The organism is Gilliamella sp. W8145 (assembly GCF_016101145.1).
Taxonomy (GTDB): domain Bacteria; phylum Pseudomonadota; class Gammaproteobacteria; order Enterobacterales; family Orbaceae; genus Gilliamella; species Gilliamella apis_A.
On the sequence record NZ_JACFRC010000002.1, the window covers coordinates 230686 to 288356 of the forward strand.

At 35.4% G+C, this 57671-nt stretch carries 48 protein-coding genes and 5 tRNA genes (1 of these 53 running past the window's edge); 23 read left to right on the forward strand and 30 right to left on the reverse strand.

Annotation, left to right across the window (positions count from 1 at the left end; all coding sequences use genetic code 11):
• Positions 1–26: 26 nt before the first annotated feature.
• From nusG to H3T80_RS08600, 11 genes are all read right to left on the reverse strand, one after another.
• Positions 27–572, reverse strand: a complete 546-nt coding sequence (gene nusG, locus H3T80_RS08550; RefSeq protein WP_110448530.1) for a transcription termination/antitermination protein NusG — start codon at positions 570–572, stop codon at positions 27–29.
• A gap of 1 nt (position 573) precedes the next feature.
• On the reverse strand, positions 574–975 hold the full coding sequence (secE, locus tag H3T80_RS08555) for a preprotein translocase subunit SecE (RefSeq protein ID WP_110448531.1): 402 nt from the start codon (positions 973–975) through the stop codon (positions 574–576).
• A 134-nt stretch (positions 976–1109) separates the two neighbouring features.
• Positions 1110–2294 (reverse strand): elongation factor Tu, encoded by a 1185-nt coding sequence (tuf, locus tag H3T80_RS08560; protein ID WP_034900851.1) that lies wholly within the window; start codon positions 2292–2294, stop codon positions 1110–1112.
• Between the two features lie 183 nt (positions 2295–2477).
• Positions 2478–2553 (reverse strand) — tRNA-Thr (locus H3T80_RS08565).
• A gap of 3 nt (positions 2554–2556) precedes the next feature.
• Positions 2557–2631: transfer RNA gene (locus tag H3T80_RS08570), tRNA-Gly, on the reverse strand.
• Positions 2632–2686: 55 nt separating this feature from the next.
• Positions 2687–2771 (reverse strand) — tRNA-Tyr (locus H3T80_RS08575).
• A 32-nt stretch (positions 2772–2803) separates the two neighbouring features.
• Positions 2804–2879 (reverse strand) — tRNA-Thr (locus H3T80_RS08580).
• Positions 2880–3460: 581 nt separating this feature from the next.
• Positions 3461–6163, reverse strand: coding sequence for a bifunctional acetaldehyde-CoA/alcohol dehydrogenase (gene adhE, locus H3T80_RS08585; protein ID WP_110448712.1), 2703 nt, complete (start codon positions 6161–6163; stop codon positions 3461–3463).
• Positions 6164–6458: 295 nt separating this feature from the next.
• Positions 6459–7253 carry a tRNA cyclic N6-threonylcarbamoyladenosine(37) synthase TcdA gene (gene tcdA, locus H3T80_RS08590; protein ID WP_294913272.1) on the reverse strand — a complete coding sequence of 265 codons (795 nt, stop codon included), beginning with the start codon at positions 7251–7253 and terminating at the stop codon, positions 6459–6461.
• Between the two features lie 301 nt (positions 7254–7554).
• On the reverse strand, positions 7555–8910 hold the full coding sequence (locus H3T80_RS08595; RefSeq protein WP_110453866.1) for a PFL family protein: 1356 nt from the start codon (positions 8908–8910) through the stop codon (positions 7555–7557).
• 35 nt (positions 8911–8945) lie between these two features.
• Positions 8946–9215 carry an ACT domain-containing protein gene (locus H3T80_RS08600; protein WP_110448709.1) on the reverse strand — a complete coding sequence of 90 codons (270 nt, stop codon included), beginning with the start codon at positions 9213–9215 and terminating at the stop codon, positions 8946–8948.
• A gap of 143 nt (positions 9216–9358) precedes the next feature.
• On the opposite strand from H3T80_RS08600, the gene H3T80_RS08605 reads away from it, so the two are divergent.
• Positions 9359–10576, forward strand: coding sequence for a pyridoxal phosphate-dependent aminotransferase (locus H3T80_RS08605; protein WP_198201407.1), 1218 nt, complete (start codon positions 9359–9361; stop codon positions 10574–10576).
• Between the two features lie 207 nt (positions 10577–10783).
• Here the strand turns inward: H3T80_RS08605 and H3T80_RS08610 are convergent, their stop codons facing one another.
• Positions 10784–11542 (reverse strand): M48 family metallopeptidase, encoded by a 759-nt coding sequence (locus tag H3T80_RS08610; protein WP_198201408.1) that lies wholly within the window; start codon positions 11540–11542, stop codon positions 10784–10786.
• A gap of 156 nt (positions 11543–11698) precedes the next feature.
• Here H3T80_RS08610 and queA point away from each other — a divergent pair, with 156 nt between their 5' ends.
• Positions 11699–12730: a tRNA preQ1(34) S-adenosylmethionine ribosyltransferase-isomerase QueA gene (gene queA, locus H3T80_RS08615; protein WP_198201409.1), complete on the forward strand. Its 1032-nt coding sequence runs from the start codon at positions 11699–11701 to the stop codon at positions 12728–12730.
• Positions 12731–12775: 45 nt separating this feature from the next.
• On the opposite strand, the gene H3T80_RS08620 is transcribed toward queA, so the two are convergent.
• The gene (locus H3T80_RS08620) at positions 12776–13456 is read right to left on the reverse strand and encodes a M48 family metalloprotease (RefSeq protein WP_198201410.1); all 681 of its coding nucleotides are present in this window, start codon (positions 13454–13456) and stop codon (positions 12776–12778) included.
• 139 nt (positions 13457–13595) lie between these two features.
• On the opposite strand from H3T80_RS08620, the gene tgt reads away from it, so the two are divergent.
• Positions 13596–14747, forward strand: a complete 1152-nt coding sequence (gene tgt / locus H3T80_RS08625; protein WP_198201411.1) for a tRNA guanosine(34) transglycosylase Tgt — start codon at positions 13596–13598, stop codon at positions 14745–14747.
• Between the two features lie 60 nt (positions 14748–14807).
• Positions 14808–14884, forward strand: a tRNA-Pro gene (locus tag H3T80_RS08630).
• Between the two features lie 387 nt (positions 14885–15271).
• On the opposite strand, the gene H3T80_RS08635 is transcribed toward H3T80_RS08630, so the two are convergent.
• From H3T80_RS08635 to H3T80_RS08645, 3 genes are read right to left on the reverse strand one after another with little or no spacing between them, the layout of a single operon-like run.
• Positions 15272–17038: an ABC transporter ATP-binding protein gene (locus H3T80_RS08635; protein WP_198201412.1), complete on the reverse strand. Its 1767-nt coding sequence runs from the start codon at positions 17036–17038 to the stop codon at positions 15272–15274.
• A complete protein-coding gene (locus H3T80_RS08640; RefSeq protein WP_198201413.1) occupies positions 17028–18782 on the reverse strand; it encodes an ABC transporter ATP-binding protein in 1755 nt (584 codons plus the stop codon). The genes H3T80_RS08635 and H3T80_RS08640 overlap by 11 nt, the downstream gene beginning before the upstream one ends.
• 29 nt (positions 18783–18811) lie before the next feature.
• Positions 18812–20812, reverse strand: a complete 2001-nt coding sequence (locus H3T80_RS08645) for a TonB-dependent receptor (RefSeq protein WP_198201414.1) — start codon at positions 20810–20812, stop codon at positions 18812–18814.
• A gap of 150 nt (positions 20813–20962) precedes the next feature.
• Here H3T80_RS08645 and H3T80_RS08650 point away from each other — a divergent pair, with 150 nt between their 5' ends.
• Complete coding sequence (locus H3T80_RS08650; protein WP_198201415.1) at positions 20963–21895, forward strand: AraC family transcriptional regulator; 933 nt, start codon at positions 20963–20965, stop codon at positions 21893–21895.
• A gap of 8 nt (positions 21896–21903) precedes the next feature.
• On the opposite strand, the gene H3T80_RS08655 is transcribed toward H3T80_RS08650, so the two are convergent.
• Together H3T80_RS08655 and H3T80_RS08660 are read right to left on the reverse strand one after the other, a co-directional pair.
• Entirely contained in the window at positions 21904–23091 is a 1188-nt protein-coding gene (locus tag H3T80_RS08655) for an MFS transporter (RefSeq protein ID WP_198201416.1), read from the reverse strand.
• A 370-nt stretch (positions 23092–23461) separates the two neighbouring features.
• Complete coding sequence (locus H3T80_RS08660) at positions 23462–24493, reverse strand: LacI family DNA-binding transcriptional regulator (protein ID WP_198201417.1); 1032 nt, start codon at positions 24491–24493, stop codon at positions 23462–23464.
• 316 nt (positions 24494–24809) lie between these two features.
• Between H3T80_RS08660 and H3T80_RS08665 the strand changes: the two genes are divergently transcribed.
• The 4 genes from H3T80_RS08665 to rimL all read left to right on the forward strand — a co-directional run bounded on the left by H3T80_RS08665 (position 24810) and on the right by rimL (position 27668).
• Entirely contained in the window at positions 24810–25253 is a 444-nt protein-coding gene (locus tag H3T80_RS08665; RefSeq protein WP_198201418.1) for a PTS sugar transporter subunit IIA, read from the forward strand.
• Positions 25254–25284: 31 nt separating this feature from the next.
• On the forward strand, positions 25285–25557 hold the full coding sequence (locus H3T80_RS08670; RefSeq protein WP_034900870.1) for a PTS sugar transporter subunit IIB: 273 nt from the start codon (positions 25285–25287) through the stop codon (positions 25555–25557).
• 15 nt (positions 25558–25572) lie between these two features.
• The gene (locus H3T80_RS08675; protein WP_110448701.1) at positions 25573–26937 is read left to right on the forward strand and encodes a PTS ascorbate transporter subunit IIC; all 1365 of its coding nucleotides are present in this window, start codon (positions 25573–25575) and stop codon (positions 26935–26937) included.
• A 185-nt stretch (positions 26938–27122) separates the two neighbouring features.
• A complete protein-coding gene (rimL, locus tag H3T80_RS08680; protein ID WP_198201419.1) occupies positions 27123–27668 on the forward strand; it encodes a 50S ribosomal protein L7/L12-serine acetyltransferase in 546 nt (181 codons plus the stop codon).
• Between the two features lie 100 nt (positions 27669–27768).
• Here the strand turns inward: rimL and H3T80_RS08685 are convergent, their stop codons facing one another.
• The 5 genes from H3T80_RS08685 to ltnD all read right to left on the reverse strand — a co-directional run bounded on the left by H3T80_RS08685 (position 27769) and on the right by ltnD (position 32764).
• On the reverse strand, positions 27769–29109 hold the full coding sequence (locus H3T80_RS08685) for a GntP family transporter (RefSeq protein WP_198201420.1): 1341 nt from the start codon (positions 29107–29109) through the stop codon (positions 27769–27771).
• Positions 29110–29176: 67 nt separating this feature from the next.
• Complete coding sequence (gene otnI / locus H3T80_RS08690) at positions 29177–29968, reverse strand: 2-oxo-tetronate isomerase (RefSeq protein WP_198201421.1); 792 nt, start codon at positions 29966–29968, stop codon at positions 29177–29179.
• A gap of 2 nt (positions 29969–29970) precedes the next feature.
• The gene (locus H3T80_RS08695) at positions 29971–30594 is read right to left on the reverse strand and encodes an aldolase (protein ID WP_198201422.1); all 624 of its coding nucleotides are present in this window, start codon (positions 30592–30594) and stop codon (positions 29971–29973) included.
• Positions 30595–31860 carry a 3-oxo-tetronate kinase gene (gene otnK, locus H3T80_RS08700; protein WP_198201423.1) on the reverse strand — a complete coding sequence of 422 codons (1266 nt, stop codon included), beginning with the start codon at positions 31858–31860 and terminating at the stop codon, positions 30595–30597.
• A 1-nt stretch (position 31861) separates the two neighbouring features.
• Complete coding sequence (ltnD, locus tag H3T80_RS08705; protein ID WP_198201424.1) at positions 31862–32764, reverse strand: L-threonate dehydrogenase; 903 nt, start codon at positions 32762–32764, stop codon at positions 31862–31864.
• Positions 32765–33092: 328 nt separating this feature from the next.
• Between ltnD and H3T80_RS08710 the strand changes: the two genes are divergently transcribed.
• Complete coding sequence (locus H3T80_RS08710) at positions 33093–33851, forward strand: DeoR/GlpR family DNA-binding transcription regulator (protein ID WP_198201425.1); 759 nt, start codon at positions 33093–33095, stop codon at positions 33849–33851.
• Positions 33852–33906: 55 nt separating this feature from the next.
• On the opposite strand, the gene H3T80_RS08715 is transcribed toward H3T80_RS08710, so the two are convergent.
• Positions 33907–35355 (reverse strand): APC family permease, encoded by a 1449-nt coding sequence (locus H3T80_RS08715; RefSeq protein ID WP_198201426.1) that lies wholly within the window; start codon positions 35353–35355, stop codon positions 33907–33909.
• Positions 35356–35527: 172 nt separating this feature from the next.
• A complete protein-coding gene (gene adhP, locus H3T80_RS08720) occupies positions 35528–36559 on the reverse strand; it encodes an alcohol dehydrogenase AdhP (RefSeq protein ID WP_198201427.1) in 1032 nt (343 codons plus the stop codon).
• A gap of 348 nt (positions 36560–36907) precedes the next feature.
• Between adhP and H3T80_RS08725 the strand changes: the two genes are divergently transcribed.
• Genes H3T80_RS08725 through H3T80_RS08750 form a run of 6 tightly spaced genes read left to right on the forward strand, consistent with a single transcriptional unit; the run spans position 36908 to position 43646 of the window.
• Entirely contained in the window at positions 36908–38503 is a 1596-nt protein-coding gene (locus H3T80_RS08725) for an ABC transporter substrate-binding protein (protein ID WP_198201428.1), read from the forward strand.
• A gap of 14 nt (positions 38504–38517) precedes the next feature.
• Positions 38518–39495, forward strand: coding sequence for an ABC transporter permease (locus H3T80_RS08730; protein ID WP_198201429.1), 978 nt, complete (start codon positions 38518–38520; stop codon positions 39493–39495).
• A 2-nt stretch (positions 39496–39497) separates the two neighbouring features.
• A complete protein-coding gene (locus tag H3T80_RS08735) occupies positions 39498–40328 on the forward strand; it encodes an ABC transporter permease (RefSeq protein ID WP_110448695.1) in 831 nt (276 codons plus the stop codon).
• Complete coding sequence (locus tag H3T80_RS08740) at positions 40325–41965, forward strand: ABC transporter ATP-binding protein (protein WP_198201430.1); 1641 nt, start codon at positions 40325–40327, stop codon at positions 41963–41965. The genes H3T80_RS08735 and H3T80_RS08740 overlap by 4 nt, the downstream gene beginning before the upstream one ends.
• A 12-nt stretch (positions 41966–41977) precedes the next feature.
• Positions 41978–42829 (forward strand): VOC family protein, encoded by an 852-nt coding sequence (locus tag H3T80_RS08745; RefSeq protein WP_198201431.1) that lies wholly within the window; start codon positions 41978–41980, stop codon positions 42827–42829.
• A 16-nt stretch (positions 42830–42845) separates the two neighbouring features.
• Positions 42846–43646: a pyrroline-5-carboxylate reductase gene (locus tag H3T80_RS08750; protein WP_198201432.1), complete on the forward strand. Its 801-nt coding sequence runs from the start codon at positions 42846–42848 to the stop codon at positions 43644–43646.
• A 71-nt stretch (positions 43647–43717) separates the two neighbouring features.
• Here the strand turns inward: H3T80_RS08750 and H3T80_RS08755 are convergent, their stop codons facing one another.
• Positions 43718–45037 carry an MFS transporter gene (locus tag H3T80_RS08755; protein ID WP_198201433.1) on the reverse strand — a complete coding sequence of 440 codons (1320 nt, stop codon included), beginning with the start codon at positions 45035–45037 and terminating at the stop codon, positions 43718–43720.
• A gap of 184 nt (positions 45038–45221) precedes the next feature.
• Between H3T80_RS08755 and H3T80_RS08760 the strand changes: the two genes are divergently transcribed.
• The gene (locus H3T80_RS08760; RefSeq protein WP_198201434.1) at positions 45222–46262 is read left to right on the forward strand and encodes a tagatose 1,6-diphosphate aldolase; all 1041 of its coding nucleotides are present in this window, start codon (positions 45222–45224) and stop codon (positions 46260–46262) included.
• A gap of 146 nt (positions 46263–46408) precedes the next feature.
• Here H3T80_RS08760 and grxB read toward each other — a convergent pair whose 3' ends face one another.
• Both grxB and H3T80_RS08770 read right to left on the reverse strand, forming a co-directional pair.
• Positions 46409–47059: a glutaredoxin 2 gene (gene grxB / locus H3T80_RS08765; protein WP_198201435.1), complete on the reverse strand. Its 651-nt coding sequence runs from the start codon at positions 47057–47059 to the stop codon at positions 46409–46411.
• On the reverse strand, positions 47056–47682 hold the full coding sequence (locus H3T80_RS08770; protein WP_198201436.1) for a Pr6Pr family membrane protein: 627 nt from the start codon (positions 47680–47682) through the stop codon (positions 47056–47058). Before H3T80_RS08770 ends, grxB begins: the two co-directional genes overlap by 4 nt.
• A gap of 209 nt (positions 47683–47891) precedes the next feature.
• On the opposite strand from H3T80_RS08770, the gene xerD reads away from it, so the two are divergent.
• From xerD to H3T80_RS08795, 5 genes are all read left to right on the forward strand, one after another.
• The gene (gene xerD / locus H3T80_RS08775; RefSeq protein WP_198201437.1) at positions 47892–48806 is read left to right on the forward strand and encodes a site-specific tyrosine recombinase XerD; all 915 of its coding nucleotides are present in this window, start codon (positions 47892–47894) and stop codon (positions 48804–48806) included.
• Between the two features lie 26 nt (positions 48807–48832).
• Positions 48833–49537 carry a bifunctional protein-disulfide isomerase/oxidoreductase DsbC gene (gene dsbC / locus H3T80_RS08780; RefSeq protein ID WP_198201438.1) on the forward strand — a complete coding sequence of 235 codons (705 nt, stop codon included), beginning with the start codon at positions 48833–48835 and terminating at the stop codon, positions 49535–49537.
• An 80-nt stretch (positions 49538–49617) separates the two neighbouring features.
• Positions 49618–51351, forward strand: a complete 1734-nt coding sequence (recJ, locus tag H3T80_RS08785) for a single-stranded-DNA-specific exonuclease RecJ (RefSeq protein ID WP_198201439.1) — start codon at positions 49618–49620, stop codon at positions 51349–51351.
• Positions 51352–51474: 123 nt separating this feature from the next.
• Positions 51475–52869 (forward strand): UDP-N-acetylmuramate:L-alanyl-gamma-D-glutamyl-meso-diaminopimelate ligase, encoded by a 1395-nt coding sequence (mpl, locus tag H3T80_RS08790; RefSeq protein ID WP_198201440.1) that lies wholly within the window; start codon positions 51475–51477, stop codon positions 52867–52869.
• A gap of 70 nt (positions 52870–52939) precedes the next feature.
• Complete coding sequence (locus H3T80_RS08795) at positions 52940–54424, forward strand: NAD(P)H-hydrate dehydratase (protein WP_198201441.1); 1485 nt, start codon at positions 52940–52942, stop codon at positions 54422–54424.
• 117 nt (positions 54425–54541) lie between these two features.
• Here H3T80_RS08795 and H3T80_RS08800 read toward each other — a convergent pair whose 3' ends face one another.
• Both H3T80_RS08800 and H3T80_RS08805 read right to left on the reverse strand, forming a co-directional pair.
• Complete coding sequence (locus H3T80_RS08800; protein WP_198201442.1) at positions 54542–55900, reverse strand: L-serine ammonia-lyase; 1359 nt, start codon at positions 55898–55900, stop codon at positions 54542–54544.
• Between the two features lie 187 nt (positions 55901–56087).
• Positions 56088–56528, reverse strand: coding sequence for a hypothetical protein (locus H3T80_RS08805; protein WP_110448681.1), 441 nt, complete (start codon positions 56526–56528; stop codon positions 56088–56090).
• Positions 56529–56636: 108 nt separating this feature from the next.
• Here H3T80_RS08805 and proS point away from each other — a divergent pair, with 108 nt between their 5' ends.
• A protein-coding gene (gene proS / locus H3T80_RS08810; RefSeq protein WP_198201443.1) for a proline--tRNA ligase crosses the window boundary here: on the forward strand, positions 56637–57671 show its 5' portion. The gene runs 681 nt beyond the window's last position; 1035 of the gene's 1716 nt are visible here — the first part of the coding sequence; its start codon is at positions 56637–56639; its stop codon lies off the right edge, out of view.

Here is a 57671-nt window from a genome sequence, read left to right on the forward strand (position 1 = left end):
TATTGTGCAGTAAAACAGTTAAGTTTTTAGCTTTTTTCTACTTGGCTAAAATCAAGTTCAACTGGAGTAGAACGACCAAAAATAGAAACCGACACTTTTAAGCGACTTTTTTCGTAATCTACTTCTTCAACTACACCATTAAAGTCAGCAAATGGACCTTCGTTAACACGAACAAGTTCACCTGGTTCAAATAATGTTTTAGGACGCGGTTTATCACCAACTTGCTGTAGACGATTCATAATTGCATCAACTTCACGTTGGCTAATTGGCGCTGGTCTATCTGATGTCCCACCAATGAATCCCATTGTTCTTGGTACACTTTTAACTAAATGCCAAGTTGCATCGTTCATCATCATTTCAACTAAAACATAACCTGGGAAAAATTTACGTTCGCTTTTACGGCGCTGTCCACCTTTCATTTCAACAACTTCTTCGGTTGGTACTAAAACTTCCCCAAAAGAATCTTCCATATTATGTAATTTAATATATTCACGTAATGATTGTGCAACACGTGCTTCATAGCCAGAATAAGCTTGGATCACATACCAGCGTTTTTGTTGTGTTTCACTCATATTAACGCCCTATTGAAGTTAAATAAAAGATGATTGAACGGAACAAAGAATCCATTCCCCAAAGCGCAGTACCAACAATAACGGTAATAACAGCGATTAATAAAGTTGTTTGTACAGCTTCTTTACGAGTAGGCCATACAACCTTTCTGAGTTCTTTTCGTGATTCTTGCAGAAAAGCTATAAACGATTTCCCTTTAGCGGTTGTAAATGCAATAAATAAGGTTAAAAGCGAAACCACAACAACTGCAATAATTCGAACGATCGCATTTGGTTGATATATATCATTAGGTAAAGAGAAATAAGAATTTCCCCAAACAATTAACGCAATTAATACTAGAACCAAAACCCATTTAAATTTGTCTAGAACAGTACTTGTATCTTGACTCTCGTTACTTACTAGCATATAAAACCTATGATTATGTTATTTATAATATTATCCATTTTCCAAAATGCTCTTTCTCTAAAAACATTTTGCTAAACAGACTAGGTAAGAAAGGGTATCAAAAGATACCCTTTCTATGATCGCGATTGCTGAAATTATTTAATAACCTTAGCAACAACACCAGCACCAACAGTACGACCACCTTCACGAATAGCGAAACGTAAGCCGTCTGCCATTGCGATTGGGTGAATTAATGATACTGTCATTTTGATGTTATCACCTGGCATTACCATTTCTACGCCTTCTGGTAATTCAATAGTACCTGTTACGTCTGTTGTACGGAAGTAGAACTGTGGACGGTAACCTTTGAAGAATGGAGTATGACGACCACCTTCATCTTTACTTAGAATATACACTTCTGATTCGAAATCTGTATGTGGAGTGATTGAACCTGGTTTTGCTAATACTTGACCACGTTCGATTTCTTCACGTTTTGTACCACGTAATAATACACCTACGTTCTCACCAGCACGACCTTCGTCTAGTAATTTACGGAACATTTCAACACCAGTACAAGTTGTTTTAGTAGTCGGTTTGATACCAACGATTTCAACTTCTTCACCAACTTTGATTACACCGCGCTCTACACGACCTGTTACTACTGTACCACGGCCTGAGATTGAGAATACGTCTTCGATTGGTAATAAGAATGGTTTATCAATGTCACGCTCTGGTTCTGGAATGTAGCTGTCTAATGCTTCTGCTAATTCTACAATTTTATCTTCCCATGCCGCATCGCCTTCTAACGCTTTAAGCGCTGAACCACGAATTACTGGTGTATCGTCACCTGGGAAATCGTATTGAGATAAAAGTTCACGTACTTCCATTTCAACTAATTCTAATAATTCTTCATCATCAACCATATCACATTTGTTTAAGAATACGATGATGTAAGGTACACCTACTTGACGACCTAAAAGAATGTGCTCACGAGTTTGTGGCATTGGACCATCAGTTGCTGCTACTACTAAGATAGCGCCGTCCATTTGTGCCGCACCAGTGATCATGTTTTTAACATAGTCAGCATGGCCTGGGCAGTCTACATGTGCATAGTGACGAGTTGGTGTATCGTATTCAACGTGTGAAGTATTGATGGTGATACCACGTGCTTTTTCTTCTGGTGCGTTATCGATTTGATCGAATGCACGAGCTTGACCACCGTATTTTTTAGATAATACTGATGTGATCGCTGCAGTTAAAGTTGTTTTACCATGGTCAACGTGGCCGATTGTACCAACGTTAACGTGGGGTTTTGTACGTTCAAATTTTTCTTTAGACATTTATCGTCCCTCAATGTAATACAAATCGGTGGTGATTCACCACATTAACCAAGTATCATATTTAATTTTAACATAATACTAACTTAAAATTAGCTCTGAATGATACCAGATAAAGCCGTCAAGTGACAAGCTCTAAAGCAGTTAAATCTAATTTTTTTAGAAGGTTTAGGAAATTAACAAGAATGGTGCTGATAGGCAGATTTGAACTGCCGACCTCACCCTTACCAAGGGTGCGCTCTACCAACTGAGCTATATCAGCAATTGGAGCGGGCAGCGGGAATCGAACCCGCATCATCAGCTTGGAAGGCTGAGGTAATAGCCATTATACGATGCCCGCATGTTCAAACTCGGCTACCTAAATGCTTCAATTAGCAATTGCTAATGTTAGATAATGGTGGTGGGGGAAGGATTCGAACCTTCGAAGTGTGACACGGCAGATTTACAGTCTGCTCCCTTTGGCCGCTCGGGAACCCCACCCCGAATCATTATAAACTGTTTACTTAGGAAAATGGTGCCGGCTGCCGGAATCGAACTGGCGACCTACTGATTACAAGTCAGTTGCTCTACCTACTGAGCTAAGCCGGCCTAAGTGCTGCGCATTATGTACTAGAACATTTAAGCTTGCAAGCAAAAAAAACATTTTTTTTATTGTTTGATTAAAAAAAAATCAAAAAAACCAAAAAAGATTGATATGTAAACTATTTCAGGATTTTTTTTAATCAAAAATAACATGTTAAATTATTTCCTTTTTTACGCCTTTTTCGTGGTTTTAGTAGCTGAACCCGCTTTAAAAGCGGTATGAGTAACAATATTTCTATGAATATCACCCTAATATTGAGGTAATACCATAGCGAATTTCGAGTAAAATTTGTTCATATAATAAAATTAAAGAATAAAAAACTAAGATATAAACTATCACAGGCTTTTGCTAATCAAGAATAATCTTTCAAATTATTTCTTTTTAGACTTTTTTTTCTTAATTATGATTGAAGACATCTTTAGCTATGATGTAAATAGATGCATTTTCGCTAATATCACTCTTATCTTGATACATATGACTATAGTAAATTTAAAGTAGAATTTATTTGTTTCGCAAAATTAAAAAATAAAAAAGCCCGAGATATAAATTATCTCAGGCTTTTGCTAATCAAGAATAATCTTTTAAATTATTTCTTTTTAGGTGCTTTTTTCTTAGTTGTAGTTGCAGCTACACCTTTAGCTGCAGTGTTAACAGCTACATCTTCACTAATGTCACCTTTATCTTGATACGCACGACCATAGTAAGTATCAAGTAGAATTTGTTTTAATTCTGCAATTAAAGGATAACGAGGGTTAGCACCAGTACATTGGTCATCAAATGCATCAACTGCAAGTTGATCAACTTGAGCTAAGAAAGTTTTCTCATCTACACCAAACTCTTTGATAGAGAAAGGAATATCTAGATCTTTTCTTAATTGATCTAACCAGCCAATTAATTTCTCAACTTTCTTCTCGTCTTTATCTGTTGCTACAGTTAAGCCAAGATGTTCTGCAATCTCTGCATAACGTCTTACAGCTTGAGGATAACCATATTGGCTAAATGTACCTTGTTTAGTCGGTTTATCCGTTGCATTAAAGCGAACAACATTACTAATTAGCATCGCATTCGCTACACCATGAGGAATGTGAAATGCCGCACCAATTTTATGGGCAATTGAGTGGCAAACACCTAAGAATGATTGAGCAAACGCAACACCGGCTAAAGTTGCAGCATTATGCACTTTTTCACGAGCGATAGGATTTTTTGCTCCTTCTTTGTAACTTGTTGGCAAGTAAGCTTTTAATAAGCTTAATGCTTGTAATGCTTGACCATCAGAAAACTCGCTTGCCATAATTGACACATAAGCTTCTAAAGCATGAGTTACCGCATCATAACCACCAGCAGCACAAAGTGATTTTGGCATATTCATAACTAAGTTAGCATCGACAATTGCCATGTTTGGTGTAATTGCGTAATCAGCTAATGGATATTTTTGGCCAGTTGCATCATCAGTAACTACCGCAAACGGTGTCACTTCAGACCCAGTACCAGATGTGGTTGTCACGCAAATTAGTTTTGCTTTTTTACCCATGTTAGGGAAATGACAAGTACGTTTACGAATATCCATGAAACGCAATGCTAATTCGTCAAATTTAGTTTCTGGATGTTCATAAAGAACCCACATAATTTTCGCCGCATCCATTGGTGAACCACCACCTAAAGCTATAACAGTATCCGGTTGGAATGCTGTCATTGAATCAGTACCTTTACGGACGACACTTAATGTTGGGTCAGCTTCAACATCAAAGAAGGTTTCACAAATCACACCTTGTGCTTCAAGTTGATCAGTAATTTGTTTTGAGTAACCATTATTAAATAAGAATTTATCGGTTACTAAAAATACTCGTTTGGCACCTTGCTCAATCACTTCATTTAAAGCAACTGGAAGCGAGCCACGTTTAAAATAGATAGAACTTGGTAATTTGTGCCATAACATGTTTTCTGCTCTCTTAGCGATTGTTTTCTTGTTGATTAAGTGTTTCGGACCGACATTTTCTGAGACCGAGTTACCACCCCAAGAACCACATCCTAATGTTAAAGATGGAGCTAAATCAAAGTTATACAAATCACCGATACCACCGTGAGCAGCTGGTTGGTTGATTAAAATACGACATGTTTTCATTTTACTGCCAAAATAAGCAACACGATCACGATTACTATCTTGATCAGTATAAAGTACTGAAGTATGTCCCATACCACCCATTTCAACAAGTTTTTCAGCTTTATCTACCGCTTCATTAAAATCTTTAGCTTTAAACATAGCTAATGTTGGTGAAAGTTTTTCGTGAGCAAATGGTTCAGATAAATCTACTTTACTTACTTCACCAACAAGTACTTTAGAACCTGCAGGAACTTTAATACCAGCCATTTCTGCAATCTTAGTTGCTGGTTGGCCTACGATATTAGCATTTAAAGCGCCTTTATCATTTAAGATGATACCTTGAACAGCTTTTGTTTCTTTAGCATTTAAAACATAAGCGCCATATTGAGTCAATAAATCACGTACTTCATCATAAACTGAATCAACGACAACAATAGCTTGCTCAGAAGCACAGATCATACCATTATCAAAAGTTTTAGACATAAGTACTGATGCAACAGCACGTTTTAAATCAGCAGTTTCATCGATAATTACAGGGGTATTACCTGCACCAACACCTAATGCTGGTTTACCAGAACTATAAGCGGCTTTAACCATACCTGGTCCACCAGTTGCTAAGATTGCAGCAACATCATCATGATGCATTAAAGCGTTTGATAATTCGATAGATGGTTCATCAATCCAACCAATAATATCTTTTGGAGCACCAGCTTTAATTGCCGCATCTAACACAATACGGGCAGCTTCAATAGTTGATTTTTTAGCACGTGGATGTGGGGAAAAGACAATAGCATTACGAGTTTTTAAACTGATTAATGATTTAAAAATTGCGGTTGAAGTCGGGTTTGTAGTCGGCACGATTCCACAAATAATCCCTAATGGCTCCGCTATTGTAATGGTACCATAAGACTCATTTTCAGCAACAACACCACAAGTTTTGTCATTGCGATATTTATTAAGAATATACTCTGCAGCAAATAAGTTTTTAATAACTTTATCTTCTACAATCCCCATTCCTGATTCAGCAACAGCTTGCTGTGCAAGAGGGATTCGAGCTGCAGCTGCGGCTGTTGCTGCTGCCACGAAGATTTTATCAACTTGCTCTTGAGTATAAGTAGAATAAGTTTCCTGAGCTTTTTTAACTCGAGTCATTAACTCATTTAACTCATTCATATTGGTTACTGCCATAGATTTCTCCTTGAAAATTAAAAAATAAACTTGGATCGTTTGGCGTCTTCCTTGAACATATTTAAAGCATATTTATAATAGCAAAACGAAATTGTCGGATATCGTAAATCAGTTTTTTACTTTACACAATAAGATATTTACAAAAAATGAATGTTATTTAAAAGAGCAAATAATTTTATTGTTTTTTGCTGACTAAAATTTAAAATTTTATTACTTTATTATCAGAGCATTTCAAAAAATGAACAATTTACGATAAGGTAAAAAATATATTTTTAACGTAAATAAATGATAAAAATTATACAATGCTCAACTTATTTAATACATAACTAACCGCCACAAAACCAAATGTTGCCGTAACAGTAGTGATTGCCCCAAAACCTGATTCACAATCCATTTTTTTTGCACCTTGCGCTTGGCTTTTCATTAAGCAAGTTTGGCCATTAGATGCCGGATAAGTCAATTGTTCAGTTGAAAACACACATGGAATAGCAAATTTACCTTTACTATCTTTATTAAGTTTATAATCATTTTTTAATCGCTCGCGCAATTTAGCCGCTAAAGGATCTTGAATTGTTTTCGCTAAGTCAGCGATTTTAATTTGCGTAGGATCTTTTTGTCCCCCCGCTCCCCCTATTGTAATGACCTTTAATTTTTGTCGCTTACAATAAGCCAAAACAGCAGCTTTATCTTTGACGCTGTCAATTGCGTCAATAATATAGTCATAACGAGGATGTTGTTTAGAACCCAAATAATCATTAACGTTATCGGCATTAATAAAATCATCTATATCATTAACAACACATTCAGGATTGATCTGTAAAATTCTATCTGCCATAACCGAAGTTTTTGCTTTACCTATATTAGGTTTTAAAGCGTGAATTTGACGATTAGTATTGGTAATACAGACATCATCCATATCTATCAAAGTAATTTGTCCAACGCCACTTCGAGCAAGCGATTCAGCGACCCAAGACCCCACACCACCAATACCAATGACACAGACATGAGCTTGAGAGAAACGTTGTAATACCTGTTCACCATAAAGTCTAGCGATACCACTAAAGCGTTGAAAATAAAGTTCTGTTTTCATCATTATTTATTGATAGTGTTTATGTTTAAACACTATATACTCCTCAAACCTTTTTAAATGAGAATATTTATTCTCTTTTATTGATAACTTATTCATTAATATTATTCCTATTATACCTTTTCAAGAGTGAAACATTAAATTTGTTTAGAATTATTGATACTGATTAGCAAATAATATTGCATATATGGTTAATTTAGAATAAGCACACTAAATAATGAATCTATATCATCGATATGGTTTATGATGAGAAATAATTTGCGACTCTGCCATAAAGAAGTATTATCAACAGAGTCACAATAAATTAATTTTTAAAGGAGTGAATTGGAGCAGGAATACGCCCACCACGATTAATAAAATCGCATGAACTAAATTTATTTACTGGCATTACAGGAGCATGGCCAAGTAAACCACCAAATTCAATATTATCGCCTACTTTCAAACCTACAGCTGGGATAATTCTGACCGCCGTAGTTTTATGATTAATTACTCCAATTGCTGCTTCATCAGCAATAATTGCTGAAATAGTTTCAGCTGGCGTATCGCCAGGAATAGCAATCATATCAAGCCCTACAGAGCAAACACAGGTCATGGCTTCTAATTTTTCAAGATTTAGAGCCCCATTGTTTACTGCATCAATCATACCCGCATCTTCTGATACAGGAATAAATGCACCACTTAATCCACCTACATGGCCACAAGCCATTACGCCACCTTTTTTCACGGCATCATTAAGCATCGCTAGTGCAGCGGTAGTTCCATGTGTTCCAACAACTTCTAGTCCCATTTCTTCTAAAATATGTGCTACTGAGTCACCGATAGCTGGAGTTGGAGCCAAAGATAAATCAACAATCCCAAATTTAACGCCTAAACGTTCCGACGCTTCTTTACCTACCAGTTGACCCATACGAGTTATTTTAAAGGCAGTTTTTTTAATTGTTTCAGCAACAACATCAAAAGGCTGACCTTTAACTTTTTCCAATGCTCGCTTAACTACACCCGGCCCACTCACACCGACATTAATCACACAGTCAGCTTCACCAACACCATGAAAAGCACCAGCCATAAATGGATTATCTTCAACTGCATTAGCAAATACCACTAATTTTGCACAAGCCATACTACTATTGTCGGCGGTTAATGCGGCCGCTTCTTTAATAATTTGTCCCATTTGCTTTACCGCATCCATATTAATACCAGTTTGAGTAGAGCCGACATTAACTGAAGAACAAACTCGTTCGGTTTGTGCTAATGCTTGTGGAATTGATTTAATAAGGATTTCATCGCCTTTATGGTAACCTTTTTGCACTAATGCAGAAAATCCGCCTATAAAATTAACACCAACCGCTTTGGCTGCTTCATCGAGTGTTTTAGCAAAGGCAACATAGTCTTTATCGTCACTTGCGCCTGCAATCAATGATATAGGAGTAACTGAAATACGTTTATTAATAATAGGGATACCAAATTCAGAAGTAATTTGATCACCAACTTTAACTAAATCTTTCGCTAATCGCGTAATTTTATCGTAGATTTTTTGACGCGCTTTTGCACCATCACTATCAATACAATCAAGAAGAGATATACCCATGGTTATTGTGCGGATATCAAGTTTTTCTTCCTCTATCATTTTAATTGTTTCGAGGATCTGTTTTGTTTCCATTAGTTCTATCCTTTCGTAAAAATATGAAATTGAGCTTATAAACGATGCATTGCATCAAAAATTTCTTCTCGTTGTATATTCACTTTAACTTTTAACTGCTCACCAGTATGCACCAAAGTATTTTTGACCTCATCAAAAGTGACGTTAATGTTAGATAAATCTAATAACATAATCATGGTAAAATACTCATCCATAATAGTTTGGCTAACATCTAATATATTAATATTTAATTCATATAACTTCTGGCTTATCCCTGCAATAATTCCTGTTTGGTCCTTACCAATTACCGTTAAAATTGTTTTCATCACACTCTCCGCACAAATTTTATACACTTAAAAAATATTTATTGGGTTGTTTATAATAACACCTTCAAAAATTATCTAAATAGGAGTAGATTGTTTTTTTACGCAAAATAAAAAGCAATAAGATAAAATGAAAGGGCATTATTATGATAAATTTTCAAAAATCCAATAAATTGGACCATGTTTGTTATGACATTCGTGGGCCAATTCTTGAGCATGCCAAAAGGCTGGAAGAAGAGGGTCAAACTATTCTTAAACTCAATATTGGAAATCCAGCCCCTTTCGGTTTTAACGCACCTGATGAATTATTAGTTGATGTCATTCGTAATCTACCTACATCGCAAGGGTATTGTGACTCAAAAGGTCTTTATTCTGCTCGTAAAGCGATTATGCAGCACTATCAATCCAGAGGAATTACTAATTTAGATGTAGAAGATATCTATATTGGTAATGGTGTTTCAGAGTTAATCGTTCAATCCATGCAAGCATTACTTAATAGTGGTGATGAAATATTAGTACCAATGCCTGATTATCCACTTTGGACAGCTGCTGTTAGTTTATCTGGTGGCAATGCAGTTCACTATGTTTGTGATGAAGAAGCTAATTGGTCACCTGATTTACAAGATATCAAACAAAAAATTACCCCTAAAACCAAAGGGATTGTGATTATTAATCCAAATAATCCGACTGGAGCGGTTTATAGTAAAGAAGTTTTACTCGAAATAGCCGAAATCGCACGTCAAAATAATTTAATTATTTTTGCTGACGAAATTTACGATAAAATTTTATATGATGATGCTGTACATCATTCGATTGCGGCTTTAGCTCCAGATCTATTTGTTATTACCATGAGCGGTTTATCAAAAACTTATCGAGTTGCTGGTTTTAGACAAGGTTGGATGGCACTATGTGGACCAAAACATCATGTTAAAGGTTATATTGAAGGTCTAAATATGTTAGCTTCAATGCGTTTATGTGCCAATGTACCACTGCAACACGCAATTCAAGGCGCATTGGGTGGTTATCAAAGTATTAACGAATTTATTGTGCCTGGCGGTCGACTCTATGATCAATGTATGTTGGCATGGCGTTTATTAAATGATATTCCTGGCGTTTCTTGTACTAAACCACAAGGTGCTTTATATCTATTTCCAAAACTGGATCAGAAAAAATTTAATATTCATAACGATCAAAAATTAGTTTTAGACTTTTTGTTACAAGAAAAAGTACTGTTAGTACAAGGAAGTGGATTTAATTGGCATAAACCAGATCATGTTAGGATTGTTGCTTTACCTCATACAGGTGAACTACAAGATGCTATAGCTCGATTTGCACACTTTTTATCTAGCTATAAACAAGTATAATTTAATTTCTATATATCCCTCTAATTATAATAGAGGGATATTCAAACATTAAAATAATCTATTTTAATATTTCAATAAATTATTTAAATTAATTTGCTTAATCTCTACTTAAACTCATTAATTATGATTATCAATTAATAATTGATTAACAGTAACTAATAAAAAAGCGCCAAAAAGGCGCTTTTTCTAATAAATTATTTAAATGAATTATCTTTTTAATTCAGCTAATTTATTACGAATATTTTCAGCACGTTTTGCTGAAGATGGATGGCTACTTAAAATTGATGCATCACCACCACCTAATTTATCAAATGCAGTTGCAAGACCTGCTGGATTGATTTTTTTCTTAACTAAATAATCAAAAGAGAAATTATCAGCATCTTGTTCTTGTGATTGAGAGAATTGAGCATTGATAACAGCTTCAGCTAAAGCACCTAAAGAGGATTTAGATAATGAAGCAACTGTTTTGTTACCTGATGCTGCCGCTGCATCACGAGCGATTTCTGTTGCATAAGCAACTTGGATTGCTTTTTTGCTATGACCTAAAGCAACGTGACCTAATTCGTGACCTAAAACGCCTTGAATTTCGTTATCAGTCATCATATCCATTAAACCACTGTAAACACGAACACAGCCATTAGCCATTGCCCAAGCGTTAACATCTTTAGTGATATACACTTTATAGTTAACTGGAGTTCCATTGATATTATTACCAAGAGCTTTAGCAATTTTATTTAAACGTTTAGTATATGCACTTTTAGCTGGAGCAATTTTTGACTGAGCATCCATTTGAGCACAAGATTTTTGGCTTAATGCTTTCACATCATTATCACTGAGTGTTGCTGCTTCTAAACCTTTCATACCAAGACTAGTTAAATCACTAGCACTCATATTTTTACAGCCGGCTAAAGACATAGCTGCAACTAAAGGTAGTGCAACAAGCAATGTTTTTTGATGTTTTTTCATATCATTTTCCTTATATTAACAGACTTTTCTTTCTTCTAACATTCATGTTAGATGTGTGGAATTTTAACGCAACTTTAATAATAATCAACAAATAATTACTTGCTTCGTAATAATTAGCCATTTAGACTAGTGCCTCTTTTTTTGAGGAACATAATTATGCAACTGTCTGATTTCAATTTTACTCTTCCCAAAGAACTGATTGCAAAATACCCTTCAGAAACAAGAAGTTCTTGTCGATTATTAGCTCTTAATGGCCATTCAGGTAAAATTGAAGATAAAGTATTTACGGATATTGTTGATTGTATTAATGCTGGTGATTTACTCATTTTCAATAATACTAAAGTAATTCCTGCACGGTTATATGGAAAAAAAGCATCAGGTGGAAAAATTGAGGTATTGATTGAACGATTGTTAGAGGGAAATCGAGCACTTGCACATATTAAAGCCTCAAAATCACCTAAAATAGGAGCAGAACTCATTTTAGGTGAAAATGATAATATCCAAGTTACCATGGTTGCACGCCATGATGCATTATTTGAGCTACAATTTCCTGACGATGTGCTTAGCATTTTAAATGAAATAGGCCATATTCCATTACCACCTTATATAGATCGCCCTGATGATGCTCAAGATCGTGAAGTATACCAAACCGTTTATAGCAAAGTTCCTGGCGCTGTCGCAGCCCCAACAGCTGGTCTTCATTTTGATAAACCTTTATTAGACAAACTTAAACAAAAAGGTGTTGAGATGGAATTTGTTACCTTACATGTTGGTGCTGGTACATTTCAGCCTGTAAGAGTTGAAAATATTGAAACTCATGTTATGCATGCCGAATATGCAGAAGTTCCTGAATCAGTCGTAAAAGCAGTTTTAGACTGTAAAGCTCGCGGAAATAAAGTTATTGCCGTAGGAACAACATCAGTCAGAGCACTAGAAAGTGCGGCACAACTAACTGGAACTATTGCACCTTTTTTTGCCGATACCCGAATATTTATTTATCCTGGCTATCAATTTAAAGTCATTGATTCTCTGATCACTAACTTTCATTTACCTGAATCAACTTTAATTATGCTGGTTTCAGCATTTGCTGGCTATGAGAACACTATGAATGCTTATCAGTATGCCGTAAAAGAAAAATATCAATTCTTTAGCTATGGTGATGCAATGTTAATTACTAATAACAAATGATTTCTAGCTAGAGTAAATCATGTGTATTCAATACATTAAAAATAGTTAGTGACGATTCAATCTATCAACAATATTGGATATTCGTTTTATTCTTGATGGATGCGAGGTTGGTTGACTTTTAGAATGAATTGGCATTTTTGTTAACATATTGAGCAAACCAATTGGATCTATATTTTCTCCTACTAATAAGTCAAAAGCATAACTATCCGCTTCAACCTCATATTGATGTGAGGTTTCTTCTTTTACAATAATCACAAGCTCATGGGCTTTATCTGTAATTTCAATATAGGGAGCTTGTCGAAACAAATTTATTCCATGTTTTAGGACTATATGAGCCTGTTCATGCGCCAGTACTGCTTGTAACTCATTATCTTCAAGTAATTTCATTAAACCACTATTAACTCGAATACAACCATTTGCAGTTGACCAAGCATTCGGTTCAGTATCAATATAAACTTTATAATTTAACTCAATATTATTTATTTTTTGCGGTAAACTTTGGGCTATTTTAGATAATCTACGATTGAGATGATGATAATTAGGAGGAATTATCGCTCTATTGTCATTTTCAATACAAGCTTGTTGACTAATTGCCAATATATCATGTTCCGATAAGGTTTTAATTCTTTCAGATGAGACTATAGTAGGAGTTATTCCAGTTTGGTTCTGACATCCAACCAACATTAGCATTACAACACATGAGATAAATAAAATAATAGATTTCAATGGTTCGAAAATCCTTACAAATATTGTCTATTTAAGCCTAGCACGATAAACTAAGCAACACTACTTAATGATACAAGTATGTATTATAGCAATAATTGGCGCCAAACTGTTTATTTGGTCGCAAGAGGTTAATATAAAAATGAAATTTGAGTTAGACAATACTGACGGCTTAGCTCGTCGTGGCCGTATGAAGTTTGATCGTCGTGGAGTGGAATATGCCGTTGAGACTCCTGCTTTTATGCCGGTTGGTACCTATGGCACAGTAAAAGGTATGACACCGGAAGAAGTAAAAGCAACAGGAGCACAAATCTTATTAGGTAATACTTTCCATCTATGGTTAAGACCTGGACAGGAAATTATACGCAAACACGGAGATCTTCATGATTTCATGCAGTGGTCAGGACCAATCTTAACCGATTCAGGTGGATTTCAAGTTTTTAGTCTTGGTGATATTCGTAAAATAAAAGAAGAAGGTGTTTATTTTCGTAATCCAATTAATGGGGATTCTATTTTTTTATCGCCTGAAATCTCAATGGAAATCCAATATGATCTTGGTTCGGATATTGTAATGATTTTTGATGAATGTGCTCCCTTTCCTGCTGAATGGGACTATGTCAAAAAATCAATGGAGATGTCCTTACGTTGGGCAAAACGTAGCCGACAACGTTTTGATGAACTAAATAACAAAAATGCATTATTTGGTATTGTACAAGGTGGTATACATCAAGAATTACGTGATATTTCAATTAAAGGACTAACCGAAATTGGTTTTGATGGTTACGCTGTTGGTGGACTTGCTGTTGGTGAACCAAAAGAAGATATGCACCGCATACTTGAAGGAACCTGCCCACAATTACCTGCCGATAAACCACGTTATTTAATGGGAGTAGGAAAACCAGAAGATTTAGTTGAAGGCGTGCGTCGCGGTATCGATATGTTCGACTGCGTTATGCCAACTCGAAACGCCCGTAATGGTCATTTATTTGTTACCAATGGGGTTATAAAAATTCGTAATGCCAAATATAAAGACGATACGACACCATTAGATCCGCATTGTGATTGTTATACCTGTAAAAACTACACGAAATCTTATCTTCATCATTTAGATAAATGCGGTGAAATATTGGGTGCTCGCTTAAATACTATTCACAATTTACGTTATTATCAACGTTTAATGGCTGAAATACGCGAAGCAGTAGCAAATAAACGATATGAAGCGTTTGTTACTGAATTTTATCAACGAATTGGTAAAACACCTGCACCATTAGGTAACCAAACCAAACAAAGTTGATAAATTTTATATATCAACTATTGACACATTATAGTTAGCGCAGTATTATGCGCTTCCTAACGGCGAGTAGCGCAGCTTGGTAGCGCAACTGGTTTGGGACCAGTGGGTCGGAGGTTCGAATCCTCTCTCGCCGACCAATTTAATAAAAAAGCCTGCTCATTTGAGTAGGCTTTTTTGTTATTACTACTATGCATTTGATTCGAACCGATAAGAGATTTGATCTGAGTAGCACGAGACTGCGTAGCTTTAGCAACGACCCGTAGGGTGAGCATTAAATTCGAGTCAATCTTCTCTCGCCAACAAATATACCCGAATAACCTAATATAAAATTGTGTGAAACCGACAATACGGTAAGATACACAGTATATTCAAACTGATATACTATTGCTGCGGTCATCGAAAAGTAAGCATGGTCTGTGTATATTTGGGGAATTATCCTTGACTCTCCTGTTATGCCACCCGATATAACATCACATTATATAAAATTGTTTAATTTTGCCTGCGTTGAAGTGGTCATCGCGTTTTTATTCCTTCTTTGATGTAGTAAGCTGCCATGAGAGTGATTGCTGTTGACGCTGCCACAATTGAGTGTAAAGACCATTTTTGCGAAGCAAAGAGTCATGATCCCCTTGTTCCACCACACGCCCAGCATTCATAACAAGTATTTTCTGGGCCTTTTGTATTGTGTTCAAACGATGAGCAACAACCACAACAGTACAATGCTGAGATAAGTTTTCTAATACTCGATGTATTGCCAGTTCAGTAGAAGCATCAACACTGGCAGTCGCTTCATCCAATAAAATGATAGGAGCTTTTTTTAATAATGCCCTAGCAATGGAAAGTCGTTGACGTTCCCCGCCTGATAATGAGTAACCATTATCACCAATAATTGTTTGATAACCATCCGGTAACTTCTGAATAAATTCATCAGCCTGAGCTAATTTAGCTGCCTGAATAACTTCCTCAGCAGTTGCAGTCTGATTACCCATTAAAATGTTATCAAATACTGATGCCGAAAACAAAACAACATCTTGAAATACCATAGCAATATTGCGATCTAATATCTCACTAGAGATTTTTTTAGTATCATGTTCGCCCCAAAGAATCTGGCCGGATTGTGGTATCCACATTTGAGCAATTAGTTGCAACAGAGTGCTTTTCCCTGAACCACTTGGGCCAACAATAGCTGTAATCGCATTACTATGAATGTGACAGTTAATATTTTGTAAGACTGGGCTGGATTGTTCAGGATAGGTAAAACTAACCTGTTGCACAGTAATTTCATTGGAGCAAGGTATTACAGAAGAGTTCGCATCATTATATGAAGTAACCGGTGTTTCACTCAGTAGTTTTTTGATACGTTCCATAGCTCGTGAGCTAAATCGAAGTTTTATCAATCCATCTCCAAGTGTTTGTAACTGTCGATATACAATAAGTGAAAAAAAATTGAGCAAGATAAAGTGCTGAATATCTAAACTTTCCTTAAACAACAAATATCCACCTGATATTAGCAATAATAGGAAACTGAACTCACTGACAAAACCAAACAATGCAACTAATGCAGAGGGTTTAGTTTCCAACATCAGCTGCGCTTGATATTGTTGAAACAATGCATTAGAAAGACGCTTCCAGGCGGTACCAAACTGGCCAAAGCAACGAATAACGTTAATGCCTTGTATATAATCATATAACTCCGCTTGTGCATCACTGGCAGTATCCAACATTTTTTCATCATAACGACTAATGACACGCTGCGTTAATGTCATAACCCAAAAAGAGAAGGGAATAGTTATAATGACTAGCAAAGCTAAAAAGATATCGATCCAGCATAGAAGTGCCAATATTAATAACATCGTGACTATTGTACTGGTAAAGACAGCTAAAAAATGCGACCACAACCATTCGATTAGCTCAAGATCGGATGTTAAACGAACACTTAAATCACCGGTTCGTTTTGCTGAAAACCAACCTAGCGGTAAAGCGTGTAGATGGTTAATAATTCGAATTCTAGCTTCAGCCATCATGGCATAAGTCCCACCAAAAACGTGGCTTAATGCCAAATTACTTAAATAAATTCGCCCCAGTAGGCAGGACATTAAACCTATCGTGCTTAGTAGGATTATCTGTAACGAAATAGTTGTATTGAAAACTAACAATATAAGTTGTGCAACAATGTAATAACTTACTGTCAATAAGCAACCATCAAGTGCCGCCAGAAATAATCCTTTTGTTAACCGACGATCTTGATAACCAGCCAACTGATAACCTGCGCGCATAAATTTAATGAGCATATATTTTCTCTCCATCTAACTCGATATCTTGCCAAAGTTGACAATAACAGGGACAATTCAGAAGCAGTTCGTCATGACGTCCCTGACCGACTACTTTTGCTTGATCGACAACGATTATTTGATCTGCATGGATAATCGTTTTTAGGCGGTGTGCAATCATTAGTACACTTCGCCCATTGCAAAGGCGAGAAATAGCCTGTTGAATAAGCCACTCATTCTCACTATCTGCATAAGCAGTTGCTTCATCCAGAATTAAAAGAGGAGCATCCCTTAATAACGCTCTAGCAATGGAAAGTCGTTGACGTTCGCCTCCTGATAAACGGGTGCCATTTTCACCAATTTGGGTATCATATCCTTGTGGCAGAGAAAGAATAAATTCATGAGCACAGGCTGCCTGTGTTGCTGCAATTACCTGCTCATTATTGGCATCCGGTCGTCCAAGTAATAAATTTTCCATAACTGTGCCATTAAAAAGATATACATCCTGAGATACCATTGATATCTGTTTAAACAACTCTTCCACAGGCCAATGCTGGATATTGAGCCCTCCTAAAGTGATTTCACCATTATCACAGTCAAGTAATCGTGTTGCTAAACGTGCAATCGTTGTTTTCCCTGCCCCACTGGGTCCAACAATAGCGGTTAATCCATGTGGCAATGTACTAAAGGTTACATCTTGAAGAGCTGTTTTTTGCTGATCGTAACGGTAAGAAACGCCAGAAAATGACAGCACAAGGTTTCCCGATGGTAAACTTTCTTTATCAATCTCATGAAATACTGTCATCTGTGATGCGTTGACAATCTGGTTAAGACGATCTAAAGAACCCTGTCGCTGAGCTTGCTCTGATAACGCAAATACAAGGCGTAAAAACGGCTGAAGTATCACAGGCGCAATCAATAAACACAGTAACCAATCAACTGGTGTTAAATCGCCTTGAAAACAGCGCCAAGCTCCAATAGGAGCCACTAGGACTAAATTGCTTGAAAGTAAACAATTAAAACAATTCCAGCCAAACATATTCTTTTTACAGTAGTTTTCCATCCAAGGTGCTACATCACGAATTGTCTGGCTGAGTTGACGAAAAGAATCAGCCCTCAGTCCAAAACTTTTAATTACTGCAATGCCTCGGATATATTCACTCACCTTTTGGGCTATATTAAGCTGTAATTCTCCCCACTGACGCGCTTGTTCGGCACTACGTCGCGTAGATAACCATTGAAACCAAAACGCGATTGGCAATAGTAGGATTGCAACAAACGCCATGGGCAAGTCTATATAAAGTAACAATGATAACCCGGCGATTGGAAGAGTGAGCGCTGAAGCTACATCTGGTAAAAAATGAGCCAGAAAACTTTCTAATGCGGCAATATCATCATTGATTACTTTGCGTAAATCACTTGCTGTATGAGTATTAAAAAACGATAAAGGAGCTAATCCCAGCTTGTGAGCTAAATGTAACTTTAAATGATAAGCTAACTTTAATGCACCATGATGAGCACTAATATGGCTAATCACAATTAATCCCCAGCGAAGCAATATTGCAATGAATGCTACTACCAAACATAAATAGATAAGTTCAAGAGACACTGTAATACTAGTCAGTTCTCTCACCATTATGTAAAGTATCCAAATGGGTACCAGCATCATAATGGTTGAGATAATTGCTGTCAGTATTGATATCCAAAAAGTTTTACCCATTAACTTTATTAATAAGATAAAACGCAATGGTTCAGAAATGTTCATAACTGTCCTCGAACTTATATGAGCCAAACTTAAAATAAGTCAACTTTTATGTTAACGCCAGCAGTTAAGCCTTCGTTGAACTGAGCAAAAGCATTATTACCACGGGCATAACCGTATGTGCGGTAGCGTCTATCAAAAATATTGTTGATATAACCGGACACAGTAATCCTTTCATTGGCTTGCCAGCCAAGACTAATATCAGTTGTACTATAACTACCTTGGCGTAGTTGATTGCTACCATCAAAGTAAAGAGGGCCAGTCACATTCACAGCTATTCTAGGCATTACTGTACCTATTGACGTTCCAACTAAGCCATCTACGCTAAACCCAGCGCCATATTTAGGAATAAAAGGTACTCGATTATTAGCATAATCATCCGCAGTTACATTACTGGCAAACTTAGAGTGGGCTAAATTGCCATTTAATGTTGCAGCCCAGCCGGGTGCAAACAACCATTTTGCATCAGCCTCAATACCAAATGCATTTGCACTACCCGCATTTTGCAATGTTTGAAAACCCATCGGACCTGAGTAAAGCTGCATATTCTTAGTATGGGTATAGTAGACAGCACTTTGAAGCTGAAAATCGTCGATTTCATAGCGTGAACCAATTTCATAGTTAATCGATTTTTCAGCAGAAAAAGGCTCCGCTCGAGTACCGGCTTGTGGTGTAATAGTAAAGCCAGCAGCCTTATATCCTTGTGCGACGCGCGTATAGATACGCCAATCAGGTGTTAAAAGATAACCAACTGAAAACTGACCTAATACCTGGTTATCACTATTATTCCCGGCGGACCAGGCACTATTATTACCATAATGCGTCTTCGCTTTATCATGAGAAACACGTAAACCCGCTCCCAAATCAAATTGGGAAACATGCAAAGTTCCATCCATATACATGGCTAATGATTGCGAAGTAACAGAGGAATCAGTTGTGCTCGTTTGGCGGCTTTCATCAATATCCAGTCGGTATAAGCCAAATACTCCATCCCATAAACGGTTATCGCCTTGTGTTGCAGCGCGAATTTCCTGTGTATTCTGATCCCAATGCTCCGAGGATTGAGCTGAGTAAGGGCCATAAGGAAAACGACGTTCATATTTCAGTTGTTGCCAGGCACTACTAGCAGTCAGTAACCAATCGCCGAAATCATAACTTCCATTTAGAGTTTGACTATGTGTACGACGATGCATACGCGGATCTAAACTACCCGCAGACGTTAATAGTTTGCGGCTGTGTGTGTTTTTAAAGTCTAAATACGTATCCTGGGTTGAGTGAGTTCTATCTTCTGTTGCACTAAAATTGACTTCCCAAGGTGCGGTTATTGGCGCTAACCTGAATTTAATATTACCCGTATTTTCATTTGATCCCCCCAATCTGTGCGAACCAGTGGATGGATTATTGAATGCACCTGGTTGTGATTGGCGCAACAATGTGACGCTTCCATAAAATAAATCTTCTACCAGTGGACCACTGAGATTCAAACGGCTATGGTAACCTTTTCGGCTAGCAACACCATTATCAATATAACCACGAAATATATTATTAGGCTTTGCAGTGCTAATATTAACTATACCGCCCTGTGCACTGCGGCCATAAAGAGTTGCCTGCGGGCCCTTCATCATGGTGACATGCTCTACATCGATCAAAGACTGGACTAAATTAGTCGACAATTGTGGTACACCATCAACATAAAATGTGATTGCAGGCGAATAAAAATCCTGAGCAGAAGAGATACCTCTTAGTGATATTGCTGGAAATAGCAAATTACCACTGTTTTGTATATTCAAGCCAGGCAGTACCCGAGAGAGTTTTTTAGTATCATCTACCCCCGCAGCTTCGAGTTTAGCCTGGGAAATCGTGTTAGAAGATACATTGCGTGAAGAGGCTGCTTTATTCGATTGTTTACTTGCAGTTACAATAATAGTATCAAAGTCAGTTTCTCGGTCGCTTTGTTTAGTTATTTGATCTGCAAACAATTCTTCATTATATAACAAGCCTAATACACATAAAAATACAAGTTTTTTTTTCATCGATTATTATCCACTGTTACTTTTCTTTTTGAGCCAAAAACTCATTCTAAAATAGAAATTGGATAATGCTGGTGTACAAAATCTTCAAAAAAAGTATAATCAAGTATAATGATAATTATTATCATTTGATTGTAAATTAAGAGGTAAATGATGAAAACCATTCGCTATAGTAAAAATACCCCAAAAAGGGTAACAAAAGACAAACAACTTTTTGAAAACACTGAATGGTTTAATATACAAGGATTGCTCAATGCTGGCTTCGTAGAAATGGCTCCGCTACAAGATATTCAAAATAACACAAAGGTTGATAAGCATTTATCACTCGTGTTTATGCTGAATGGGGCTGTGCATCATCATATACATGGTTCTAAATCAGTCGTATCTTATCAACCAAATAGAGTCTATCTCTCTTATTCACGCGATACGATATATGGCACCGATTTTTTTCCTGCTAATTACTGCTATAACATCATATTGTTACAATTCCGTCCTGACGAACTATTAAAGATATTCAATGAACGTCCACTAAATAGCTATCGTGCTAATATGCAATTTTCTTCACCAAATTTCTGTATTTGGCGGCTAACACTTACACCAGTGCTCAAAGATATAGCACAACGATTGCAAGCAGCCAGAAGATCTTCTGATGCTTTATCACAACTCAATATACAGAGATTAAGCCTTAACGCGCTATGGTTAACATTAGAGCAATTAAAATACTCCTCATCGACAGATGGAGAACCTATTAAGAGTAACTTAACAGGTCGAGATCGCAAAAATGTAATTAATGCACAATCATTTATACACGAAAACTTTCAAACTCATATACTCATAAAAGATATTGCTAAAGTTATTGGAGTAAGTGAATCTAAATTAAATAGAGATTTTAAAAAGATGTTCGATATTGGTATACACCGCTACATTATCAACTATCGTTTGCAACAGGTGACAAAATTGCTGAATGAAAGCACATTAACCATCAGTGACATAGCTATTCGATGCGGCTTTACCTGTGCTGGACATCTCTCCAGACGATTTGTTGAGGTGTTTGGTGTCACACCTCATGCTTATCGTTGCAATTAATACAAAATCTATACTGCTTTTAAGATTGAGCTTCGATACAAAAAAATAAGTACGAATAAAGCACAGCCTAAAGTAAGATTGAAGAGTGTAACGTAACCCATATAATGAGCAACGATACCACCGATATAACCAGAACATCCGGCAGCAAATGCTGCTCCGCATTGAAATAATGTAAAATCTAACCCAGCTTGCTTCAATGACGCTTGTGTTGTTAGGAATGAGTAAAGACAAACTAAGCCCACGGAAAAAGTGTAGTTAAAAAACAGATAGCTAACAATAAGCCATAGTGGATTTATATCAGGCTGAAGACTTAATATGATAAAGCAACTGATTGACAAGCATTTAAATAACGTCGCCAATAAGAGTGCCCAGCGATAGCCTATAATTCGGATACAGAGCATACCTGATAAAGTGCCCAGCATCCCACAAGCAGCACCACCAAAACTGGTTACTTTGCCTAAATTCTCTAGAGAAAGTCCGGCGTCAATCACAAAAGGAGATAGCATAGATGAAATTAAACGACCACTAATCTCAAAGAAAAAGACTAAAATAATCGCCTTTAGCATCATTGGTTGCTTTAGTGTTTTAATGAGAGATGGTCTCTGATAGCTTTTTTCTGTAACAGGAAGCTGATTGATACTCGGCGCTAATAATAAAGGTAGCAATAAAAAGAGTAGTAATGCACTATAAACAAGTAAGGAGGATTGCCATCCCCATTTATCAAATAGATAGATTAACCCGCCACCGCCTACTGCCATTCCTAAATAACCACATCCAATCCGTAATCCATTACCGATACCGTATGATTTTGAATTTAAATTCTCAATCATATAAGCATCACAAGCAATCTCACTCGTGCAACAAACTAATGATAGTAAAATTAATAGTAAGATTAGTGTGATGAACATATTTTCATGTAAGAATGATAGGCCAATTAATATCACTGCCAGCGCCACTTGCCCTGCAATAACAATTTGTTTGCTGCGAATTTTCCCAGATGCAGTGACTCTATAACGCTCAACGCCAGCCGCCCAGAGTACTCGAAGTGTCCAAGGAATCATAGCAAGTGACACTAAACCAATAGTGTACAAATCTACCTGATGACTGCGTAGCCAGGCCGGTATCGCTTGAAAGACAATACCACCGATTAATGTTTGAACAAAATAAAATGAGCCAATTGCAAATATAAGTTTCAAAAGAAATCCACCATAAAATATAAAAGTACCCACAAAAATACAAAGGAATTTTTCATCGATTATTATTCACTGTTACTTTTCTTATTGAGCTAAAAACTCATTCTAAAATAGAAATTGGATAATTCTGGTGTACAAAATCTTCAAAAAAAGCACAATCAAGTATAATGATAATTATTATCATTTGATTATGCCTAAGCATTACTTCGTTTATTTAGCCAAGTACTGCGAAACAGTGTTGCTATGGCCACGAACCAAAGAACGAGCATTAAAGACGAGTCAATCCTCGCTCTCGTCGTTCTTGTTATTCACGTCGCTATTAGATTAATTCAAACTTAGAGTATTTCTTTAAACAATTAACTTTCTGGTTAAATTACAAACTATCTCTTAAGCAAATTTTTGGTGTTAGAGTTGAGATTTCAAAATTTGAATGACCACTTTTATCTGTTAATTCATTCAATAATAAATTACCAATATACTCACCTTTTTTCTTTGAAGGTAGAGAAACTGTTGTGAGCGTTGGAATACTTACCTGACTAAATTCACTATTACCAAATCCACAAACAGCTAATTGATAAGGAACTCGAATATGCCGTCTTTGACATTCATAAAGCACACCACATGCCAGCTCATCAGTTGTACAAACTAACGCATCTAATTCAGGCCAATTCAATAAAATATCTGGCAGTAATTCACTACCAGTACTAAAATTAGCTGGTTTAGCAGGATTAATTATTCTATGGGTTGGCAAGTGATTGTTTAACATAGCTTTATGCCAACCATGTAACCGCTGTTGAAAAACATGGCATTGGTGGTTAGCACAAAGTAAACCAATATTGCGATAGCCTTTTTTTATTACCTGTTCCGTCAACATACTCATTGCCAAACTATCATCTACTTCTATATGTATATTAGCCAATTCATCATACTGCTTACCAATATTGAAAGTAGGAATTGTTTTATTGTTTAATATTTTTTCAATAAAATCATCATGTTCAATATAAAAAAGTAATATCGCTTCAAGATTATTACTATAGAGAGTATCTAATAGTTGTGATTCTCGTTTATAAAAATAATAAGATTCAAATATAACTGTGGTATAACCTTCTTTAAGTAAATATGCTTGCAGTGAATTAAGGGCTATGCGGGTTGAATCTTCATAAATTTTTGTAGTAATAACAGCAATAACTTTATTGGCAGAAGCGGATGCTAGCAAGCTAGCTGCAATATTAGGTTTATAGCCTAATGTCTCAACAGCTAATTGGATTTTTTGGCGCAGTTTATCCGATACCTTATCTGGCGTTCGCAATGCTCGTGAAACAGTCATCGTACCAACACCAGCATATTTAGCGACATCAAATAAAGTAGTTTGACCTGTACTTCTGCGTTTTTTGGTATCTTGCATATTCGATCTCAACTAGAGCTAACCAGTAGTTAAATGTATACTCCAAATCCTAAAAACATTAACAATTACAATATGTTAATTAATTAATTTAAATGTTTAATCAAAATAATGAGATTATTATAATATTATGCTATGACCATTTTTTTTCAAATATATATTAAAAATGCTATCTAAATCACAAAATAGAAAAATTATTCACGAAAAAATGATAGCGCTATCACATTTTTGTTCTTTTTAAATTATTATTGTTAGCCAATGTGTTAATTTTCTATTATCGTAATATTAACAAATAATAAATCAGTTTTTCGGAGGTAAAATGTTAAATCAATGGCTAACGGGTCAAACTGTAAAGATTGTTGATTCGGTGAAAGATTGGAAAGAAGCAATTAAGCTTTGTGCTGCTCCATTATTAGAGAACAAATCAATAACACCAAACTATATTGATGCTATCTTTCAATTGCATGAATCTATTGGTCCTTACTATGTATTAGCACCGGGAATTGCAATGCCTCATGCCAGACCCGAACAAGGGGTAAATAATTTAGGTTTATCAATGCTATTAGTTAAAAATGGCGTTAATTTTAATTCAGAAGAAAATGACCCTGTTTATTTAATTACTTTGCTGGCCGCTAGTGATAGCACTAGTCACATCGAAATGTTAACTCAGTTAGCATCATTATTCGCTGAATCAGATGATGTTAATTCAATTTTTAATGCTAAAAATAGCGATGAAATTTTAACAGTAATTGATCGTTATTAAATTCAAATCAATTAATAGAAGGATAAATAATATGAAAATTATGGCAGTTTGTGGTTCTGGGCTTGGTAGTAGCTTCATGGTTGAAATGAATATCAAAAAAGTACTCAAAAAATTAAACATTGATGCAGAAGTAACACATGCAGATCTCGCCTCCGCCACACCAGAACAAGCGGATCTTTTTGTGATGACTAAAGATCTAGCTGCAAGCTCTGGCATTCCACAAGATAAATTAGTGGTTTTAAATAATATTATTGATATCAACGATTTAGAACAGAAACTCGTTGAGCACTTTAATAAAGCCTAATTATGAGGTATTGCTATGATTCAAGAAGTAATTAAATTCGTTGTTGATATTTTAAAAGTACCAGCAATACTCGTTGGTCTAATTGCCATGGTTGGGCTATTAGCGCAACGAAAATCATTTGCGGATACAGTTAAAGGAACGGTTAAAACAATTTTAGGATTTTTAGTATTAGGTGGTGGTGCAACAGTTTTAATCAGCGCAATTACTCCATTAGGATTAATGTTTGAAGAAGCGTTTAAACTTCAAGGTATCATCCCTAATAATGAAGCTATCGTTTCAATGGCTTTAAATGAATATGGTACGGCAACAGCATTAATTATGGCATTCGGCATGGTGGCCAATATTATGGTTGCTAGGTTCACATGTTTAAAATATATTTTTCTAACAGGCCATCATACTTTTTATATGGCATGTATGATCAGTATTATTTTGACCGTTGCTGGATTTGAAGGTTGGCAATTAGTATTTACTGGTTCATTAGTTCTCGGCTTGATCATGGCATTCTTCCCAGCTTTAGCCCAACCACAAATGCGAAAAATAACTGGCAATGATGATGTTGCATTCGGTCATTTCGGTACCTTAGGTTATGTATTAGCGGGTTGGCTTGGTTCAGCTTTTGGTAAAGGCTCTCGTTCTACTGAAGAAATGAATTTACCGAAAAACTTAAGTTTTTTACGTGATAGTTCAATCTCTATTTCATTAACAATGATGATTATCTATTTAATTTTAGCGATATTTGCTGGCCCTGATTATATTCAAGAAAACTTAAGTAAGGGGGATAATTATTTAGTTTATGCCATTATTGAAGCCATCACATTTGCAGCAGGTGTATTCATTATCCTTCAAGGAGTTAGACTGATTTTAGCCGAAATTGTTCCGGCATTTACTGGCTTCTCAGAAAAATTAGTGCCAAATGCAAAACCAGCTTTAGACTGTCCGGTTGTTTTCCCTTATGCACCAAATGCAGTATTAATTGGCTTTTTATTTAGTTTTCTTGGTGGATTAGTTGGATTATTTGTATTAGGACAACTAAATGCTGTGCTTATTTTACCTGGTGTTGTCCCTCATTTCTTCTGTGGTGCAACTGCAGGGGTGTTTGGTAATGCTATGGGTGGCCGTCGAGGAGCAATGCTTGGTGCATTTGCCAATGGCTTATTAGTTACATTCTTACCAGTACTTTTATTACCAGTTTTAGGGTCACTTGGTTTTTCTAACACAACTTTCTCTGATGTAGACTTTTGTGGTGTAGGAATTATTCTGGGCAATATGGCAAATTGGTTCAATAAAGATATTATTATGGGAATCTTTGTCGCTATTTTTGCTTTGTTAGTTGTACATAATACATTAACAAAACCTAAAAAAAGTAACAATGAAAAATAGACTTTTACCTTTTCATTAAGTAATAATATGATGCCAGACTTGCTAGTCTGGCAATTTTATACCACTTCATCGTACTACAACTTATCCTATCAACTTTCGACAACATAGTTTATTTAATATACATGACAACATAATTTGTTTAAAATGTTTAAATAACTTCGTTCGGTATTTTAAAAAAGTTAATAATGACAAATAATCAAAAAGATATGATTGATGTTGATAAACATCTTGGTTTAGCACCAGCAAATAATCAATATGCATCAGATATTTATAACATTATCACTAACAATAGAGAGTACTTTAGTCAATTTATGGCATGGCCTAAATTTGTGAAAAACCAAACGGATACAGCGCTGTTTTTAGATTCTTGTTGGTTAAAACATCAACAGAATGAAAGCAAAACCTATGTCATTTTATTAAAAGGTCAAGCTATTGGATTACTATCTTTTAATCAGATTGATAAAAATAATAAAACAGCTTATATCGGTTATTGGCTAGATAGCTCAAAACAGGGCAATGGAATTATGACCGTCGCAATCAATGCATTAATAAAGCATTACGCTATGCAAAAAATAATTAGACGATTTGTCATTAAATGCGCAGTTAATAACGAGAAAAGTAATGCTATAGCCAAACGTTGTGGTTTTAGTTACGAAGGAACCCTAAAACAAGCTGAATATATTAATGGAACTTTTCACGACCAAAATATTTATGGTTTGATTGCTAATTAGGTTTAATTATTTGGTTATAAAAAAACCGACCTCATTCAGTCGGTTTTATTAAAATAGAGAAAGTTAATTCTATTTATTGTTAACGATTCATCTAAATTTATTAGACTATAAACCAAAGCAACCATGTACAAATAAAGCCTGTTACCCCTAATAAAGTGGTTAATACTGTCCATGTCTTAAGACCATCTGATACAGAAAGGCCAAGATATTTCGTCACAACCCAAAAACCTGCATCATTAACATGGGATAACCCTAACCCACCAAAACAAGTTGATATAGTTATCAATACAATTTGAATTTGATTTAATCCAGCAGTTGATTCTGCCAATAAACTACTAGTTGTAATAATAGCAACGGTTGCTGAACCTTGTGATGCTCTCAATGCTAATGAAATAAGAAATGCAGCTGGAATCAGCGGTAAATGAATCATATACAAGGCATCCGCTAAAGATTTACCAATACCGGATTCAATCAATACTTTACCAAAAATTCCACCACCGCCGATTACAAAAATAATAGTTGCAATACTTGGTAAAGAGTGTTCCATAAGATCACTACATTGTTTAATAGACCATTTTTGTTGACGTCCTATAAAAAAACATGCTAAGAAAATAGCAAACAATAAGGCAATACCAGGTGCGCCAATAAGACTAAGATAATTTCTCAATACAACATTATCAACTAAGTAACTCCCCATGGTTCCTACCATGATGAGTAAAATTGGTGTCACTATCAATGCAACTATAGTATAAGCATGAGGAGCTGATTTAGTATTATCCGCCTGCTTTGTATTCATCATTTCATTTCGGATTTCATCATCAATCTTATATTCTTTTCTGTTAAGATATTTTGAATAATAAACTCCAAGGCAAGCAACAATAATTGAAATAATTAACGCAATCATTGTCTGCAAACCGATATCAGCGTTAAGATTACCGATTGCAGCAACCGGTCCTGGATGCGGTGAAAGCACCACATGAACTGTTAACATAGCGCCAGATACGGGTAAACCAAATTTTACCGGTGATAAATTATTAATTTTTGCAAAACCATAAATAATAGGAATTATTACAATAAATCCAACCTCAAAAAATACAGGAATACCAAGAAAGAAAGCTGCAATACTTAAAGCCACAATGGTTCTTTTCTTACCCAATTTATTGGTAAAATACTGTGCTAAAGAATAAGTACCACCAGAATATTCAATCAATTTTCCTAACATAGCACCAAGTCCAATAATTAGTGCCACATGTCCTAATAATCCCCCCATGCCTGCGGTCATTATTGACCAAATTTTATCTACGGGAATATCTGTTGCTAGTGCAACAAATAAACTGACTAATAACAATGCGATAAAAGGTTGAACTTTAAATTTTATAATCAAAACTAGCAGCAATAGAATACCGATCACCGCAATGGTGAGTAATAAGGATATGGACATTTTTTACTCCTATCAGAACTAAATTAGCTTGAGAAATCCGACTCTCATTTAAATAAATTTATAAACATCAATGCTTATATTTTTGTAACCAACTTAGCCCCTCTTGAGTATCAGACCTTGGGTTATATTCACAACCTATCCAGTACGAATAATGGTATTTTTCGAAAAGGTTAAATATATACGCATAATCAATTTCACCTTCATCGGGTTCATGCCTATCAGGAACTGATGCAATTTGTATATGTCTAATTTTATCTTTGAGTTGTTCAAATAATCGTGTTAGATTACCATCGACATTTTGTGCATGGAAAACATCAAACTGAATAAATACATTTGGGCGATTGATCAGTTTAACTAGTTCATCAGTTTGGAATTGACTTGAGAATAAATAATTAGGCTTTACAATAGGACTTAATGCCTCTAACACTATTGAAACATTATGTTTTTTATAAAGATCCGCTGCATAACGAATATTATCAATAAAAGTTTGCTGATATAAAGCGCGGTCCTCTCCTGGTGGAACAACTGCAGCCATAAGATGAACAGTCTGACATTGCAATGTAATAGCATAATCTAGTGCTAAATTGATATTTTCTCTAGCTTCCTTTTCACGACCAGGAATACCATTCAATCCCCATTCACCATTGGTCACATCCCCCATAGCACTATTGAATAAAACTAATTTTAAATTATTTTTTTGTAACTGATGTAATAACTCTTCTTTGCTGTATTCATAAGGGGATAAGAATTCGACGGCTTTAAAACCAGCTTTAGCTGCTGCATTAAAACGTGCTAGGAAAGGTAATTCTTTAAACATCATAGTGAGATTTGCTGCAAATTTACATCTTGTAGTTGGCATAATTATTTCCTCAATTCTTTAATTTCATCTTCAGTTAAATATTTAATTTTTCGGTCTTTAAGAATAAAAATTAATTTCGCCGTTTCCTCTAATTCTTCATAATTATTTGTCGCATCTTGTAAACTATTACCAATTGTTACCGCACCATGGTTAGCTAATAAAAATGCTTGATGATTAGCTGCTAATTTCGATAATTCCGTTGCTATTTGAATATCACCTGGTTTGTAATATGGAATAACCGGCACATCTCCCATTCGCATGACTACATAAGGGGTAAATGGTTTAATTGCATTTTGATAATTTAGATCACTTAAACAAGATAGTGCGGTTAAATATAAGCTATGCAAATGTACAACCGCTTTACACGAAGGGTTGTTGTGATAAAGTCCCAAGTGAAATTTAACCTCTTTTGAAGGTTTATTACCGCCAATATGTTCACCAGATAAAGTTAGTTTAGATAACTCTTTAGGCTGCAAACGTCCCAAACATGCACCGGTTGGTGTAGCTAAAATCGTATTATCCTCAAGCAGTAATGATATATTACCAGCAGAACCAGTTGCATATCCTCTTTGATACAATGAAGAAGCAATTTCAATCAAATTTTGTCTAGCTTGTTGATCTGCCATTTAGAAATCTCCTTGAGCTGTAACAAAAAAAGATTCATCACCAAAATTACCCGATTTTAATGCCAATGAAATAGACTTATTTATAGATCTAACCCATGGAACCCCTGGTGCGATCGTTGGTCCAATATAAAAACCATGAACATTTAATGCTTGTACTACTACTCCTGAAGTTTCACCTCCCGCTACAATATACTTATCATATCCTTGCTTTTCTAAAGCGATGACTAGCTGTTTGAAAAAATATTCAACCGCTTGACTTGACTTTTCGACACCCCATGTTTGCTGAATAACATTTAATTGCTCAATATCCGTTGTGGCAGAAACTAAAGGTGCATATTTTTGTTGTTGATGATTATTTGTCCAATCAATCACAACTTGACAATAATCTTCAGGTTCATTGATACATTTCTCAATATTTAATGTGTAAGTTGGCGCAACAGTTTTATAAAATTCCACTTGTTTGTTGGTCATTAATGAACATGAACCAGATAACAATACCGTCTTATTATGACCTTGTGGTTTTCCTAAGATTTGTGCTTGTTTTGAATTAACGTCACTTTTTGCGAAGTTTTTAGCAACACCTATCGCTAAACCAGATCCCCCTGTAACAAGTTTTAAATCCTTAACTGCTTTACCTTGCGAAACAAGGTGTTCATCAGTTAATGTATCTAATACAACATATCGATAATTTTCTTGTTTCAATCTTGTTAATTGTTTTCTAATTGCTATTTCACCTTTTTCCATTTCACAATAAGGAATTAAACCGCATTTTCCTGAAGCTTGCCTCTCAATTAATTTAATTAAACTACTCTCTGTCATTGGATTAATGGGATGATTTTTCATTCCTGAATCTGAAAGAAGTTTATCCATTACAAACAGATATCCTTGATATACTGTTCGCCCATTAATTGGCAGTGAGGGGGAAATAACAGTAAATGATTCCTCTAATTCATCAAGCAAAGCATCAATAACAGGGCCAATATTACCTTTGTCTGTACTATCAAACGTTGAACAGTATTTAAAATAAAACTTAGAACATCCTTGTTCTTTTAACCATCTCAACGCTTCAACAGATTCTTTTACTGCAATATTTACCGCACAAGAACGTGATTTAAGGCTTATAACAACTGCTTGGATATTACAATCTATATTAATAGGTTGTTTAGGAATACTGGTTAATTGAATAGTCGACATACCATTATTTACTAAAAAACTAGCAATATCAGTCGCACCAGTGAAATCATCTGCAATAACACCTAATTGCATATTAAACTCCTTTACCTGGTAGAGTAATTCCAGAAAATACTTTAATAACCGCACTATCATCTTCTTTTCCATGCCCTGCATTACTTGCTTGAGTAAACATGTTCAGAGCTGTGCTAGCTAATGGTAAAGGGAATTTAAGTGCTTTTGCGGTATCATTAACAAGTCCAAGATCTTTAACAAAAATATCAACAGCTGACTTTGGGGTATAATCACCTTCAACAACATGCTGCATACGGTTTTCAAACATCCATGAATTACCTGCAGCATTAGTAACAACTTCATACATAATTCCCAAAGGAATATTTGCACGAGCAGCTAACGCCATAGCTTCGGCTCCTGCTGCTATATGAACACCAGCTAAAAGTTGATGAATAATTTTAACAGTTGAACCTAATCCAATTTCTGTACCTATATTATAGACATGCGCAGCAATAGCATCATGTACCGGTTTAATACGATTAAATGTACTTTTTGCACCAGAAGCCATGATAGTTATTTCTCCATTAGCTGCTTTAACTGCACCGCCAGATACTGGTGCATCAAGCATAATTAATTGATATTGTGCAAGATTCTCATCGATTTCTTTTGCATCTTTTGCAGAAATTGTTGAAGACACCATAACAATGGTATTAGCTTTTAAATGTTGTGCTAATCCATCAGCACCAAATAAAACTTGTTTTACTTGCTCAGCATTAACAACAAGCAAAATAACCACATCAAGTTCTTTAGCAAAACTAATTGCTGATTTTTCTGCCTTAACAGCACCGGCATCATTAAGAACTTTAAGCGCATCTGGGTTCAAATCTACACCATATGTTTTAAAACCAGCCTTTATGCAGGATGTCGCTACTCCCATTCCCATAGAACCTAACCCAATTACACAAACTGACATCGAACTATTCATATATGATTCCTTTTACTGATGATTAGTGTTAATTAAAGTTATGATATGTTATTTTTTGTTAAATACAATGCAATATATTTTCTTTGTGTGATCTATTTCACATAAATTAACAAAAACAACAAAAATATTAAAAATGATGATTATTTAGGAATGTGACGTTAAAATAATAGAAAAAATAAAGTCAGTATATTTTTGATAATTCTTAATAAACATTACCAATTTGTAGCAGACAAATAACTATATTGTTTATCGTATTAATAATTTTCAATGTTAATCTATACCAATATTACTTTGAGATAATCAAATTTCATGGAAAGGCAAAATAATTATGATTCCTTCAGAAAGACAACAAAAAATTATTGATCTTGTTGCCAAAAAAGGGGTAATTAGCATAAATTTTCTAGTTGAAAAACTAAATGTTTCACACATGACTATTCGACGAGATATCCAAAAACTTGAAGAAAAAGGTATAATTATATCTGTTTCTGGTGGAATCCAATCGCTTGAAAAGTTACCCTTCGAACCTTCTCACATCAAAAAGTCACAAATGTTTGAAGAGCAAAAAAATAAGATAAGCTTATGTGCAACTCAATATATTGCTAAAAATTCAACGATTTATTTAGATGCAGGTACAACCACATTAGCTATTGCGAAACAAATTATTCATCGCTCCGATATAATTGTATTTACTAATGACTTTGTAATAGCTAATTTCTTAATTGAATATGGTTGCTGCAAAATAATTCATACAGGTGGTATAGTTTGTCGTGAAAATTATTCTAGCGTCGGGGATTTTGCTGCTCGCATGTTATCTGAAGTTTACGTTGATGTGGCTTTTATATCTACATCCTCATGGAGTTTACAAGGTCTTAGTACACCTGATGAAAATAAAATTGTTGTAAAAAAAGTAATTGCCAATTCTAGCGGTACTCGGATTTTAGTCAGCGATTCATCAAAATATGGGAAGATTGCAACTTTTTCGGTGTTACCATTAAATATTTTTGATGTTATTATCACCGACAATGCTTTACCTGAAAATGTAACAAAAAAAATAAAAGAACAAAATTTAGTTATTCAGTTAGTTTAATCGTTATAAAAAACGATTTAGATTGTTTTTTATAACGATTATTAAATATATAAAATTAGTTGATGACGAAGTAACCGTATAATGTTAAGAATACAATAACCACTATAGATGAGATTGCAATCATATACTTAGTTTTAAATTTGTATTTCTTTACTTCACCAAGTGAAAGTTCAATATGTTTATTTTTATTATCAAAATAGTAATAAAGAGGCAAACCAATTAAAGTTAACACAATTGAAGCAATCCCATTTACTGTTTGGTGAATTAACATACCATATATAACATAGCCAGCGCCTAAAATAGCGATAAGAGGAATAACTGGGTAACCAATGACTTTATAAGGTCTTGGGATATCAGCAAATTTTTTCCTCGCGATAATTACCCCAATAAATGTTAATAGATAAAAAACCCAAATAGAAAACATCGAGATTTCAGATAAACGATCAGCATCAAGCAGGGTTGAATAAAGGAATGAAAAAACAACCAATATAATAATTGCATTCACTGGTGAACGGCTATCGTCATCAATAGTACTTAAAAATTTTGCGCCAATGATGGTTCCTCGCTCTCCCATACTAAAAATAGTTCGAGATAAAGTCATGATATAACCATTAATACCACCAAGAATTGAAACCATTATACCAACAGCAACTAAATTACCGCCTAAACGTCCAAACATGCGTTGTGAAGCAACTGCTGAAGCGTCATGCCCAAGCATAACCATTTCTTGTACCGGAAATATCTTAAATAACGCAATATTGATACAAGCATAAACAATCACTAAAAATATTATGCCGAGAATAATTGCTTTAGGTAATACTTTTGATGGATTACGAATTTCACCAGCAACAGATGCAACCTGCGCCCATCCATCATAAGCAAATAGTGTTGCCAATATTGCCACTGCAAATGGTGCGTAAGTTTCAATACCTTGTCCACTAGCACTAAATAATGCAACTTGACCATTACCTTTCCATAATCCAAATATTGCTAGCAACAAAATTGGAACAAGCTTACAAAAGGTAGCAATCGTTTGTAGATATCCAGCCTGTTTTACACCAATTGAATTAATGCATGCAATAAGCCCCAAAACACCAGCGCTTACCGCCATACGATAGGCATCATTGATCCCAAATAATAAACAAAATACAGAACTAAAATAACCAACCAAAGCCCCAACTAATGATGGAGCAAAAAGTACAGTGATCATCCAACCATATAAATGAGAAACTTTAGCACCATAAATTTTTTCTAAATAAACCAGCATCCCCCCAGTTTTCGGGAACATAACCCCTAGCTCACATAACGTTAAACCACCACAAATTGAAAAAACTCCACCAATAATCCACGCTAACAAAGCAAAATTATAATCGCCAGCGACTTCCAATACAGCAGGTGGTTTCATAAATGCACCAGCGCCTAAAACCATTCCAACAACGAGTGATAATGCAGAAACTAAACCAAGATCTTTCCGCAAATTATTCTCTAAATTGTGTTCAGACATAAATAACCTCTTAAACTGATCAATAAAGCAAAATTTGCCTATAATAGGACTTTATTTATAAAAAACAAGCAAGATTAATTTTAATAGAAAAAAAGCTTTCCAGATCAGAAGTTATTGTCAATAAAAAGTCAGCATAAAGCTGACTTTTAATAAGTTAATGATGCAATAATTACTATTTTTTCTTCATTTTCATATCAATAACCATACGACCACGAATTTTACCTGCTTTCATTTCGTCAATCATATCATTAATATCTTCAAGAGGACGTTTTTCTACAATTGGTACAACTTTACCTTCAGCACTAAAACGAAATGCTTCCGCTAAATCTTCACGAGTACCAACTAATGAGCCGAGCACTTGAATACCATCTAGAACTGTCTTAGGAATACTTAAATCCATTGTTTCAGAAGGTAGACCCAATGCAACAACTCGTCCTAATGGACGTACAGAACCAATAGCCTGATTAAATGCTGTTTTAGTAACTGAAGTGACCACCGCACCATGCACACCACCATCGGTATGTTCTTTTATGTAAGCACCAACATCAGCCACTTTTTTAGGATTAACCACTAAATCAGCGCCAAGTTTCTTACACAACTCTAGCTGACTATCACTGTTACTAATCGCTACAACTTTGTTGTTGAAAACATTTTTACCATATTCGATAGCCAAAGTACCAAGCCCACCAATACCAAATACAGCCAACCATTGACCCGGTTTAGTATCGGCTACTTTTATGCCTTTATAAGTAGTCACCCCAGCACAAGTCACACTAGTTGCTTGGGCTGGATCAAGTCCATCGGGGACTTTTACCGCATAATCAGCTTTGACGATACATTGTTCAGCCATACCACCATCGACACTATAACCTGAGTTTAAAGCACTTCGGCAAAATGTTTCGTTACCCGATATACAATATTCACAGGTACCACAACCTGCATGGAACCACGCAATACTAACACGATCGCCAACCTTCAGACTTTTTACATCAGGTGCAATTTTAGTCACAATACCCACACCTTCATGGCCAATTACTCGACCAGGTTTTTTACCGAAATCGCCAGCAGCGACATGAAGATCAGTATGACAAAGCCCACAATACTCAACCTCAACTAAAGCTTCTCCAGCCTCTAATGGGCGAACAGGAATGTCTTTAATTTCGACTTGACCATCGCATTCTTGTTTAATAACTGCAGCTTTCATTTATTTCTCCTAGAATAATTACAATTTTAAAAAATCATTGATTACATTTTAAACCATTTATTTAGAAAAAATATGCGCTATTTCACATTTATAACTAAAAATAAAAATTAATTTTTCATGTCTATATAAATAGGGACTAAATCTCAATAATCAAATCAGATACCGGCATTCAATAGTAAAAAAAATTAAATATATTAAACAGATAATCTAAATATATAACTAAAAGTAATATAAATATTCGATATCGGCATTTCTCATCTTTCCTGAAAATTTTTATAGTGGAATTCTAGAAATTTTTCATACTTTGAAATATTCAAAATATGGTAGCAACTATTGTAAGGAGCACACATGGATTTATTTAATATTAAAAAAACTTTTTTTATAGGTTTATTCTCAATTTTGTTACCATTTTATTCACTGGCTGATGAAAAAACACCACAATATGGTGGAACACTAGTTGTTCATTACTCAGGTGAACAAAGGATTCTCAATCCAGCTCTACGCGCTTCAACTGGTGTATATGAAGTATCAGGAAAAGTAGTTGAATCACTGGTAGATCTTGATCAAAATGGGCAAATTATTCCCGTCCTTGCTACATCATGGACATCATCGCCGGATGGAAAAACAATAACATTTAAATTACGTGAAGGCGTTAAATGGCACGACGGCAAATCATTTACATCACAGGATGTAAAATATAATGCGCTGGAATTTTGGAAGAAAAGATTAAATTTTTCAACTGCATTGCAACTTAATTTAACTTCTGTCGATACCCCTGATGACTATACTGTAGTCTTCAATTATTCTCGTCCAATGCCGTTAGATTTACTATTAAGAGCACTTGTCGATCTTGGCTATGTGGTACCCAAACATTTATATGAAGGAACTGACGTCCTAAATAATCCTTATAATACGGCACCAATTGGGACAGGACCTTTTAAATTTGTTGAATATCAGCGAGGCCAACATATTATTGTTGAACGTAATACGGACTACTGGCGAAAAGGTTATCCTTATTTAGACAAGATAATTTGGCGTATTATTGATGATAATTCTTCAGCATCTGCTGCATTAGAAAGTGGACAAATTGATTTAAGTGCCTACTCAAAACTAAGTCTTGCCGATATTAATCGATTCAAGCAAAACGAAAAATTTGCAGTACTAACTAAAGGCTCACAAGCTAATATTTTTAATAACACTTTGGAATTCAACTTCCGTAATCCTATCATTGCTAACTTAAATGTTCGCAAAGCAATTGTCCAATCGCTTGATATCTCTTTTTTTACTGAAGATTTCTTATATGGTTTTGGAAAACCAGCAACAGGAATTATTCCTTCATCAAATACCTTTTATCCCATAAACAGTAAAATCGTTTACCCTTTTGATAGAGAGAAAGCCGAACAATTATTAGATGAAGCCGGCTATAAACGAAAATCTGATGGTAATCGTTTTACTTTAAAATTAGTACATATCAATAATGGTGAAGATGTCCCACTTTTTGCAACTTTCATTCAACAATCTTTAGCTGAAATTGGTATTAACGTGGTTATCGTCAATCTCGATACCGCAGGTGCTTTAAATGCTGTTTATAAACTCCACGATTTTGATATTGCAACGGGTTGGCATCAATATAGAGGTGATCCTGCAGTATCAACAACAGTTTGGCTGCGTTCAGGTAGCACTGATGGTGCACCTTGGACCAATCAATATGGTTGGAAATCTGATACCGTCGACCAATTAATTGATAATGCTGCAACTGAAATAGATCCAACCAAACGTAAAGCGCTTTATACTCAGTTGGTCGATATCATAAATGCTGAACTGCCTCTGTGGTTTGCTACTGAACGAGAATTCATCTCGGTAGTGAATACTAAAGTACACAATCATCACAATACCGCACGTTGGCCATCAAGTAGCTGGTTTGATGTATGGATAGAACATTAAATTGAGGTGAAATGATGACGCATATACTTACTCTTGCACTTAGACGACTGATAACCACTATACCAGCATTGGTTATCATTCTAATCACACTATTTTTGTTATTGCAATTAGCACCAGGTGATACAGTCGATGCATTGTTAGCCCAAATTGGTGGCGCCGAATCGAGTGTAATTGACGAAATGCGTCATTATTATGAACTAGATCAATCCACAAGCTCTCGATTGCTAAACTATTTATGGCGATTAGTTCATTTAGATTTAGGTCAATCTGCAATCTATAACAAGCCGGTAAGCCATATGATTTTAGAACGCTTACCTGCTACATTATTATTAATGATCAGCGCAATGTCATTAGCGTTTACCTGTGGCACAATTCTTGGCATTTTATCTGCCCAAAAAGTCAATCGTTGGCCTGATACTTTGATTTCTATATTAGGACTGATTTTTTATTCCACTCCATCCTTTTGGTTAGCATTAATGGGAATAGTTTTCTTTTCAATTTATTTAAATTGGTTACCTCCTAGTGGATTTGGCAGTATAGAGCAATCCTTAACTGGATTTTCAGCAATACTTGATATTGCATGGTATTTAATTCTACCAACAATAACTTTAGCTTTAGTTTATCTAGCAATCTATTTGCGTATCATGCGTGCATCCCTACTTGAGGTATCTACTCTCGATTTTGTTAAAACGGCTAAAGCCAAAGGATTAAGCAGTCGCAAAATATTAGTCAATCACGTTTTACGTAATGCAATGTTACCAATGATAACCTTAATCAGCTTACAAGCTGGAACCATGTTAGGTGGTTCAGTTGTCATTGAGACAATTTTTGCCATCCCAGGATTAGGCCGCCTAGCCTATGATTCTGTTGTACAACGAGATCTAAATACGTTACTCGGCGTAGTATTTATTTCTGCAATATTAGTTATTTTTATTAATTTTATTGTCGATATGCTTTATGCCAAACTTGATCCACGAATTACAGGACATTAATAATGGCGATATTAAAAGATTATTTCCGCAGTCCAATCGCTAGAATTGGCACAATTTTACTGGTATTAATTATTATCATTGCCTTAACTGCTGATTGGATTTTCCCGGGTAACCCACTTCGTTTAGCTGGCCGTCCTTTACAATGGCCATTTTCCAATCCTAAATTTATCCTAGGAACCGATCAAGCTGGACGCAATATTGCCGCACAACTTTTTCATGGTGCTAAGGTATCGCTTATTATTGGGCTTATCTCTACATTGATAGCAATGGTTATCGGGGTGATCATTGGCGCCATCGCTGGGTTCTATGGCCGATGGGTTGATGACATACTTATGCGCCTGACAGAAGCATTCCAAATTTTACCAAATTTTTTACTTTTGTTAGTTGCAGTGGCGATATTTGGTTCAACCATAAATATTGTAGTGATTGCAATTGGCGTGGTTTCTTGGCCACCTGTTGCAAGACTAACTCGAGCCGAATTTTTATCATTACGCAATCGTGAATTTGTCCAAGCTGGTAAAACTATTGGTATGAGTTCAACTAGACTTATGTTTAAAGAAATCTTACCTAATGCATTACCACCGGTAATTATGTATGCCAGTGTTATTTTATCTACTTCGATATTAATGGAAAGTGCACTTGCCTTTTTAAATCTTTCTGATCCGAATATTTCCTCATGGGGAAATCTAGTTGGGAATGGGCGTCTGGTATTACGTCAACAATGGTATGTTTCAGCTATTCCGGGAATAGCAATATTATTAACTGTTTTATCGACGTCATTAGTAGGACAAGGAATAAATGATGCACTCAACCCGAGGTTAAAAAAGAGATGAATCAAAAAAAACTATCTATTAAAAATTTAACCATAACTTTACCTCAAGGTTCGGATCGAAAATATGCTGTTAATGATGTATCACTAGATCTTTATGCTAATGAAATACTATGTATCGTCGGTGAAAGTGGGTCGGGTAAATCTTTATTATCTAATGCAATCATGGGATTATTACCTGATGGGGTTACGGCTTCTCAAGGTGAAATCGATTTCGATGGCAATAATTTACTCACCTATAATGACGAACAAATGCGTAAAATCCGTGGTGCGCATATCGGCATGGTATTTCAAGATCCCATGACAGCATTAAATCCATTAAAAACCATCGCTAACCAAATTAGTGAAATGTTTACCATACATACTAATTTGAGTAAAAAAGATATTAATCAGAAAGTTATATCCTTGTTAACAGATGTGCAAATGCCAAATCCTATATCGGTTGCTAATGCTTATCCTCACCAGCTTTCTGGAGGACAACGTCAACGAGCTATGATTGCCATGGCCTTAGCATTAGAACCGGCTATTTTAATTGCCGATGAACCAACAACTGCTTTAGATGTTACAACTCAAGCTTGCATTTTAAAACTGATTAGCGAATTACAATCACGTAAAGGAACAGCGGTCTTATTTATTACTCATGATTTTGGTGTAGTCGCCGATATTGCAACTCGCGTTGCGGTTATGCAACAAGGACAGATTGTTGAGCAAGGCGTTGCGGAGGAACTATTAAATCATCCCAACCATCATTATACACAAGGATTAATTGCTGCAGTTCCACCACTTACGCCAGGAGATGTTCGTCTTATTAACAAGGAAATTATTCTAGAAGTAAATAATCTTTCAAAGGTTTATCACAAAAGTAGTTTTTTCAAAAAAAATCGGCGCACAACCTATGCTGTGAATGATGTGAGTTTTAAGTTACATAAAGGTAGTACGTTGGGAATTGTTGGCGAGAGTGGTTCAGGTAAATCAACATTAGCCAGATGTATCATTAAATTATTGGAAATAGATAGTGGTCAAATCCACTTTGAAAAAGAAGATATTAGTAACTTAAAAGGTAATAAACTTAAACACTATGCACGTCATATCCAGATGGTATTCCAAGATCCTTATGCATCATTAAATCCTCGTCGAAAAGTCGGTGACCAAGTTACTATTGGGCCAATACTGCACGGAATAACCAAACAAGACGCAATAAAGAAAGCAAAAGAGTTATTCAACATGGTTGGCTTAGAAAGTGAAGCGTTAAACCGTTACCCTCATGAGTTTTCAGGAGGACAACGACAACGAATAGGACTTGCTCGAGCACTCGCATTGGAACCTAAAATATTGATTGCCGATGAACCTGTGTCAGCACTTGATGTTTCAGTACAAGCACAAGTACTGGAACTATTAAGCGAATTACGTAAAAAACTTGGCTTAACAGTGCTATTTATTACCCATGATCTGCGAGTTGCTGCACAAATTTGTGATCATATTCTGGTAATGAAATCAGGCAAAATTGTTGAGCAAGGTATCGCATCACAAGTCTTTTTAAATCCATCGCAACCTTACACCAAAAATTTATTGGCTGCGGTACCAGGAAAAGGTTGGAATCCACCTCGACTAATTGATATGTCCCCTGCTATTCATATTTAAGGAGTGAATATAATGACAACACTTACCCCACAAATTGATCATGTTGTAATCACCGTATCAGATCAGCTTAATAAAGCAAATTTTCAATATCAAAAGCTGGGTTTTACCATCACCCCACGAGGACACCATTCGTTAGGCACCAGTAACAATTTAGCCATTTTTTCGACTACCTATCTTGAACTTTTAGGTTTTGAACCGCAAAATGCCAATAAAGTTGATAAAAGTTGGCGGTTTGCTAATGGACTAACTGGCTTGGTCTTTAAAACCTCAAATGCCGATGAGCTTTATCAACAACTCGTTAATAATGGTATAAAAGTTGAGGGTGAAGAACCGCGATCCTTTTATAGACCAGTCGAATTAAATGATGGCACATTAGCTGATGCTTGTTTCAAAACTGTCAGACTTGATCCTACTTATACACCAAATGGACAAATCTTTTTTTGTGACCAATTAACACCAGAATTAGTGTGGCGTAAAGAATGGCAAAACCATCCAAATGGGGTAATCAATATTAATCAAGTTATCATTGAAGCTCAAAATCCCCTTTCCTCAATTAAGTTACTTGAAAAAACATTTCCGTCGGCAAAAATTATCGATGTCGACGGAGGCGTTCGGCTAAAAGCGGATGACAAATATATCGATTACCTTACACCAAGCGCAACACAGCGTCTTTTTGGCTCATCCTTAAGCAAAGCGAACAATGACCAAGATCGTAAAGTTGCTTTAGGTTTTACAACCAAATCATTATCACAAACTCAACAAGCCCTTGAGAGTGGGAAAATAAAATTTGATTTACAAAATAACACTATTGTCGTACCAGCTAGTGAAACATATGGTGTTGTTATGATTTTTAGCCAATTATAAACAGGAACCGATAAATATGAGTAAAATTTTATTTATAGGCAGTGGCCATATGTCGGAAGCGATTATTAGAGCATTAATAAAAAATAAAGCGTATGAGCCAGAAAATATCTTAGTGAACGATATTGTTAAATCTCGTTTAGACTATTTACAATTAACTTATGGAGTTACACCTACTAGCAAAATAGTCAATACAGATATTATTGTGTTAGGGGTGCGACCTCAAGATTCGTGGAGTGACATTGTTCAACAATTTGGTACTAATAACAGAAATACCATTATCATTTCAATTATTGCTGGAGTCACAATTGCGCAAATAAAAGCATCATTAAAAGTCGATATCCCTGTTATTAGAACGATTCCCAACACACTCACCGATACCGGTTTTGGTTATTCCGGTATTGCTACCGATGTTAATGAGCAGGCAGTTGCAAAACAGAAATCTGTTACTCAATTTTTCAATAGCTTTGGGAAACTAGAATATATTGATGAATCACTACTAGATATTTTTACTGGTTATGCGGTTGCAGGACCTAATTATATATATTATTTTTACGAATCTCTTGTTGATGCAGGTGTTTTAGTGGGCTTACCCCGAGACATGGCCAAACGAATTGCTCTTGAAAATTTGCACGGTGCAGCCTCAATGCTGCAATTGAGTCAAAAACATCCAAGACAATTACTCGATATAAATAATTCACCTGCTGGGGTGGGTATACACAGTTTGTATGAACTTAATAACAGTGACTTCGCAGCAGGATTACAGCGCAGTGTTAAAGCTGGTGTAATACGAACAGTTGAGCTTGGTAAGAATCAGTGAAATGGTCTAAATATGATTTTTGAGGAACATAAAAAAACTGTTCCTCAAAATTTTTCTTTACCTATCAGAAGTTAAGCAATATCTTTTGCCACATATTTTTGGCTATTGTTATTAACTAATAAGAACAGTCCGATTAATGCGCCTAATACAAATAATCCAACCACATAAATGGCCGGTGCCATTTTACTAACAAAATCACTAAAAAATGAGATCAGTAATGGGGTTAAACCACCAGCAATAGCGTAAGCCATATTAAATGAAAAAGATACACCACTATAGCGAACCTGAGTTGGGAATACCTTAACCATAAAATAAGCAAAAGAGCCAACAATTCCGACACTAAAACCGGCTAAGAAATAAGTAATAAAGAGAAGATTTGCGTTTTCTAATGATAAATAAAATATAGCAATCATGATAGCAGCAATACTACAACCAATAACCAGCACTTTGCCCATTGCAAATTTATCCATCATCATGCCATAAAACGTACAACTAATGATAAGTCCAATGATAGCTAATATATTACCTTGTAAAGCGTCAATTGCCGAAAAACCAAATTGCTTTTGTAATAAAATTGGAGTCATTAACATTATCACCATAATACCGGCAGATAACACCCAAGTTAGTAACATTGATAAAATAGTTTGTGGTAAATACTGAGTTAAAACGGTTATCACAGGTAATTTTTTAGATAATTCTTCATTCTTACGTTTTTGAATTTCTAGAAAAATAGGTGTCTCTTTTAACCAACGGCGAAGATACATGGCAATTAAACCAAAGATACCACCAATAATGAATGGAATTCGCCAGCCCCAATCATTCATTTGTTCTATTGATACACTTTTACTCATTATGGTTGATACTAATGAACCCAGCAAAATACCTAAACTTAAACCACTAGTTAAAATACCACAGGCTAGGCCAATTTTGTTTTTAGGTACATGTTCAGCAACAAATGTCCACGCCCCAGGCACTTCACCACCTACTGCGAGCCCCTGGCATAATCGCATCATTAAGAGTAATAATGGTGCAAAAATACCGATATTGGCATAAGTAGGCAAACAACCAATAAATAATGTTGGTAACGCCATTAATAGAATACTAAGTGTAAACATTCTTTTGCGACCAAACATATCACCAAAGTGAGCCATCACAATACCACCAAAAGGACGAATCAAATAACCAGCAGCAAATATGCCAAAAGTTTGAACTTGACTTAACCATGCAGGCATATCACCCGGAAAAAATAGATGGCTTATCGTAATTGAAAAAAAGACAAATATAATAAAATCATAAAATTCTAATGCACCACCTAATGCTGATAGGGCTAACGTTTTATAATCTTGATTATTTAATGTTCGCATATTTGTAACTATTGCTGAATCTGGCATAATCATCCCTGTAAATATTTTTTTACACACAGTCTATTAATCTGTACCAATATACCGTAACAAATTGCCATTTAAAAGAAAATATCAAAAAGTTCACACAAAATTAAAACTAGCACTAAATGATTAATAATTGGCCAAATAAAAACCTACAATGAAAAAATCTTATTAAATGGAGAGTTTTAAAATGGCAACAAAACGCATTTCTCGTGGAAAATTCAACCGTATGCAACAATTATCTAACCAAGATGGCGTAATTGCAGCATTAGCAATCGATCAACGTGGTTCAATGGTAAAAATGATGCAAAATGCTGTAGGTCAAGAACGTTATAATATTGATATGGTGTATGAATTTAAAGAGCTTGTTTCTCAGGAATTAACCAAATATGTTAGTGCCATTTTACTGGATGAAGAACTCGGTTTTAAAGGCATGGCAGCAAAAAATAAAAATGCTGGTTTAATTATGTCTTATGAAAAAACTGGATACGATGCCAATACACCAGGACGTTTACCAGATATTTTACCGGAAGATTCACTTCAACGCCTAATTCAAAAAGGTGCTGATGCAGCGAAAGTACTGGTCTATTATAATCCTGACGATCCGCAAGATATTTTAGATAAAAAACACGCCTTTTTAGAACGTTTAGGCAATGAAGCGAGGGCGGCCGATATTCCGGTATTTGTTGAACCTATTGTTTATGATAACGTGGTAACTGATGATAAAAGCCCTGAATTCGCAAAAATAAAACCACAAAAAGTTATCAAGACAATTGAAGAATTTACTAAAGATCACTATTACATTGATATACTTAAAGTTGAAGTGCCAGTATTATTCAAAAACGTTGCAGGATTTAACGATAGTAATCCAGTAGTTTATTCACAACAAGAAGCAGCCGATTATTTCAAACAAGCAAGTGATGTTGCCACTCGTCCTTTCATCTATTTAAGTGCAGGCGTACCAACCAAAACTTTCCATGAAGAACTCATTTTTGCCGGTGAGCATGGTGCCAAATATAGCGGTATTCTAGGTGGTCGAGCTACTTGGTTTGAAGGGATTGAGGCATATGCAAAAAATGGTAAAGACGGTTTAAAACGTTGGCTTGATACCATCGGACGTGAAAATGTTGAACAACTTAATAAGATTTTAAAACAATATGCAACCCCTTGGTACGATGTATATGGTGGAAAAGACAAGCTTGAAATTATTGATCTTAAATTAAGTAATTAATCGTTTTTGTAGAGATTTATATAAATAACTTTAATAACAGATAAGAGTACAAGTTTTATCCTATTTTTCTTGTACTCTTCTTATTAATGAACAATTTGCATATCAACTAATCATCAGCCCCACATGCAATTGAATTCTACTTTTTATTAAACCGCCTGATCAAAAAACAGATTTACCTTACTTAGCTCAGACATTGACTCTAAATAGGCTTTAATTTTAGTAGGAAAAATAAGACCCTTAACACAGGTTAGATTACGTAATATCGGGAATAAACATATATCATCCCAAGATAATGTGCCATTACATGCATTCGACGTCACAATTAATGGTTCAAGCTGATTTAATAAATCGGATATCTTAGCAATTAATGTTTCAGTTTCTGCAAGACAATCAGCAAACGAACCCAATTTTTTACTCTTATTAGTAATAAAATTATCAATAGCAGCTTGAGTGGCAAATTCAGCCAAGCCTAATTTTACATATCGAGGACACTCTAACTTATAATCATATTGTTGAAATTGTTTAATTAATGCTTCTATTTCTGGATTTTTAGCTCCAATTAAGACAGGGCTTTCACCGTAATTACTATCAACATAAGCAACAATATCAAGACTTTCTGGCATATAGCTGCCATCTTCCTTTTGTAAGATCGGCACCATTTTTTCACCAATCATACTTGTTGGTGATTTAACGTCATCACTGAGAAAGACATGCTGTTCAACTGAAATATTTTTTAAACCAAAAATCATTCTTGCCCGTACACAAAAAGGACAATGTTCATAAATATACAATTTCATATTCTTCTCCTAAAACAATCAATGGCCCATAACAAAAGAGCCAGCCCTAAAAACAGCACAAAAACCGATCCTGCAGCATATAGCGCTTTAATATATCCAACCCTAACCACATTAATAAAAGGATATGGATATTGATTAGTAAGATAACCTCGTATAAAAATATAAATACCATAAATTAACATCGACAAAAACGAGCCAACAATGACATTAAATTGAATACGTCGAAATGGTCCCCAAACTAACCAACTTAATACGCCAATAATCGGTAGAATCACATGTAAACTTTCATTGGCAAATTGTAATAACGTATTAGGTGGTTTATGTATTCCCCTTAAAATTAAGTTATAAACTATCGCGGTTATAATCACCCCGACTAAACCATTCAAGCGTATCACCTTGAAACTATATCGATTACAGTTAGGATTGAAAGTTAAGCATAGGCAACTAAATGCCAACATTAGATTAGAAAGTACTGTAAAAAAACTGTAGTAAAATATTATTCGCCCAGTTGGAGTACTTGGTTGCCACGGTCTCAGCTTTGTATGCCAATAAATATAAGTTTCAAGACCAATAATAAAAAAAGCATATAACGCAATAAAAAGATTAATATTTCGTTTTAACATAACTTATTATAAAAAATAACAGATAATTCAGTATATAGTAGGCGATAGAAAAGATACAAAATATTATTTCAATATCAACTAAAGTTAATTTTTTCATTAATTAAACGTTTCGTTTTTATGCATTCCAAACACAATAATAATGTGACAACTTCAAGTTATTGACAGTTAGTATATAATGTTAACAACTATTAAAAATGAGTTGGCTTTTAATGTCTGATAAAGATATATCATCACAAAATAAAATATTAATTGAACAATTTCTAGACTCAATTTGGTTAGAACGAAATCTTGCTGAAAACACGATTGAATCTTACAAACTTGATCTTCTTGCACTAAGCCAATCACTACAATTACAACAAGTTAATTTTCTCACAGCACAATCCATTAACTTACAAGAATTTTTACTACAACGAGTTAAAGATGGTTATAAAGCGAGTAGTTCGGCACGTTTATTGAGTGCGACTAAACGTTTCTTCCAATATCTATATCAAGAAAACTATCGTACCGATGATCCATCAGCTATATTGTCATCACCTAAATTACCCAAAAAGTTACCTAAAGACTTAACTGAATTACAGGTTGATGCCCTACTAGAATCACCAAGTATTGATGATCCAATTGAGCTGAGAGATAAAGCTATGTTAGAAGTGCTTTATGCTACAGGATTACGAGTTTCAGAATTAGTTAACTTAGAAATTAGTGACGTCAGCCTAAGGCAAGGAGTAGTACGAGTTGTAGGCAAAGGCAATAAAGAACGTTTAGTTCCTTTAGGTGAAGAAGCAATCTATTGGCTTGAATACTATTTCAAATATGCGCGCAATGATCTACTAAAAAATGGCCCAGTTGATGTGCTTTTTCCAAGTCGTTTAGGCAAGAAAATGACACGACAGACATTCTGGCATAGAATCAAATATTATGCCATACTAACCGGCATTAATATCGAAGCCCTTTCACCTCATGTACTTAGGCACGCCTTTGCAACGCATCTGCTTAATCATGGCGCCGATTTACGAGTAGTACAAATGTTACTAGGGCACAGTAGTTTATCAACTACACAAATTTATACACATGTTGCAACAGAAAGATTAAAACAATTGCACAGCAAACATCATCCTCGTGCATAACAGTTTAGATAACTAAGGATAACTGAATGAAAAAATTAGTCATAAGTTTAGGTTTAGCATTAATCTCAACTTCAGTATTAGCCAATAACGCCGATATAACCAAATCGATGGAAAAATTAGGTTTTTCTAATAAAGAAATTACTATCGAAAATAACCCAGTACAAGGTTTAAAAAGTGTTATAACTCCTGAGGGTATTTTCTATGTAACAGATGATGGTAAATTTTTAACTCAAGGACCAATCTATAGTCTTGAAGGTGGTGAACCAGTAAATATTGCTAACAGTAATAACTTAAAATTAATGAAATCAATTGAAAAAGATGCCATTGTTTATAAAGCACAAAAAGAAAAATATATTATTTCGGTTTTCACCGATTACACTTGTCACTATTGTAAATTACTTCATGAAAATATAAATCAATACTTAGATGCGGGTATCTCTGTGCACTATTTTGCATTTCCTCGAGCCGGTGCTAATAGTGATGTAGGTAAAAATATGCAATCTATTTGGAGTGTTGCCGATCGTAAAGCTGCTTTTGATAATGCCTATAAGGGTAATTCAATTTCTCCAGCAAATAGCATGGTACCTTATGTAACACAACAATTTAACGTTGGTAAAAAATTAGGTATCAGTGGTACTCCTGCATTAGTACTACCTGATGGACAATTAGTTTCAGGCTATGTCCCTGCTGATAAATTAATCGAAATTTTAAAAAAGAAAGCAAAAAATTAATAAGTTATAATTTATAGCAATTAAAATTTAAATATAAAATAAGAAAAGTATGTTAGCGCACGTGCGCTAACATTTAAAATATGAAAAATAAATTAACACACCGCCAATTACCTGAAGCGTTACCTGAATTGTCACCGGATATCCCACTCTTATTGCAACGAGTCTATGCATTACGTGGAATAACATCTATGCAAGAGTTAGATTATACAACGCGTAACTTATGTAATTATGACAACTTAGATGGTACCCAAACCGCTGTCGAAATTGTTTATTCAGCTATGCAGAATAACAAGCGGATTATGATTGTCGGTGATTTTGATACTGATGGTGCAACCAGTACTGCACTAACGGTAAAAGCGTTAAAAAAGATGGGATGCCAACATGTCGATTATATCATTCCTAATCGATTTGATGATGGATATGGTTTAAGTATAAGTGTTATAAAAAGAGCACTGTTAAAAAAAGCCGATCTAATTATTACTGTTGATAATGGTGTTTCCGCTATTGAAGCGGTTGAATTTGCAAAACAATCAAACTTAACTGTAATCATTACTGACCATCACTTATGTCCTGAGCAATTACCAGCAGCTGATGCAATCATTAATCCTAATTTACCAAACTGCTCTTTTCCATCTAAGCACTTAGCTGGTGTCGGTGTTGCATTTTATTTTATGTCAGCTTTACGAGCAAAATTACGCCAAGAAAACTGGTTCAGAACACATAATTTAGAAGAATACAACCTCGCTAGTTTATTAGATTTAGTCGCGTTAGGTACGATTGCTGATGTGGTAAGACTCGATCACAATAACCGAATATTGGTTCACCAAGGTATTAATCGAATCCGATCTGGTTATTGTTGTGCGGGAATAAAAGCTCTATTACATATTGCTCGGAAAGATCCGGTATCCTTTACCTCAACCGATCTAGCTTATTATATTGCCCCACGGCTTAATGCAGCAGGGCGAATGGATAACATGTCTCTTAGCGTTGAATTATTGTTATGTGACGACTACGATAGTGCTCTCAAACAAGCTAGTGATTTAGATATGCTAAATAATGATCGTAAGTTAATTGAACAAACGATGTATAAAGAAGCATTATCCTATATCCAAGAGTTAGAGCAACAACAATCTTCTTTCCCAAACTTATTAGTTGTCTATCATCCTGAATGGCACCAAGGTATTATTGGCATCTTATCAGCTCGTTTAAAAGATAAACATTATCGGCCAGTTATTTGCTTTGCATCTACTGAAGAAGGGATACTAAAAGGCTCAGGACGATCAATAGCCGGTATTCACTTACGAGATTTACTTGATGAGCTGGATCAAAACCATCCCGATCTTCTGGTGAGTTTTGGTGGACATGCAATGGCGGTTGGATTAAGCATTCGCGAAAATGATTTAGAACGATTTCGAAAACATTTTGAAACACTAATAGATAAACGTTTAAATGCCAATACACTTGAGCAAATAATCGAAACCGATGGTGAGATAGACAGCCAAGATTTTAATTATGCGATGGCTAAACAATTAAAAGAATCGGGTCCATGGGGTGAAGGATTTACAGAACCGACATTCGATGGCGATTTTATTGTCCATCAACAACGTTTGTTTGCTGAAAAACATCTTAGATTAGTATTAGAACCGAAAAACGGTGGCCCAATTATTGAAGGCGTATGTTTCAATGTAAATTTAACGCAATGGCCAGATAATACAATAAAAAATGTAAAAATTGTCTATCAATTAGATGTTGATGACTTTCGAGGAAATCAGACGGCAAAATTGATGATTAGACATATTTGGCCTATCGCATAAGCGATTAAAATCGACTATAATTATAATTTTCTACAAAAATCAAATCAGTTATAACTAAAAATACTGGCAACAGATAAGTTTTATCATCAGTACAATATTTTATACAACATTAAGGACCAAAAAATGCATATTCATATTCTTGGGATTTGTGGCACATTCATGGGAGGCATTGCATTAATCGCTCGCTCATTGGGTCATAAAGTCACGGGGTCAGACAAAAATGTTTACCCACCAATGAGTACGCTGCTACAAAAAGAACATATTGATATTATTGAAGGAGATGACCCTTCACAATTAAACCCTACTCCTGATCTGGTGATTATTGGTAATGCGTTATCAAGAGGAAATCCTTGTGTTGAATATATTTTAGACAAAAATATTCCTTATGTTTCTGCACCTCAATGGCTACATGACAACGTTTTACGCGAACGCTGGGTGATTGCGGTTGCTGGAACGCATGGTAAAACAACCACTGCTGGTATGGTTAACTGGATTTTAGAAAAACAAGGTTATAACCAAGGTTTTGTCATTGGTGGCGTACCTGGTAATTTTGAAGTATCAGCAAGACTAGGTGAAGGTAACTTTTTCGTTATTGAAGCCGATGAATATGATTGTTCGTTTTTTGATAAGCGTTCTAAATTTATGCATTATTGCCCAAAAACATTAATTATGAATAATTTGGAATTTGATCATGCAGATATTTTTGATGACCTTAGTTCAATTCAAAAACAATTCCACCACTTAGTTCGTTTAGTGCCAAGTAAAGGGTTGATAATTTCACCGCAAGAAGATGTCAATTTAAAACAAGTTTTAGCAAAAGGTTGTTGGAGTGAACAATCATTCACCGAATCAGAAAATGGTTGGATGGCGAAAAAAATCGCTAATGATGCTAGCCAGTTTGCTGTTTACTTTAACAATGAACAGGTTGGTAAAGTTAACTATTCTCTTGTTGGTGAACACAATATGCATAATGCCTTAATGGCTATTGCCGCGGCACATAATGTAGGTATTAAACCAGCTGATGCTTGTTTAGCACTGGGATCGTTTTTGAATGCCAAAAGACGTTTAGAGTTATACGGCGAAGTTAATGATATCGAGATTTATGATGATTTTGCCCATCACCCAACTGCAATATTAGCGACTTTAGAAGCATTACGCAGCAAAATTGGTGCAAATCGACGAATATTGGCAGTATTAGAGCCTCGTTCGAATACCATGAAACTAGGCATATCCAAAGATGAACTGGCGCCATCATTAGGTCGTGCAGATGAAATATATATGTTTCAACCAGAACAACTACCTTGGTTAGTTGCTGATGTGGTCGATGCTTGTATTCAACCGGCTTATTGGTCTGGCGATATTGATTTATTAGTTGAGATGATTACTAAATCAGCTAAACCAACTGATGCAATCTTGATTATGAGTAATGGTGGTTTTAATGGTATTCATAATAAAATTTTAGAAAACTTAAAAAAACAACAATTAAAAGATCAATTAGATGAGCAACCCTTAATCTAATAATTGATTAATCTACCAATATGATTTTGCCACGCAATGTGGCATATCATATACAGAGAGAGGTAATCTCATGCAATACTTAGTCACCTCATCTGAAATGAAGCATTATGATGCTTATACCGCAAATAAAATTGGCTTACCTTCACTAGTATTAATGGAACGAGCAGCATTAGCCGTTGTAAATCAACTTAATGAAAACAACTATAATTTAAACAAAATTGCGGTAGTATGTGGATATGGCAATAATGGCGGTGATGGTATTGCTGTAGCTCGCTTACTCAAATTACAACATATTGATGTTGATGTGTATTTAATTGGTCAAGTAGAACATGCATCAAAGGAAACACTACAACAAATTAAAATAGCACAGCATTATAATATCAACTTTATCACTTCACTCCCAAAATGCTTTACCGAATATACCACTATCGTTGATGCTATTTTTGGTATAGGGCTTAATCGTATAGTGAGCGGCGATTTTGTTCATGCCATTGAGCAGATAAATCAGTGCTGTGCCGATGTTCTTGCTATTGATATTCCTTCGGGACTTTGCAGCAATACAGGAAAAATCCTTGGTGTTGCGGTCAAGGCTAAACAAACTGTCACTTTTGCCTACGCAAAAATTGGTTTATCGCTTCATCCGGGAGCTGAATTAGCAGGTGAAATCACTATTGCCGATATCGGCATCTATGCAGATACTCCAGCCAGTCATTATACTTATCAATCTAATGAGTTGAGTAAATTATTGCCGCAAAGATCAAACAATAGTCATAAAGGTAGTTATGGCAAAGTATTAGTTATCGCTGGTTCCGAAAATATGTCTGGAGCTGCGTACTTTTCAGCTAAAGCAGCATATAAAACTGGAGCTGGATTAGTACATATTTACACCCCCATGTGCAATCGTGATATTTTATTAACCCAAATTCCCGAAGTTCTATTAACCCCATTTATTACCAATAAAATTGATATAAAAAAACTTGATGAACTAATAAATCGGGCTTCAGTCATTGTTATTGGACCTGGCATGGGGGTATCCGATGATACTCATAAAATCTTATCGTATGTATTACAGCATGCAAGGATTCCAGTAATCATCGATGCTGATGGGCTTAATACGTTAGTACCTAATTTAAGATTATTGAAACAAGCACAGTCAACTATTATTGTTACCCCTCATTTGGGAGAAATGGCAAGGCTAGTTAAACTACCAATTGAAGCTATTAAAAATAATTTAGTCGACACGGCTAAAAAATTTGCGCAAGACTATAACGTAATCTGCGTATTAAAAGATGCAAAAACCATCGTCACAATACCTGGACAAACCACTTATATTAACCAATCTGGTAATTGTGGTATGGCTACCGGCGGTGCTGGTGATGTTTTAACAGGAATAATGGCTGGACTTATAGCGCAACATCTACCGCCAACCAAAGCTGCTCCAGTAAGTGTTTACTTACATGGTTTAGCTGGCGATGTTGCTTCTAAAAAATTAAATAAATACAGTTTATTAGCTAGTGATATAATTGATAGTCTAAACGAAGTACTATCCGTTTAGCTATAAAAATATGGACAATTTTAGTACCCTGTAAAAATATTTCCTAAATGAAATCGCCGCTATAATTTAATCATAATATTACTGATGATAAATCATCAGATCTCATACGATTCACTATTAACTACAATGAACCGTAATAGCTAGCCCACCACGAGAAGTCTCTCGATATTTAGCATTCATGTCCTTGCCTGTTTCGTACATAGTTTCAATCACCTTATCAAGCGAAACAATCGCCGCGGTAGTACGTCTTAATGCCATCCGAGTGGCATTAATGGCTTTCACTGCTGCAATCGCATTACGTTCAATACAAGGAACTTGTACTTGACCATCAACCGGATCACAAGTCAAACCTAAGTTATGCTCCATACCAATTTCGGCAGCCATACACACCTGTTGAGGATTACCCCCTAACAATTCAGCTAATCCTGCCGCCGCCATAGAACAAGCCACGCCAACCTCACCTTGACAGCCTACTTCAGCACCAGAAATGGAGGCATTTTTTTGATAGAGTAATCCAATAGCTCCACAGGTTAAAAAGTAACGAATAAAAATATCTGGTGAGACAGGATCAATAAACTTATCGTAATATGCCAGTACAGCAGGAATAATACCGCAAGCTCCATTAGTTGGTGCTGTCACTACCCGACCACCAGCAGCATTCTCTTCACTAACAGCCAGTGCAAACATATTTACCCAATCGATAATAATCATTGGATCATTATTACTTTTACTTGTTAATAATTGACGATACAACGCATTTGCTCGACGAGAAACCTTAAGAGCACCAGGTAATAATCCTTCGGTATTCATGCCTCGCTTAATACAATCAAGCATTGTTTGTCCAACTAAAGAAAAATAATTTATGATTTCCTCATGAGTATGATGTTGTAACTCATTTTTTAAAACAATACTAGATACCGACAATGAGTTGTCATCACAATGCTGCAATAATTGTGCGGCGGTTGCAAAAGGATAAGGTACATCTATTGCATTCTGATCTTGTAGACCGAACAATTCCTCTTCAACAATTTTACCACCACCCACTGAATAATAAGTCTTTTGCACAATTAGTTTGTCATGATGATAAGCACTTAACGTCATTCCATTTTCGTGTAATGGTAGAAAAGTAGAATGAAATATAATGCTTTGACTGGAAAAATCGAGTTGGTATTGACCATTATATATTGGTAGCCGACAGCATTGATTCATGGTTTGAATAATGTGGGGGATCTGATCAATATTAACAGTATCAGGTTTTTCACCTGATAATCCTAGAATAATTGCCACATCAGTATGGTGACCTTTACCTGTCAGTGACAAAGAACCATAAATATCAGCAACAATTTTAGTCACTAAAGGCATTTGCTCATTATTAATAAGTAGATCAATAAATGCCTTACCTGCTCTCATTGGACCAACGGTATGTGAACTAGAAGGACCTATACCAATTTTGAATATATCAAAAACCGAACCCATTTTATCCCTTTTTGTAATCAATGACTTGCTCGTAATTATAGTTAAAAATGACTTATATTTAGTGCTATATTATGGTGATAACAATTGTCGAATCAAGCCATTAATTAAGATTAAATTATTAGCATAAAAAATTTTTGAGGAACGGGGTTTTTGACAGCTAATTTTAGCTAAAAAATTCTCAAAATTTTTATATCGAATCATAGTAGCAAATAACACCTGAATCTGACCGTATAATTTCCATGAAGCCACCAGACAATATTTCAGAGGGGTCATGAAAAAAACTAGGTTTGTCTTTTAATATCAATTTACCATAAAGTTTATTTTCAAAATATAAATCGCCATCATCAGTAATTGTGAAATGATCATCTGGCTCAATAAAACTAGGGCATGGGCATACCTCTGGATATGACAATTGACAACCATCAGTTCGCCAAGAAAACTCTAATACCTCTTGATAACTTAAATCAAACAAATGATATTTAGCAAATTTAATCGGCCAATATAAAATAAGACCTATTAAAAAGAGAAAGAATAAACGCTCTATTAATTTATGTATGTTCAATTTCCATTTGTCCATATTGATTAGTAACTTATTCTCAATAAACGATAATTTATCATTAATAAACATCTATAACCATAATTATTAATAAAATTACTTTTGTGTTGCGCTTGGTACTGCTAAACTAGCTAACATTTTTATTATATTTATATATAAATTATTTTTCGGGATAAATGTATGCGAACCAGTAAATATCTTCTATCTACATTAAAAGAAACGCCAGCAGATGCTGAAGTAATTAGTCATCAATTAATGTTACGTGCCGGCATGATCCGTAAAGTTGCTGCCGGATTATATACATGGCTACCCACAGGTTATCGTGTACTAAAAAAAGTCGAAAATATTGTTCGTGAAGAGATGAATAAAGCAGGTGCAATTGAAGTATTAATGCCTGTGGTACAACCTGCCGATATATGGCAAGAAAGTGGTCGTTGGGAACAATATGGTCCCGAATTATTACGCATTAAAGATCGTGGTGATCGTGATTTCGTCTTAGGCCCAACTCATGAAGAAGTGATCACTGACTTACTTCGTAATGAAGTGAGCTCTTATAAGCAATTACCACTTAATGTATATCAAATTCAAACCAAATTCCGCGATGAAGTACGCCCTCGTTTTGGTGTTATGCGTTCGCGTGAATTTATTATGAAAGATGCATACTCATTCCACACATCGCAAGAATCATTACAAGAAACTTATGATGATATGTATAAAGCTTACAGTGCAGTATTTACTCGTGCAGGCTTAAATTTTAGAGCAGTACGAGCTGATACTGGCTCAATTGGTGGTAACTGGTCACATGAATTCCAAGTATTAGCGGATAGTGGCGAAGATGATATTGTTTTTTCAACTGAGTCTGACTATGCGGCAAATATCGAAATGGCACAAGCACAAGCTCCAACTCAAACTCGCCAATCTCCAACCAAGGAGATGCAATTAGTTGATACTCCAGATGCCAAAACGATTGATGAATTAGTAGCACAATTCAATTTACCAATTGAAAAAACCGTTAAAACATTAATGGTTAAAGCCACTAAAGAGAGTGGTCACCAACTAGTAGCTTTATTAGTTCGAGGTGATCATACCTTAAACGAAATCAAAGCAGAAAAAATCGATATTGTGGCGTCTCCACTTGAATTTGCAACCGAAGATGAAATTCGCGCGTTAGTCAATGCAGGACCGGGCTCGCTAGGACCAATAAACCTAAATATG

What these genes read in the sequence shown, in the direction of transcription:
- nusG (WP_110448530.1), bottom strand. Translation starts at nt 572, where the DNA reads ATGAGTGAAACACAACAAAAACGCTGGTATGTGATCCAAGCTTATTCT.
- secE (WP_110448531.1), bottom strand. Translation starts at nt 975, where the DNA reads ATGCTAGTAAGTAACGAGAGTCAAGATACAAGTACTGTTCTAGACAAA.
- tuf (WP_034900851.1), bottom strand. Translation starts at nt 2,294, where the DNA reads ATGTCTAAAGAAAAATTTGAACGTACAAAACCCCACGTTAACGTTGGT.
- adhE (WP_110448712.1), bottom strand. Translation starts at nt 6,163, where the DNA reads ATGGCAGTAACCAATATGAATGAGTTAAATGAGTTAATGACTCGAGTT.
- tcdA (WP_294913272.1), bottom strand. Translation starts at nt 7,253, where the DNA reads ATGAAAACAGAACTTTATTTTCAACGCTTTAGTGGTATCGCTAGACTT.
- H3T80_RS08595 (WP_110453866.1), bottom strand. Translation starts at nt 8,910, where the DNA reads ATGGAAACAAAACAGATCCTCGAAACAATTAAAATGATAGAGGAAGAA.
- H3T80_RS08600 (WP_110448709.1), bottom strand. Translation starts at nt 9,215, where the DNA reads ATGAAAACAATTTTAACGGTAATTGGTAAGGACCAAACAGGAATTATT.
- H3T80_RS08605 (WP_198201407.1), top strand. Translation starts at nt 9,359, where the DNA reads ATGATAAATTTTCAAAAATCCAATAAATTGGACCATGTTTGTTATGAC.
- H3T80_RS08610 (WP_198201408.1), bottom strand. Translation starts at nt 11,542, where the DNA reads ATGAAAAAACATCAAAAAACATTGCTTGTTGCACTACCTTTAGTTGCA.
- queA (WP_198201409.1), top strand. Translation starts at nt 11,699, where the DNA reads ATGCAACTGTCTGATTTCAATTTTACTCTTCCCAAAGAACTGATTGCA.
- tgt (WP_198201411.1), top strand. Translation starts at nt 13,596, where the DNA reads ATGAAATTTGAGTTAGACAATACTGACGGCTTAGCTCGTCGTGGCCGT.
- H3T80_RS08635 (WP_198201412.1), bottom strand. Translation starts at nt 17,038, where the DNA reads ATGCTCATTAAATTTATGCGCGCAGGTTATCAGTTGGCTGGTTATCAA.
- H3T80_RS08640 (WP_198201413.1), bottom strand. Translation starts at nt 18,782, where the DNA reads ATGAACATTTCTGAACCATTGCGTTTTATCTTATTAATAAAGTTAATG.
- H3T80_RS08645 (WP_198201414.1), bottom strand. Translation starts at nt 20,812, where the DNA reads ATGAAAAAAAAACTTGTATTTTTATGTGTATTAGGCTTGTTATATAAT.
- H3T80_RS08650 (WP_198201415.1), top strand. Translation starts at nt 20,963, where the DNA reads ATGAAAACCATTCGCTATAGTAAAAATACCCCAAAAAGGGTAACAAAA.
- H3T80_RS08660 (WP_198201417.1), bottom strand. Translation starts at nt 24,493, where the DNA reads ATGCAAGATACCAAAAAACGCAGAAGTACAGGTCAAACTACTTTATTT.
- H3T80_RS08665 (WP_198201418.1), top strand. Translation starts at nt 24,810, where the DNA reads ATGTTAAATCAATGGCTAACGGGTCAAACTGTAAAGATTGTTGATTCG.
- H3T80_RS08670 (WP_034900870.1), top strand. Translation starts at nt 25,285, where the DNA reads ATGAAAATTATGGCAGTTTGTGGTTCTGGGCTTGGTAGTAGCTTCATG.
- H3T80_RS08675 (WP_110448701.1), top strand. Translation starts at nt 25,573, where the DNA reads ATGATTCAAGAAGTAATTAAATTCGTTGTTGATATTTTAAAAGTACCA.
- rimL (WP_198201419.1), top strand. Translation starts at nt 27,123, where the DNA reads ATGACAAATAATCAAAAAGATATGATTGATGTTGATAAACATCTTGGT.
- H3T80_RS08685 (WP_198201420.1), bottom strand. Translation starts at nt 29,109, where the DNA reads ATGTCCATATCCTTATTACTCACCATTGCGGTGATCGGTATTCTATTG.
- otnI (WP_198201421.1), bottom strand. Translation starts at nt 29,968, where the DNA reads ATGCCAACTACAAGATGTAAATTTGCAGCAAATCTCACTATGATGTTT.
- H3T80_RS08695 (WP_198201422.1), bottom strand. Translation starts at nt 30,594, where the DNA reads ATGGCAGATCAACAAGCTAGACAAAATTTGATTGAAATTGCTTCTTCA.
- otnK (WP_198201423.1), bottom strand. Translation starts at nt 31,860, where the DNA reads ATGCAATTAGGTGTTATTGCAGATGATTTCACTGGTGCGACTGATATT.
- ltnD (WP_198201424.1), bottom strand. Translation starts at nt 32,764, where the DNA reads ATGAATAGTTCGATGTCAGTTTGTGTAATTGGGTTAGGTTCTATGGGA.
- H3T80_RS08710 (WP_198201425.1), top strand. Translation starts at nt 33,093, where the DNA reads ATGATTCCTTCAGAAAGACAACAAAAAATTATTGATCTTGTTGCCAAA.
- H3T80_RS08715 (WP_198201426.1), bottom strand. Translation starts at nt 35,355, where the DNA reads ATGTCTGAACACAATTTAGAGAATAATTTGCGGAAAGATCTTGGTTTA.
- adhP (WP_198201427.1), bottom strand. Translation starts at nt 36,559, where the DNA reads ATGAAAGCTGCAGTTATTAAACAAGAATGCGATGGTCAAGTCGAAATT.
- H3T80_RS08725 (WP_198201428.1), top strand. Translation starts at nt 36,908, where the DNA reads ATGGATTTATTTAATATTAAAAAAACTTTTTTTATAGGTTTATTCTCA.
- H3T80_RS08730 (WP_198201429.1), top strand. Translation starts at nt 38,518, where the DNA reads ATGACGCATATACTTACTCTTGCACTTAGACGACTGATAACCACTATA.
- H3T80_RS08735 (WP_110448695.1), top strand. Translation starts at nt 39,498, where the DNA reads ATGGCGATATTAAAAGATTATTTCCGCAGTCCAATCGCTAGAATTGGC.
- H3T80_RS08740 (WP_198201430.1), top strand. Translation starts at nt 40,325, where the DNA reads ATGAATCAAAAAAAACTATCTATTAAAAATTTAACCATAACTTTACCT.
- H3T80_RS08745 (WP_198201431.1), top strand. Translation starts at nt 41,978, where the DNA reads ATGACAACACTTACCCCACAAATTGATCATGTTGTAATCACCGTATCA.
- H3T80_RS08750 (WP_198201432.1), top strand. Translation starts at nt 42,846, where the DNA reads ATGAGTAAAATTTTATTTATAGGCAGTGGCCATATGTCGGAAGCGATT.
- H3T80_RS08755 (WP_198201433.1), bottom strand. Translation starts at nt 45,037, where the DNA reads ATGCCAGATTCAGCAATAGTTACAAATATGCGAACATTAAATAATCAA.
- H3T80_RS08760 (WP_198201434.1), top strand. Translation starts at nt 45,222, where the DNA reads ATGGCAACAAAACGCATTTCTCGTGGAAAATTCAACCGTATGCAACAA.
- grxB (WP_198201435.1), bottom strand. Translation starts at nt 47,059, where the DNA reads ATGAAATTGTATATTTATGAACATTGTCCTTTTTGTGTACGGGCAAGA.
- H3T80_RS08770 (WP_198201436.1), bottom strand. Translation starts at nt 47,682, where the DNA reads ATGTTAAAACGAAATATTAATCTTTTTATTGCGTTATATGCTTTTTTT.
- xerD (WP_198201437.1), top strand. Translation starts at nt 47,892, where the DNA reads ATGTCTGATAAAGATATATCATCACAAAATAAAATATTAATTGAACAA.
- dsbC (WP_198201438.1), top strand. Translation starts at nt 48,833, where the DNA reads ATGAAAAAATTAGTCATAAGTTTAGGTTTAGCATTAATCTCAACTTCA.
- recJ (WP_198201439.1), top strand. Translation starts at nt 49,618, where the DNA reads ATGAAAAATAAATTAACACACCGCCAATTACCTGAAGCGTTACCTGAA.
- mpl (WP_198201440.1), top strand. Translation starts at nt 51,475, where the DNA reads ATGCATATTCATATTCTTGGGATTTGTGGCACATTCATGGGAGGCATT.
- H3T80_RS08795 (WP_198201441.1), top strand. Translation starts at nt 52,940, where the DNA reads ATGCAATACTTAGTCACCTCATCTGAAATGAAGCATTATGATGCTTAT.
- H3T80_RS08800 (WP_198201442.1), bottom strand. Translation starts at nt 55,900, where the DNA reads ATGGGTTCGGTTTTTGATATATTCAAAATTGGTATAGGTCCTTCTAGT.
- H3T80_RS08805 (WP_110448681.1), bottom strand. Translation starts at nt 56,528, where the DNA reads ATGTTTATTAATGATAAATTATCGTTTATTGAGAATAAGTTACTAATC.